Genomic DNA, 57,671 nt, shown 5'->3' on the forward strand with positions numbered 1-57,671 from the left:
TCCCATCACTTTAAGATGATAAAGCACTGCGATAAGGGCTGAGAAAAAGACGATAACGGGAAGTACGTTAAAAGCGAAGATAAACGCAATAGACTTGTCGCCAATAGGGCCAAACAGAAAGTTTATGCCCTCTTGGCTGTAAGCAATAATGTTGGCAACAAACTTGGTTGCACTTAACAATACTTCTTTACCTGTTTCAGAATACAGGACAAACGCGCCAACTGATGCTTGAATAGCAAATGCGCCACCAACGGTGCGCCAATTTATACTGCGTTTCGCCGATGATAACGCGAAAGCAATACCCAGAAGGACTGCAATGCCCAGTAAACCTACCATAGTAATGTTCCCTTAAAGAAGCGCTTGCTGAATGTGTGATTTGATCACATCTAATGCAATTTGGTTTTTGCCACCTTGCGTCACTACTACGTCGGCAGTGAAGCGACTAGGTTCGATAAATTGATGATACATAGGCTTAACAGTTTCTTCGTACTGTTTTGCCACCGACTCAATACTACGACCACGTTCTTTTAGGTCGCGCATCATTCGGCGCATCAAACAAATATCAAGAGGAGTGTCGATAAAGATTTTTACGTCGTACAGAGGTAATAAATCTGTACGTGCAAGCAACATAATACCTTCAAGTATGATTACCGGTGCGGGGTTTAAGCGCTCCGTTTCAGGTAAACGTGTGTGCGTTTTATAGCAGTAATGCGGATAGTCGATAGGTTGACCGTCACGCAATGCTTGCAAATGCGCTTTCAATAGCTCGTGTTCAAATGCGTTTGGGTGATCATAGTTATTCTTCTCACGCTGTTCCATGGGAAGGTGATCTTGGGCGCGATAGTAGTGATCTTCGCGCAGCACTTGAACAGGGCGGCCTTGAGCACTGAAGCCGTTAAACAAATTTTTTGTAAAAAGAGACTTCCCAGAGCCAGAAGCTCCAGAAATGGCAATAATTAGTGGCGATTGCATAGTACTATAAAGCTGGTTTTGTTGGTGCAAAGATACGCGTTTAGGCCTCGCGAATCAATGTTATATTCACAAGTTCTCACTTTTGGGCGCGGTCTTTGCTAGAACTTTATTGTATTTTCAAGGTATTGCGGGCTGTTTTTTAAACTCGCATAAAATCCAAAAAAGTTCTCCAAGTGGTCAGTTTTTAATTAGTTACCAATAATTTCGATATCCTCTTCTTTTATCGGTGGCAATGCATAAGAGTGTTGCTTTGAACGTGAACCTTCACCCTGAGCCCGAGGTGGGTAATACTTCTCTTTTTCTTCATTGTAAGACAAGAATAACTCATCAAGGGCGGCTCTTATTTCACTTAGCGTTTTGTCTAGGTTTGCGTTGAAGTCGGGGCGTTTTCTCTTTGTATGGCCTAACTCAATCAATCGGCCGAAGCATTTATTAGCTAGCGCCATTAACTCACTTGGAACATCTTTATGTGGCGGTAATGGTTGATTGGGATTGGCTATGCAGTATTTAACCAAAGCAGTGTAAAAACAAAGAGGCTTGTTTTGTAAGGTTACTACTTTGTCTTCAATACCGTTTGATATGGTCTTTTCTTGCAGGTTAATTATTAGTTTGGGCTTAGGAGGAACAACGAGTTCTTCAAGGGGAGATTGTTTTCGCTTCTCTTTGTTCGTAAATACAAATAATGGGGCAATAAGCAGTGCGATTAGAACGGCTACCCAGCTAATCCCCACTTCACTTAAAGCATTTCTACTATTAATTGAAATATGTATGGTTTGCTCTGCATTCTTAAAAGTGGATCTATGTACAATTGGATATTCAGTTAAGTCTGCATTTGTCTGAACGTCCTGAACAGCGCTCGCTATGACAGGCAGCGTTTTTTCTTCTATTACTTTATTGAGGCGTTCAAGATAGCGTTCAATGGCATACATATTCGCTGGCGTATTTAGCGTTTCGTTTCCAACATCAAGGAAAGCGCTATCCAAACTTATACGCCTTTCAACGACATCAATAGCTTGGTGGATGGAAAGCTGATGTGCAAAGTACTGACCTATAATGGATGCTGTTTGCAGAACCATTACCAGCAATACAAATACTGCCGCAATTTTTAGGGGAGGTATAAGGTGCAACTTAACTTTACTCATTTGTTACACCCTTCTTCCAAGGTAATATTTTTGTAATATGGCCTTGGGTGAGTTGTCGCTATTTCGTAGACAACTGACTGTACAGCGCAGAATAGGTCCGTATTTTGGGTCTGCATCTTTAAATACCATTGCATCCCGCTCACGCTCTCTAAAAGGGGGGCGGTGTAATTCTTAGAGAACGTCTCGGCATCTTCCTCTGCCCAATACGTTGAGATGATATCGACTTCGCCTGAAAGGAGTGCGCGCCTCAATTCCTTATGAGAGCTGTAATAGACAATGTCGACAGTGGTGTCTGTCAGCCCCATATGTTGTAAGACTGTCTTGGGCACAATATGACCAGAACGACTACTTGGATAGTCTAAAAGACCAATTCGTTTTCCAAGTAGATACTCTTTATTTAACAATGGTTTTTCTCTAAGCGCTATAAAAAATGCGGGGTAGTCAGGGTGGGCTGCTAGCTTGGTTAAACCATAGATTTTATCTGCACCAAAGGCATCAACGATATTGCTTTTCACCAAGGCTAGGTCAACTACACCGTGGTTTATATATCGAAAGGTATCGTAATCGCTTTGACCAATTACTACTTTAATACTGCTGTATTGGCGTTTTATCGTGCTGTCAGAGCATAATCGTTCGCTAACCATTTTAGCTATGCGACCATCGGTTATATAAGCAGAAAATACATCTTTATTACCCGATAACCCTGTGTTGCAGGTTAATATTTGACCAGTTTGCGGCAGGATGTCATCATAAAACGTAGAATTTTTATAATAGCTTGCTAGGCCACACGATAGTGCAACTATAGCTAATATAATCCACTTTACAGAGGTAACAATTCTTAAATCTGTCAAAAAAACGACCAAATGAATTAACGATTTATATGTGGATTTCATCAGTTAAGGTTACTTATTGCAATAGGTAAATTTATTTTTAAATGGTAAGTTGTTGTTATTGATGAATCTTTTATAGGTAAACCTGATTTTTGTTAAACGCTGTTTATTAGTGTTCGATATGGCAAGAATAGCATCAGCTAATCGCCGTGAATTGACAATAATAACAATAAGTAAATTAACCTGACCATTTGGTCAAGATATTTTTTACAAAGTCAAACGCCTAGGGGAGTTGCTGCTAAATAAAAATGTAAAGTTGTAATAAAATTGACATGAATCTCTATAACAATTTTGTCGATTCATATTAATTGAAGGTCGTCTAAGGGAAATGCCCTACTAGCGACCCTAAAAACAAATTTAAACAATAAGGGAAACACACATGAGAACATCAGCAAAGTTCAGTCGTATTGCGGCTGCGGTTGCGCTGTCAATCGGTTTGTCGTCAACGGCTATGGCCCAGGTTACGTCATCTGAATTGAACGGTAAAATCATGGGGCCGCAAGGTAACCCAGCGGCAGGTACTGTTGTAACAGTTACTCACGTTCCTACAGGCGCGGTTAAAACTGTTACTGTGAACAACGGTGGTACGTTCAGTCTTCGCGGTCTTCGCGTAGGTGGTCCATACACAGTTGTCATTGATTCTGACGAATTCGCTGATCAAACAATCAATGACGTCTACCTAGAGCTTGGTGAGTCAGCGTCAATTGAGCGTATGCTAGAGCCAGCAGCCCAGTACGAAAACATTGTTGTTACTGGTTCTCAAGTTAGCAGCTTATCTTTCGGCCAAACCGGCCCTGTTGCAAGCTTCGACCTTTCTACTCTTCAAGAAGCGCCTGCTATCAACCGTGATATTACCGATATCGTTCGTATCGACCCGCGTATTTACGTGGACGAAGGTGGCAGCAACGGTATTCAGTGTGTGGGTAAAAGCCCGCGTTTCAACAGTTTGACTGTTGACGGTGTTCGTATGAACGACCTTTTCGGTCTTAATTCAAACGGCTACCCAACTGAGAGAATGCCTTTCTCTTTCGACGCTATCGCTGGTGTTTCAGTTGAAATCGCACCGTTTGATGTAATCTACGGTGGTTTCTCTGCGTGTAATATTAGTGCTGTAAGTAAAACTGGTACTAACGAAGTTCACGGTTCTGCGTTCTATGACTTCGGTAGCGACAGCTTACGTGGTGACTCACTCGAAGGTGATGACATCAACCTAGGTGCTTATACTGAAAGACGTTACGGCTTCACTGTTGGTGCACCACTTATCAAAGATAAATTATTTATCTTCGCAGCATACGAAAAGCTTGAAGGTGCAAACACCTTCGACCGTGGCGCTATCGGTTCTGGTGCAATTAACGAAGTTAATATTACTCAAGCAGAAGTTGAGCGTATCCAACAGATTTCTCAAGATGTTTACAACTTCGACGCGGGCTCTGTACCATCAAGTCTTGCTAACGAAGATGAAAAATTACTTGTTAAATTAGACTGGAATATCAATGACCAGCACCGTTTAGCGTTTACCTATAACTACAACGACGGTAATAACTTTGCTGAGTCTGATGGCGATTCAAATGAATTCGAATTCCAAAGCCACCTATATGAGCGTGGTGCAGAACTTCAGTCTTTCATCGGTGTACTTTACTCTGACTGGACAGACAAATTCTCAACCGAAATCCGCGTAGCTCGTACAGAGCTTGATAATCTTCAGCGCTCTTTCTATGGCGACGGAACACCAGGTGGCAATGATTTCGGTGAAATTATCATTCGCATGGCTAATGATCCTAATGATGACGCTGATAACCTTTCTGTTTATCTAGGTTCTGATGACAGCCGTCAAGCCAACGACCTAGACTGGGATGCAACTAGCATCATGTTCCGCGGTAACTACTACTTCGATAACGGTCACACGCTAACTTTCGGTTATGAAAACGACACGCTTGATATCTTCAACCTTTTCGTACAGCACGCCGAAACAACAACTACATTTAACAGCATTGATGACTTCGAAAATGGTGCGAATGCTCGAATTGATTATGGTTATGCTTACTCGGGTAACCTTCTAGATAGAGCTGCTGAGTGGGGTTACACTTCACACTCTACATATGCGCAGGACGAGTTCTACCTAACTGACGACTTGAAAGTAGTTGCTGGTCTTCGTTATGACTGGATTACAACGTCAGACCGCCCTCTAGAGAACGCTGAATTCACCGAATCTTACGGTTATAGTAATAGTGCAAACCTAGACGGTGTAGACCTTCTTCAACCACGTGTTGGTCTTAATTACACGCTAAGTGATAGCACAGAACTACGCGGTGGCTTTGGTCTTTTCTCAGGCGGTAACCCGAACGTTTGGATGACTAACAACTACCAGAACACTAACGTTACTGGTGGTGAAGTACGTGGTGATTACGCAAACATCCTAGATGGCAGCGTAACTTGGGTTAACACTGAAGACGGCGTTACTGCTGGCCCTGGTTACTCAGTACCGTCTGACCTTGATGCTCAGATGGATGCAGGTGTTGGTAGTAACTTTGAACCAAATAACCTTGACCCAGACTTCGAAATGCCTAGCGAGTGGAAAATCTCTGCAGGTATGACGCACATTACAGATGAAGACTATGTATTTAACCTAGATCTTTTGGTAAGCATTACGCAAGACCAAGCGATGATTAAATACAAAGGTATAGAGCCTGTAGGTCTTACCGACGAGGGATACATTGAGTACGAAAGAACGGGTCTGGGTTCTTTGGAGCTTACTAACTCTGATGAAAGCTCTACTTCTTATTCATTAACAGCAACTATGAACAAGACTTGGGACAACGGCATCTCACTTGTGGGTGGTTATAACTACAGCCACGCTGAAGATGTTCAGCCTATGACTAGCTCAGTAGCGTTCTCTAACTACCAGTTCAGGGCATTTACTAACCCGAATGAAGAAGTTTCTTCACTGTCGGATTGGAACATTGCTCACCGCTTTACGTTGGACTTCCGTTACACTACTGAACTTATTGATGGCTACAACACTACGTTCTCTGCGTTCGCGGTTGCTCAGTCTGGTAAGCCATACAGCTTTACTATTTCTGAGGACGAAGTAAATAGTATCTTTAACTTCACGCCTTACTTGGACTCTAACAACGTACTTCCAATTGGTGCTGAGCGTAACGATGAAGAAAGCCCTTGGTGGACAAAAGTTGATATCGCGGTTCGCCAAGATGTTCCAGCCTTCCACAAAGACCACACAGCACAAGTATTCTTCGTGATTGATAACTTCACAAATATGCTTAACGATGATTGGGGTATCCTAGAAGAGACTTCATTCAATACAGCTGTTGTAGGTACTGCTAATCCAGAACGTCGTCAAGGTGATGCGTCACTTTGGGAATTACGTTTGGGTGTTAACTACCGCTTCTAAGAAGTAGTAAACACTAACTACAAGTTGTAGTGTTAGGTGCCACTTTCCTTAACAGGAAGTGGCACTTTTTTATGCCTGCGATTTATCTCACACACAAGCCACTAATCGATCACAGTGTTTGCTTATGATCTAAGTCCCTCCACAACACGAACTAACTGACGAGAAAACTTTTAAATGCTCGCAAGGAGGGCTTATGACAAAACGTATGCTTATGGTAATGACGTCTCACGAAATTATGGGTGATACGGGTAAGAAAACTGGCATGTGGTTAGAAGAGTTCGCAGCGCCATATTACGCATTTAAAGACCAAGGCTATACGATTACGCTGGCATCACCAATGGGCGGGCAGGTGCCTATTGACCCTAATAGTCTTGCAGAAGACGCAATGACAGACGACGCTATGCGTTATACCAAAGATGAATTGGCACGTAGTGCTATCGCCTCGACTATACCGCTTGAAGATGTGCGTGCTGATGAATTTGACGCGGTATTTTACCCCGGTGGCCATGGTCCGCTATGGGATCTTTCTGATAACGCGCACTCGATTAAGTTAATCGAAGACACAATTGCAGCGAATAAACCTGTCGGCGCAGTGTGCCACGCTCCAATCGTGCTAAAGGATGTTAAAACTCCAGATGGTAAATACTTAGTTGATGGCAAACAAGTAACGGGGTTCTCAAACAGCGAAGAAGCTGCAATGGAACTTACTGACGTTGTTCCCTATCTGGTAGAAGATGAACTGGTTAAAAAGGGCGGTAAGTATGAAAGTGCTGACGATTTCGCGGTAAAAGTCTTTACTGACGGTTTGTTAGTAACGGGTCAGAACCCACCGTCATCTCGCCCCGCAGCAGATGCGCTTATTAAGTTGCTATCTTAGGATAACTTTCGGTTATACCCTATTTGGAAACCGCATCTTGTATGCGGTTTCTTGATTTTTGATTGTCGGCTTTTGGTTGCCCTAACTATACATTTTCAAATAAATCTTCAACGCGTTGTCTTAATTCTTCAATTCTTGTTACGTCAGCAGGGGCAATGAAAATAGTGTCATCACCTGCAATAGTCCCTAATACGCCGTCTTTTTTACTTAATGAATCAAGTAAACGAGCAATAAGTTGAGCAGCGCCTGGGCTGGTTCTAATAATAACCATGACATTGTTGTGCACAATATCTAGTACCAACTGTTTTAGCGGACTTTTGGCGGTAGGCATACCTAGTTCAGGGGGCAAACAGTAAACCATGTCTCCCCGTGCATTTCGGGTTCGTACTGCACCAAACTTACTTAGCATTCTAGAGATTTTGGATTGGCTGATGTTGTCAAAACCTTGTGCTTTCAAAGCGTCAACAATCTCGCCCTGCGAACCGTAATTTTCTGCTTTTAAGATTTCTTTAAAAGCTTTGATGAGTTGCTCTTGTTTTGCGTTTGCCATTAGCGCTCTTTTCTTTTTTAAGTGTTATCGTAAGGAATTGTATTTAGTATGCGTATATTGTGCCGTACAGGTAGACTTTGCGCAATTTCTTTGCATAATCATTCATGATAATGAATATCGAATAAAAATCGCCATAAATAACGTTAATAAGACGATCCGGTGATTGAGTTTTCCCCCGCGTTGCATTAGTGTGACGTTCCGTTTAAATACGTGAAGTAATCCCATAGGAGAAATGGTATGAAAGTAGCCGTGTTAGGTGCTGCCGGTGGTATTGGTCAGGCGCTGTCTTTGTTGTTGAAAACACAATTGCCAGCAGGTTCAGATTTAGCGCTATATGACGTTGCGCCAGTTGTTCCTGGTGTTGCCGTTGATTTGAGCCACATCCCCACTGCGGTAAAAGTAACCGGTCACGGTAAAGATGACCTAGCTGATGCACTTACTGGAGCAGACGTAGTTCTTATTCCAGCGGGTATGCCTCGTAAGCCAGGTATGGATCGTTCTGATCTGTTCAACATCAACGCCGGCATTGTTAAAAACCTAATTGAAGGTGTAGCTGATAACTGCCCGAACGCGTGTGTTGGTATCATCACTAACCCAGTTAACACTACTGTAGCTATTGCAGCTGAAACGCTTAAAGCTAAAGGCGTTTACGACAAGAACAAGCTTTTCGGTGTAACGACACTTGACGTTATCCGTGCTGAAACTTTCGTTGCTGAACTTAAAGGTGTAGACGTATCTTCTGTGCACGTACCGGTAATCGGTGGTCACTCGGGTACAACTATCCTTCCTCTTCTTTCACAAGTTGAAGGCGTAGAGTTTACAGACGAAGAAGTATCTAGCCTAACTACTCGTATCCAGAATGCGGGTACTGAAGTTGTTGAAGCGAAAGCTGGCGGCGGCTCTGCAACCCTTTCAATGGGTCAAGCAGCAGCGCGTTTCTGTCTGTCTCTAGTTGCAGCAATGCAAGGTGAGAACGTTGTTGAGTACACTTACGTACAGACTGACGACAGCGACGACGCAGCATTCTTCGCACACCCAGTACGCCTTGGCGCAAACGGTGTTGTAGAAATCTTGCCATACGGCGAGCTAAGCGCGTTTGAAGAAAAAGCGAAAAACGACATGCTTGAAGGCCTACGTGGCGACATCAAGCTAGGCGTTGATTTCGTAAACGGCTAATAGTGCCTTTGGCGGGTAAGCCTGAAAAGGCAATCAAAACGTAGGCCCGCCGTGAATACGTCCATGTAGGCTTCGCCACCGCTTCCCTGCGGTGGAGAGCCTACATTTTAACTACCTTCCCAGTCTTTACACCAACATGCGATCTTACCGGACCTCATTACTCTAGAGAGTAGAAAGCCTGTTACGACCTTACGTATCCAGCTTTTTTGTTGCGTGCTTGTAGGCTTCGTCATGGCATTCTTGGCACAGGAGAGCCTGCTTATCAAAGCCCCGCCAACTCCAAACCTTCCAATAGCCTAATCACTGAAGTTTTTTAAAAAGACCAGTCTGTTACGACCTTACGTATCCAGCCTTTTTCGTTGCATTTTTGTAGACATTGCGACGGCGTTTTGGGTACATGTTTACTTATCAAAACTTCTCTCAGCCCAAAACCTCATTTTTCTATCTTTATAGATTTATTAGCCACAGAAAGGGGGGGCTTAGTTAAAATCCAAACGTTGAATAATTCCATGCTGAAGAATGACTATGTAACCCAGCGTTAGTGCGGTAAATGTGTAAAAAAAAGAATCGCTATCTTTAAAGTAGGAGGCGATGAACGTTGTAAAGATCAAAACTAGGTAAGTGAAATCAGCCAATTTTTTATGCTTCATGGTGTTTTCCCCTCATTAGGTAGATATTAAAAGCTCGCCCAAAGGTGAGCTTTTATCACTTTTTACTTGTCTAAATAGCCAATGAACATCATTGCTCCGCCGACAGCGAGTCCGAATATACCTGTAGCTGGACCTCCGGCAATCCCAAGGCCTATTACTGCCATGCCTCCAGAGGTCCAATCACCCATTGCTCCAGACACTTGTGTAACTTCTTCTACATTTAACTCTTTCATAAGTCATCTTTAATCTATTAATAAAAACCCCAAGAATTGGGACCTTTAAAGTGTATTCAGGTCGAAGCGGCTTTTTAACTGTACAGAGGATTTGTTTGTAACCTCTTTTGGCAAACCATGATTAATTTGGCCGTATACTTTTGCAGTTACGAATGGACGTGCGTTTGTATTATTTAAGGGTAGGGCATTTCGCAATATTAAAAAGCCTGTCTTCACGTGAATCTGTATTGATACCTTTGGCTGTAGCAGAAGTACAAGGCTTCAATATTATGCTGCTTTCAGCCATGAGAAAAAGCTTAGTGACTTACCTGTATTGGCTTTGTTTGGCAAATGCTCGTAATAAGGGCTAATGTCTAAACTTTTGTGGAAAAGCGTAAAACTTTGACTATGCTTGGAGAACGCTGGTTTAGTATCAATGCTAACGTGACAGCGTAACTGCATGGGTCAACCCTATAACTTATCTAACCAACTAAGTTGTATAACGCTAACGAACAGGCAAAGAGGATGTAATATGAGCAATGCAAAGTTAGGTGATGTGAATGATTCGGCAAAAAAATGTCCGGTCATGCATGGTGGTTTAACAGCCACAGGGACAACAGTAATGGACTGGTGGCCTGAAGCCTTAAACTTAGACATTCTGCATCAGCACGATACGAAGACAAACCCAATGGGAGAAGACTTCGATTACCGTGAAGAGGTTAAAAAACTAGACTTTCAAGCCCTTAAAAAAGATCTCACCGACTTAATGACAGATTCACAGCCATGGTGGCCAGCGGATTGGGGGCACTATGGCGGCCTTATGATCCGTATGTCATGGCATGCGGCAGGTTCGTACCGAATTGCGGATGGTCGCGGTGGCGCTTCAACGGGCAACCAACGTTTTGCACCGCTTAACTCTTGGCCTGATAACGTTAACTTAGATAAAGCGCGCCGTTTACTTTGGCCCATTAAAAAGAAGTATGGCAACAAATTAAGCTGGGCTGATTTGTTTGTTCTTGCGGGGACCATAGCTTACGACAGCATGGGTCTTAAGACTTATGGTTTTGCCTTCGGTCGTGAAGATATTTGGCACCCTGAGAAAGACGTTTACTGGGGCGCTGAGAAAGAGTGGTTAGCGCCTAGTGATGAACGCTATGAAGACGTAGAAAGTGCTGAAACCATGGAAAACCCTTTGGCAGCTGTGCAGATGGGCCTTATTTACGTAAACCCTGAAGGCGTTAACGGTAAGCCAGATCCACTTAAAACGGCAGCTCACGTACGTGAAACCTTTGCGCGTATGGCAATGAACGACGAAGAAACCGTTGCGTTAGCAGCCGGTGGTCACACGGTGGGTAAATGTCACGGTAACGGAAGTGCAGAAGCGTTAGGGCCAGACCCAGAAGCAGCAGGTATTGAAGAAGCCGGTCTTGGCTGGATGAATCATGAGAGCCGCAGTATTGGTCGTGATACCGTATCTAGTGGTATTGAAGGCGCGTGGACGACGAATCCTACGCAATGGGATAACGGCTATTTCCACCTACTGCTTAATTACGAATGGGAACTGAAAAAGTCTCCAGCGGGCGCTGAGCAGTGGGAACCAATCAATATTAAGGAAGAAGACAAGCCTGTTGATGTTGAAGACCCATCAACACGCTACAACCCTATTATGACCGACGCCGATATGGCGATGAAGATGGATCCGGAATACAGAAAAATTTCTGAAAAATTTTATAACGATCACGAATACTTCAGCGAAGTGTTCGCCCGCGCATGGTTTAAACTTACTCACCGCGACCTAGGACCAAAAGTTCGTTACATAGGGCCTGATGTACCAGAAGAAACGTTAATTTGGCAGGATCCAGTTCCTGAAGGCAGTACGTCATATGACGTTGAAGCGTTGAAGAGTAAAATTGCAGAATCAGGCCTATCTGTTGGGGATATGGTAGCAACAGCGTGGGATAGTGCTCGTACCTTTAGAGGGTCAGATTTACGTGGCGGCGCTAATGGTGCGCGAATTCGTTTAGCTCCTCAGAAAGATTGGGAGGGCAATGAGCCTGAGCGTTTAAATAAGGTGCTAGAGGTTCTTGCTCCACTTGCTGACGCGGCGGGTGCAAGCCTTGCGGATACCATTGTTTTAGCAGGTAACGTGGGCATAGAAAAGGGGATTGAAGCGGCAGGCTTTAACGTACCTGTTCCTTTCTCTCCTGGACGCGGCGACGCTACTGACGACATGACCGATGCTGAATCGTTTGATCCATTAGAGCCAATTGCAGACGGTTACAGAAACTACCTTCAAGAAGACTTTGCAGTTAAGCCAGAAGAGCTAATGTTAGACAAAACCCAGTTACTTGGTTTAACAGCAAAAGAAATGACGGTACTAGTAGGCGGTATGCGCATGCTTGGCACTAACTACGGCGGCAGTAAGCATGGTGTATTCACCGACAATGTAGGTACGCTGAGCACGGACTTCTTCGTAAACCTTACTGACATGAAATACACGTGGAAGCCGACTGGGAAAAACAGCTACGCCATTGTCGATAGAGCATCAGGTGACGAAGTGTTTACCGCTACACGCTTTGACTTAGTGTTTGGTTCAAACTCAGTGTTGCGAGCGTATGCTGAGCTATACGCGCAAGATGATAGCAAAGAGAAGTTTGTTAAAGACTTTGTCGCTGCGTGGATAAAGGTGATGAACGCAGACCGCTTCGACCTTACCTGTTAGTTCTTATCTAAAGTGTAAGTAAAAACACGTAAGCAACAAAAAGCCCACTTCATTTTGATGAAGTGGGCTTTTTTATCTTATTACTTAGCGAAGCGAGTGGTGACCGGACATAATAAAGCTATGTGCGGTAATTCAAGCGCTTCGCTAGCACAGCGATTAACCCGTATTACGCATACCAATCGCGATACCCGCGATGGTAACCATCATTGCACGCTCTAAGCTGGTATTTTGCGACTCATCACCGGCCTTACGGATACGGTCAAGAAGCTCAATTTGCAGGTAATGAAGAGGTTGTAAATACGCAGCGCGAATTTCCATAGACTCTTTACCCTGCGGGTCGTTCTTCATAATGTCGTCATCGCCTGTAATAGCTAACAGTGACGAGATGCTCTCTTTAAGCTCGCTACGTAGCGCTTCACCAAAGTGCTTAAGCTCTTTAGGTACAAGGCGCTCATCATAAGCTTCACTAATGCGTGGATCAGCTTTGTGGAACACCATGTCTAGCATAGAAAGACGCGAACGATAGAATGGCCATTCGCTGAACATTTCGTTAACTACTTTCTCGTTTTCAGGGGTCTTCACGCTATCAATAGCGCGCATAACGCCTAGCCAGCTTGGCAGTACTAAACGTGTTTGTGCCCAAGCGAAGATCCACGGTATAGCTCGTAGGCTCTCAATTCCGCCTTGTGGCTTACGCTTAGCTGGGCGGCTACCTAGCGGTAGTTTACCCAACTCTTGCTCTGGAGTAGCCACGCGGAAGTAAGGGACAAACTCTTCATCATGACGTACAGTTGCACGGTAGTTATCGCGACCTTGCGCTGCCATTGCGGTAATAAGCTCGCGCCACTCTTCTTTTGGTGCCGGAGGTGGGAACAACATAGCTTCAATAATGGCGCTGGCGTAAATACCTAGGCTGCGTTTAGCCAGTTTTGGCATACCGAACTTATAGCGAATAGTTTCGCCCTGTTCTGTTACGCGGAATCCGCCTTCTAGTGAGCCAGGAGGTTGTGAGTAAATAGCAGCGTGCGCTGGCAATCCACCACGACCAATCGTACCGCCACGACCGTGGAATAGGGTTAGGCTTACGTCGAATTCTTCTGCAATGGCTACCAGTGCTTCTTGAGACTGATACTGTGCCCAACCCGCAGCCAATGCGCCTGCATCTTTCGCTGAATCAGAATAACCAATCATCACAAACTGACGACCTTTCACGTAACCGCGATACCAGTCGATAGACAGAAGTTTGCGCATTACGTCAGGCGAGTTGTTCAAATCGTCTAGCGTTTCAAATAGTGGTGCTACCGGCATTGGCCAATCTACACCGCTTTCTTGAAGAAGCAGCTGAACCGCCATAACATCTGATGGCTCACTCGCCATAGAGATAATGTAGATACCAAAGCCATGCTTGCTGTGCTTTGCAATGACCTTACAGGTATCCAGCACTTCTTTTACATCGTCAGATGCGTCCCATTGTGCTGGGAATAGCGGACGTTTTGAGCCAAGCTCGCGCAATAAGAATGCTTGCTTGTCGGCTTCGCTCCACTGTGCGTAATCGCCTAAACCTAAATAGCGAGTAAGTTCGCTAAATACGTCTGCGTGACGTTCAGAGTCTTGGCGTACATCAAGGCGTAGAAGGTGAATACCAAATACGCGAGCACGACGAATGGTGTCTAGTAGTAGACCATTAGCAACAACCTGCATACCGCAGTCTAATAGTGACTGATAGCAAAGCATCAACGGCTCGATAAGCTCATCATCGCTTTCTATCCAGTTAGACGTGTCTGGGTTTTTACCTGCAAGATAGTCGGCAATGCCGTCACGAGTAGCAATAAACTTATTAACCAACGGGCGAAGTAGGGCGCGGTACGGTTCGTTTGCATCGCCTACTTGTGCACGTAGTTCTTCGTTGCAATCGTACATCGAAAGTTCTACCTGCAAACGGTCAAGGTCGATTGCGAAAAGCTTAGCCGCGCGTTTTCTTGCCAGCAGCAATACTTGCTCAGTTACTTTCGAAGTAACAAACGGGTTACCGTCTCTGTCTCCACCCATCCAAGAGCTAAATTGTACTGGTGACGAGTCTAGCGGTAGCGATACGTCGTAGTCTTCATTTAAGCGACCATCAAGCTCGCGCATGAAGTCAGGTACCGCTTCCCACAATGAGTTTTCAATGACCGAGAAGCCCCAACGCGCTTCGTCGACGGGAGTCGGGCGAACTGAACGAATTTCTTCAGTGTGCCAAGCTTGCGCTATAAGATCAGCAATGCGGGTTTCGATCTTTTTACGCTCAACATCGCTTAGTGAAGCTTGATGCACAGCCTGCAGGCAGTCCGCTAGCTCTTTATGTTTATGAATAAGTGTACGGCGCGTAACCTCAGTAGGGTGTGCGGTTAATACAAGATCGATGTTTAGTTTTGCAACGGCGTCTTGTACTTTGTCAGCAGTCAGTTCTGCTTTATCTAGGTGTTTAAACAGAGCATCAATAGATGCATCGACATTCATTGCCGCGTTGTATTCTTGCTCGGCAATATTACCTAGGTTCAAGAATTGTGCGAAGGCACGACCAACAGTCAGCAAATCGCTGTCAGACATTGTTTTGAAAGTTTCTTTCAGTTCTTCGCTACAAGTAGCGTCTCCCTGATAAGAAGCTCGGCCGCCTTTACGAATCTTTTCAATACGGTCTAGCCACTCCTGACCTAATTGATTTTTGATTGTTTCACCAAGGGTTTTACCAAGGTATCGAACGGTATCTTTCAGTTCAGCATCATAGTGTGTTTGCATGCTATCCTCCTAAATATATGGGCTAACCATACTGTGTCCTTTGCGACTTGTCTAACCACTTTCGGTTATAATTTACAACATTTTGATACTTTTGCACCCTAGTTAACATTGCTCAAAGCAAGATATTTTGTGGTGTGGTACACTCTTGCACCGGAAAATGCAGAAACATTCTCGCGTTAAGCGTTTTGTTTGAAATTTGTACTGCATTTGTAATTTAATTTCAGGAGTTCTTGTGACTGATACATTCAATACAGTAGAAACCCAAGCAAGTTACGGCATTGGTTTTCAAATGGGTCAACAACTACAATCAAATCCTTTCGACGGACTAGCGATTGACGCTGTTGTAGCTGGCCTTAAAGACGCCTTCGCAGGTCAAGCACCTCAGGTTGATAACGACACTCTACGTGATGCGTTTGGCGAAATTCACAAGCGTATGCAAGCTGCTAAAGAAGAAGCAAGCAAAGCGGTTATTGAAGAAGGCACAAAGTACCTTGAAGAAAACGCAAAGCGTGACGAAGTAACCGTAACTGAATCTGGTCTTCAATATGAAGTTGTTACTGAAGGTGACGGCGAGACTCCAGATGCTTCTAGCACAGTACGTGTTCACTACCACGGTACGCTTATAAACGGTACTACGTTTGATAGCTCTTACGAGCGTGGTCAGCCAGCTGAATTCCCAGTAGGCGGCGTAATCAAAGGTTGGACTGAAGCACTTCAACTTATGAAAGCAGGTTCAAAGTATCGTCTATACGTACCACACGACCTAGCTTACGGTGAGCAAGGTGCTGGCGCAGCTATTGCACCTTACAGCACCCTAATCTTTGACGTAGAACTTCTTGACGTTCTAGGTTAATGATTTCTTCACAGGAGTGCCCAATGGTGCTCCTGTGAATACCAGTACTTTTCTTTGTTTAATCTTTTATTCCTTTCTATCTTCTAACCTATTCCTTTTACTTTTCTAACGCTTTGTTAGTAAACGAACAGCACACTAATAATCTGGACGCGTTTACGTGTCGCTTGTTTAAATCTAAATATGTGATGCTACTATGTTTTGTTGGTGAGAATGCATGTATGCGATATGCTGGCAAAAGCGAATTAAAGGTTAGCAGGGTCCCATCTGCTCCGAGTTGTTATCAGTGGCTTCGGCATTACAATAGCCCCACGCTCAAATAAGGAAAATTATTATGGTTATCAAGCCTAAAGTGAGAGGCTTCATTTGTACAAACGCGCACCCGGTAGGCTGTGCTAAAGCGGTTGATGAACAAATTGCTTATGTGGAAGCAAAAGGTGACTTAGGCGAAGGCCCTAAAAATGTACTGGTTATTGGTAGCTCTACAGGCTACGGCTTAGCGTCACGCATCACATCTGCCTTTGGTTATGGCGCAAAAACATTAGGTGTTTGTTTTGAAAAAGCGCCAACGGAACGCAAAACAGGGACTGCTGGTTGGTACAACACGGCAGCATTCCATGAAAAAGCCAAAGCAAAAGGCTTGTATGCAGATACTATTAATGGCGACGCCTTTTCTGATGAAATCAAAAGCGAAGCTATCGAAAAAATCAAAGCTGAAATGGGTAAGGTTGACTTGGTTATTTATAGCCTTGCGTCTCCGCGCAGAACCGACCCAGAAACCGGTGTGACCTACAAGTCGACGCTTAAGCCAGTAGGCGAGGCATACACCACAAAAACTTACGATACAGATAAAGACAAAGTGCATGAAGTGGCGCTTGAGCCTGCCAACGACGATGAGATCCTCAACACCATTAAAGTGATGGGTGGCGAAGATTGGGAACGTTGGATGGACTTTTTACGAGATGCTGATGTGCTAGCAGAAGGCTGCAAAACCACTGCCTATACCTACATTGGTAAAGAGCTTACATGGCCTATCTACGGTCAAGCGACTATCGGCAAAGCAAAAGAAGACCTTGATCGCGCTGCAGCTGCTATTATTGGCAAAAACAGTGACTTGCTTGTACAAGCAAACGTAAGCTCACTAAAAGCGCTCGTGACGCAAGCAAGTTCTGCCATTCCCGTCATGCCGCTTTATATTTCACTTATTTACAAAGTGATGAAAGAAGAGGGCACACACGAAGGCTGTATTGAACAGATTCATGGTTTGTTCACACAGTGCCTGTTTGGCAATACGCCTACGTTAGATGAAGCAAATCGCTATCGCATGGACGGCAAAGAAACAAATGACGCTACTCAAGCGAAGATTAAAGCGCTATGGGACCAAGTGACACAAGAGAACTTTCATGACTTAAGTGACTACAAAGGTTACCACCATGAGTTCCTAAAGCTGTTTGGTTTTGACATTGACAGCGTTGATTACGACAGTGAAGTTGACCCATTGGTTAAGTGGTAAAGCCTAAACTTACCATTAATTAACTTAATGCAATTCGTGCAAAAGCCGTCTGATTTGACGGCTTTTTTGTACCGAATTACAAGCCGATATAGGGTGTCATCGAAAAAATTGTAAATGAATAAGACCAAAGGTTTACATTAAATTGTAGAAAAATTTGCCTTTATCTTGAAATAGCGTGGCACAAACGTATGGGTTAATGCTAAAATCCCGAAATTAAGTAGGGGTCTTTTCTGCCTCTACCAAAACAGCAGTGGCGATTGCAGCTACACAACAACAATAATAAGTGTAAATTTCTGCTGGTGGTCTATATAGAAAGGGCGAACAAAGCGTCCGCTAAAGGAATTATGCGTTACGGCTTCATAACAGGCTGACCGTAGCAATTGCAGCAAGTTCCATCAATCAACAAAAAAGGTGTCTAACACCTGTTAATAGTGCGTTTTTGCATGCTGACAGGCAGGTTTCCTGCGGTCATGCAAAAGGGTATTTCTATTAGAGTAGTGCAATTACATATGATAAAAATCAAGAAAGGTCTCGACCTCCCAATTGAGGGAGCGCCAAAGCAGGAGATTGCTGATGCATCTGCTGCAACGCGCGTTGCCATTCTGGGAGAAGAATATGTGGGTATGCGCCCTACCATGCACGTCCAAGTTGGCGATGTAGTGAAGAAAGGTCAGGTTCTTTTTGAAGACAAAAAGAACCCTGGCGTTAAATTCACTGCTCCAGCTGCGGGTGAAGTGGTAGAGGTTAACCGTGGTGCAAAACGTGTTCTTCAGTCTGTAGTTATCAAAATGAACGGCAGCGATGCCGTAACATTTGATAAAATTGCAGCTGACCAGATCGCGAGCGCAACACGTGAGCAGCTTCAGTCAATCCTTGTAGAGTCAGGCATGTGGACAGCGTTACGCACACGTCCATTCAGCAAATCGCCTCAGTTAGACTCTGTACCAAACTCAATTTTCGTTACAGCAATGGATACTAATCCACTTGCAGCAGATCCTGCTGTGATTATTGCTGAGCGCCAAGACGATTTCGTAAATGGTCTTAAAGCGCTAACGCAATTGAGCGGTGGCAAGACTTACGTTTGTAAAGCGGCAGGTGCTTCTGTTGCTACTGGCGATGCGGCAGTTGATGTTGAAGAGTTTGGCGGTCCTCACCCTGCGGGCCTACCGGGTACTCACATCCACTTCCTTGATTCAGCCGGCATGAACAAAACGGTTTGGCACATTAATTACCAAGACGTTATGGCGATTGGTGCATTGCTAACTACAGGTGAATTAGATAACCGCCGTGTTATCTCACTTGCAGGTCCTGCTGCAACAAACCCACGTCTAGTGCGCACTGTAATTGGCGCAGACGTGACCGAGCTAACTGCGAACGAGCAAGTAGACGGTGAAGTACGTGTTGTTTCTGGTTCTGTACTTAACGGTACCACTGCAATGGGCGTACACGGTTTCTTAGGTCGTTTCCACACCCAAGTTTCACTATTAAAAGAAGGTCACGAGAAGAAATTGTTCGGTTGGATCCTACCTGGTTCAAACCAACACTCAGTGACACGCGCTTACTTAGGTCACCTAAGTGGTAGCAAGAAATTTGATATGACAACAACTACCAATGGTTCAGAACGTTCTATGGTTCCAATTGGTAATTACGAACGCGTTATGCCCCTAGATATCATTCCTACGCTTCTGCTAAGGGACCTGATTTCTGGTGATACTGACGGTGCTCAGACGTTGGGTTGCTTAGAGTTGGACGAAGAAGATTTGGCATTGTGTACTTATGTATGCCCAGGCAAATACAACTACGCTCCTATCTTACGCGACTGTTTGACCACGATAGAGAAAGAGGGTTAAGTCATGGGTTTAAAAGCGTATTTAGAAAAAATTGAGCCGGATTTCGAGCCGGGTGGTAAGCATGAAAAATGGTACGCGCTTTACGAAGCTGCAGCGACCATCTTTTATACGCCAGGTAAAGTAAACAAAGCTAACACGCACGTGCGTGACAGCATTGACCTTAAGCGCATCATGATCATGGTATGGATGGCAACATTCCCAGCTATGTTCTTTGGTATGTATAACATTGGTTTCCAAGCGCAAGAAGCTATTGCTGCTGGCGCAGGAACGCTGCCTGACACATGGCAAGCAGGTCTATTCGCTGCCCTTGGCGGTGACTTGGCAAATGCGGGAACACTAGGTCTATTCTTCTATGGCGCATGTTTCTGGCTGCCAATCTACGCGGTAACGTTCGCGGTAGGTGGTTTCTGGGAAGTATTGTTCGCGTCTGTGCGCAAGCACGAAGTTAACGAAGGATTCTTCGTTACATCGGTACTGTTCGCACTAACACTTCCAGCTACTATTCCTCTATGGCAAGTTGCACTAGGTATTACCTTTGGTGTTGTAATTGCTAAAGAAGTATTCGGTGGTACAGGTCGTAACTTCCTTAACCCAGCATTGTCTGGTCGTGCATTCCTTTACTTTGCGTATCCTGCACAAATTTCAGGTGACCAAGTATGGGTAGCGGCAGATGGCTATTCTGGTGCAACGTCTCTAAGCCAAGCGGCTTCTGGCAACCTTGATTACGCGAACATGGATCAGTGGATGAACAGCTTCATCGGTACTATCTCAGGTTCAGCGGGTGAGGTGTCTACCCTTGCTATTATTCTTGGTGGCTTGTTCATCATGTACATGCGTATAGCAAGCTGGCGCATTGTTGCTGGTGTAGCAATTGGTGTTGCCTTCTTCGCAACTTTGCTAAACCTAATTGGCAGCGATACTAACCCTATGTTTGCAATGCCTGCACATTGGCACTTTGTTGTTGGTGGTCTTGCTTTTGGTATGTTCTTTATGGCGACAGACCCAGTTTCTGCGTCGTTCACTAACCAAGGTAAGTGGGCTTACGGTATCTTCATTGGTTTCATGACGGTACTAATCCGCGTCCTAAACCCAGCCTTCCCCGAAGGTGTAATGCTAGCAATTCTATTTGCTAACTTGTGGGCGCCACTGTTCGACTATTTCGTCGCACAAAGCAATATCAAGCGGAGGGTAGCACGTGTCGGCTAAGAAAGAATCTTTAGGCAAAACGGTAGGTATTGTTGTTGCCGTATGTTTAGTTTGTTCAATTGTTGTTTCTGGCGCGGCTGTTGGCCTTCGCTCTTTACAACAAACAAACGCAGCTCTAGATAAAAAGAGCAACATTCTTAATGCTGCAGGCCTTTATGAAATGGGCATGAGCAATAGCGCAATTGAAAGCACGTACAGCGAGCGAGTAGAACAGCGTTTTGTTAATCTTGACGAAGGTACTTTCGTAGAAGCGCCTAAGCCAGATTACGACATGTATAAAGCAGCCAAAGAAACTGAGTACAGCACAAAGGTAACTAACAGCAATGTTGGTTTCCAGCGCCGCCCTAACGTGGCAAGTGTTTACTTAGTTCGCGACGACGCAGGTGATGTTTCTCGTATCATCCTTCCTGTTCACGGCAGCGGCCTTTGGGATCTTATGTACGGTTTCTTAGCGGTAGACGCAGACGGCCAAACGGTTCGCGAGCTTATTTACTATCAGCAAAAAGAAACGCCAGGACTAGGTGGTGAAGTGCAAAACCCTGCTTGGCAGGACAAATGGGACGGCAAAGAGCTTTACGAGAATGGCGAAGTTGCTATTCGCGTAGTGAAAAATGCTAACCCTAGCAATCCTCACACTATCGATGCGCTTTCAGGTGCAACCCTAACCAGCAACGGTGTTGAAAACACTATTCGTTACTGGGTAGGCGAGCAAGGCTTCGGCCAGTTCCTGAAGAACCAAGCATGGCGTTCATAAGGGAAGTCTCATGGCAGATACTAAAGAAATGAAAAAGGCCCTCTTTGGGCCAATCCTGGACAATAACCCGATCGCCCTACAGGTATTGGGTATCTGTTCAGCACTGGCAATTACCACTAAGCTGGAAACAGCATTGGTAATGTCGCTAGCGCTTACAAGCGTTGTAGCGTTCTCAAACTTGTTTATTTCACTAATTCGTAACCAGATCCCATCTAGCGTTCGAATTATTATCCAGATGACCATTATTGCGTCGTTGGTAATCGTTGTTGACCAAATTCTGAAAGCGTATTCGTATGAAATATCGAAGCAGCTGTCGGTATTCGTTGGTCTTATTATTACTAACTGTATCGTAATGGGTCGTGCTGAAGCCTACGCCATGAAGAGCCCACCTCTGATGAGCTTCCTTGATGGTATTGGTAACGGCTTGGGTTACTCTTTCATTCTAATTGTTATTGGTACAATTAAAGAGCTATTTGGTTTCGGTACTATTTTAGGTTTCGAAATCCTTCCACTGGTTCAAAACGGTGGCTGGTATCAGGGTAACGGTTTGTTAATCCTACCATTCAGCTCATTCTTCTTAATCGGCGGTATGATTTGGGTTATCCGTACCATCCGTCCTGAGCAAGTAGAGCCTAAGGAGTAAGTCATGGAACATTATTTGTCGTTATTTGTTCGCTCAATTTTCGTTGAGAACATGGCGTTATCACTTTTCTTAGGTATGTGTACCTTCCTTGCGGTATCTAAGAAAGTTAAAACTGCTATGGGTCTTGGTGTTGCTGTTATCGTGGTACTAGGTATCTCGGTTCCGGTTAACCAAATTATTTATGTAAACATTCTTGCTCCAGGCGCATTAGCATGGGCAGGTTTCCCTGAAGCTGACTTAAGCTTCCTTAACTTCCTAACCTTTATCGGTGTTATTGCGGCATTGGTACAGATCCTAGAGATGAGCTTAGATAAGTTCTTCCCTGCGCTTTATAACGCACTAGGTATCTTCCTTCCGCTTATTACCGTTAACTGTGCAATCTTCGGTGGTGTAGCGTTCGCAGTACAGCGTGAATATAACCTGACCGAAAGTGTTGTTTACGGCGTAGGAAGTGGTATTGGCTGGGCAATAGCAATCGTGTTGCTTGCGGCAGTACGTGAAAAGCTTAAGTATGCTGATATGCCAGATGGTGTTCGTGGTCTAGGTTCTGTATTTATGATCGCGGGTCTAATGGCACTAGGCTTCCAGTCATTCACTGGTATTCAGCTGTAAGAAAGCTCGGGAGCATATAAATGAATAATGTAGAAATATATCTAGGCGTAGGCATGTTCATTGCCATCGTTCTAGCGCTGGTATTTATTATCATGTTTGCCAAGTCTAAATTGGTACCAAGCGGTGATGTTACTATCACTATCAACGGTGACCCAGACAAAGCAATCAAAACAGAGCCAGGTGGTAAGCTACTTGGTGCTCTAGCTGATGCGGGATACTTCGTATCTTCTGCGTGTGGTGGCGGTGGCTCATGTGGTCAGTGTCGTGTAGACGTACACTCAGGTGGTGGTGAAATTCTTCCAACTGAACTAGACCACATCACTAAAGGTGAAGCACGCGAAGGCTGCCGTCTTTCATGTCAGGTTGCTATTAAGCAAGACATGGAAATTGAGCTGGAAGAGTCGGTATTTGGTGTTAAGAAATGGGATTGTGAAGTTATCTCTAACGATAACAAAGCAACTTTCATCAAAGAACTTAAGCTTAAAATTCCTAACGGTGAAAGCGTACCTTTCCGTGCAGGTGGTTATATTCAGATTGAAGCGCCAGCGCACCACGTTAAGTACAAAGAGTTCGATATTCCTGAAGAATATCGCGGTGACTGGGAGCGTTTTGGCTTCTTCGACATCGAGTCTAAAGTAGACGAAGAAACGATTCGTGCGTACTCAATGGCGAACTACCCAGAAGAAGAAGGCATTATTATGTTGAACGTGCGTATCGCTACGCCGCCACCTAATAACCTAAGCCTGCCTGCGGGTAAAATGTCATCGTACATTTGGAGCCTGAAAGAAGGTGACAAAGCGACTATCTCTGGTCCATTCGGTGAATTCTTCGCGAAAGAAACTGAAAACGAAATGGTATTCGTAGGTGGTGGTGCTGGTATGGCCCCAATGCGTTCACACATCTTCGATCAGCTTCGTCGCCTTAAGTCTAAGCGTAAGATGAGCTTCTGGTACGGTGCACGTTCACTTCGTGAAATGTTCTACACAGAAGACTTTGACGAGCTAGCAGCAGAAAACGATAACTTCGAGTGGCACGTAGCACTTTCTGATCCTCAACCAGAGGACAACTGGGAAGGTTACACAGGGTTCATTCACCAAGTACTTCTAGAGAATTACTTGAAAGATCACCCTGCACCAGAAGACTGTGAGTTCTACATGTGTGGACCACCTATGATGAACGCGGCCGTAATCAACATGCTTAAAGATCTAGGTGTTGAGGACGAAAACATCATGCTAGATGACTTCGGTGGCTAAGCTACCAAGCTAACAAGCAATTTAAAAAAAAGGGGCGAAAGCCCCTTTTTTGTTTAAGCTTAACGCAATAACGTACATAGAAGCTTTACAGCTTTGTACATGTAAGTAAGGACAACAATGTGATTCGTTTTGGTATTCGAATTTTTCTCGCTTTTGTTGCTATTGGTATTCTTGTACTAGCAAGCTGCAGTGACGAAAAAACGCCTGTAGTGCACCTTCAAGGACAGACTATGGGAACAACCTACAATGTGAAATACCTTGTAGCTGAAACGCCAGTAGAAGGCTTACAAGCTGAAATAGATGCTCGCCTTGTTGACGTTAACAAGATGATGTCGACCTACGACCCAACGTCAGAGCTCTCACGCTTTAATCAATATCGCTATACCGATAATTTTGCTGTGTCGCCCGATACCCTTACCGTGGTAAACGAAGCTTTGCGATTGGCTAATCTTAGTGGTGGTGTACTTGATGTTACCGTTGGTCCATTGGTTAATTTGTGGGGGTTTGGCCCGACTAAGCGCCCTGAAAAAGTACCAAGTCAGACAGACATCGACGATATCCGTGAATATGTGGGCTATAAGAAACTATCAACTACACCAACAGGCTTAAAGAAAAGTCACCCAATGCTTTATGTCGACCTGTCGACTATTGCAAAAGGTTTTGGCGTTGATGAAGTGGCAGAGATCCTTGAAAAGCACAACATTGAAAACTACCTTGTTGAAATAGGTGGTGAAATGCGTGTGAAAGGTGAACGAGGCGACGGCAGTGAATGGCTTATCGCTATTGAAAAGCCAGTTACCACTGAACGTGCTGTTCAAAAAGTTGTCTCAATAGGAGAAAACGCGGTTGCTACATCAGGTGACTATCGCAACTATTACGAAGAAGACGGCGTTCGTTATTCGCACCTAATCGACCCTACAACGGGCAAACCTATCTCACACAACTTGGTTTCTGTAACCGTTGTTCACTCCTCATCTATGACGTCAGATGGTTTAGCTACGGCATTTAATGTGATGGGATGGGAACAAGCAATAACGGTTGCTGAGCAAGAACAACTCGCTGTATTCCTCATTCGTCGCACAGATGACGGATTTGAAGAGTATGCATCGCCAGAATTTGATAAACTGGTCACAGTTCATAATTAGGGGGTAGCGATGTCTACATTCATTCTTGCTTTTGGTTTCTTTCTAACAATGGTACTGGCTATGGCCGTAGGTTACCTTTTTCAGAAAAAATCAATCTCTGGAAGCTGTGGTGGCTTAGGTGCACTAGGTATTGAAAAAGCCTGTGACTGTCCAGAACCGTGTGACCGTAAAAAGTCGCGCATGGAAAAAGAAGAAGCCCGCCAGAAAAAACTAAACGAGTGGAAGCAGAACCAAATTTTGTAATGCTTAATCTCTCGTTGGCTTAAGTTATAAAAGCGCTGTTTGATACTCATCGACAGCGCTTTTTTGTATCTGATAGATGGAGATTTTACGTCGAATCTGAACAGCTAACCTAATGTAACTTGTCGGGGATGCTTCATGGGCGACACCACTTAAAGGGAGCGTTATCTTTACGAACAAGCCATGAACAGGCGTTAATATTTTAGCACTTTGTTAGCTCTACCCATATTTCGTTGCTCCACATTTGTATTTAGGTTAAATTTACATCTCATAAAATTCTAATATAAACAATAAAACATCAAGGAAGAGTTATGACACGCAGTGTACGCCTCGGGACCTTCAGTATAATCGCGTTATCCCTAGCCGCATGTGGAGGCGGAGGTTCGGACTCTGATGTGTCGGATAACGGAGGCTCCACTCCGGTTTCTTCATCATCAATCATCAAAAACGCTAAAGACTACACTCCATCGCGCCTCAACACTGCAGCAAAGGCAATTGCAAACGCCCAATACCAAGGCGAAACAGTCAATGCGGAAGTGGACATAGAGCTGGTCCAAGAAGCGTTCAATTTATTGTTTAATGATTCAGTTATGACAGTCCCAGAACTGGCAGAACAGGACTTTTCTGATGATGTGAACGGCGGAACGATTAAAAACACGTATGCCTGTGATCAAGGTGGTAGTGTTGCTTATGACGGCAAAGTATCCGATACCTTGACAGGTACCATCGCCATGAATTACCAAAATTGTTGGTTGTATAGCAATGGCGTTGCTATTTCTGGGTCGACGGCTATTGCCATTGAAAGCGTGTCAGATAGCGCTGCGAAATACAGTATGTATTTCGACAGTCTGACATGGACTATCGAAGGTGTACCCTATACTTTGTCTGGCGTCGTCTCAATCGATGAGGGCTTCAACGAAGCTAACAGTAGCTATTACGTAGATACCAGTCAACATGTCGCGTTCACTATAGGCGCAGAGCAATATAAATTAACGGGGAATTACGACATATCCTATTCGCCCAATGAAAGCCTTAACCATGCTGAATTAGACTTCTATGTTGGCTCTAAAGGTAAACTAGCTGTCGAAGCAGAGGCCCCTGAGTATTTATGGCCATACATGTACGATGGCGAAGTAGTAGTAGCGGGTGATAAAACTGCAACCTTACTTTTCGAACAAAGCACTATTCGTTATTTAGAAGATACAGATAACGACGGTACCTACGACCTAGGTACATTTATAATTGATGGCCATGATTTAATTAGTGGTAACCTTGCAGACAGATCACTTGTCGCTATTGCTGACATGTCCATGCCACCCACAGTCTATGCACCTGATTTTTATACCTGGGACAACGTGGACACGACGACACCCATTACTGTTAGCCCTGGTTATTATAATGATAGCGATACAGATTACGAAGATTTATCTGTCAGTTATCGCTGGTATCTCAACGGTGTTTTAGTAGAAGACGTTACTGGAGATACCTTTCCAGCCTACCGCGCTGTATTTAACGATGTGGTAGAAGTGTCAATGGTCGTCTCTGATAGCGCTAACACTGTAGAGTCAGGTCGCACTTCAATCACTCTTGCGGATGCACCGGCACAAGTAGCGTTCGAAAACTTACCTGAATCGGTGTCTCCTGGCGAATATATCGAATTTAGTGCAATTGTGTCTGACCCTGATCTTGGCGACAATCAAGGGGTTCCGACCTTAGTGTCAGCGCCTTCAGGCGCTACCATTAACGAAGATGGATTGATTTCTTGGCAAGCGCCGAGTAATCAGTTGTTTAAAACCCAACTTTACGAATTTGGTTTTTCAACGGGTGAAGAAGGTGCCGAAGTAGTCAAAACTGATGTCTCAGTGACTAATAATGACGTTCAAGAGTTAGCTCGCTCGGGTATTGAAGTGCCTAAACTGAACAATTCAATGGTAGTGGGTGATTTCGACCACGACGGTGACAATGAAGTTCTCTCCACCGATTCTGCAAATCGCGTATTTTTACTGTCTTATCAAAACGGCATCTACAACCAAACTTGGATGTACCCCTATAAAATCGAGCAAGGTGGAACAGTAAAACAAGTCCTCAGTACCGATTTTGATAACGACGATTACCCCGATATTCTAGTGATATCTGAACACGGCGTATCCGTTGTTACCGACATTGACGAAACGGCAACAACGCTTTTAACTACCGACAACTACATACATAGTGCCGTTCTCGGTGACATAGATAATGATGGTGACGATGAATTGGCCTACCTATACTCACCACGTGATTACGGCGAAGCCAGTGATATTGTGGTGGTAGACCTTAGTTCGCCCGAAACACCTTTATTTACGTTTACCGCCGAAGATACCTATGAAATTGCTCTGGGTAATGTAGATTCCGACACTCAGTTAGAGCTAGTTACTAATTCTGGTTTGGTCTATGACCTTGATTCTGGTGAAAACCAGTGGTTTCTGAACTCAGGATTTGGTAGTCATCACATTGCCGTTGCCGATATAAATGGCGACGGTATTGATGAAATTGTAGGAGCTGACAGTTGGTCTTACATCTATTTGTACTCAGCACAAGACAAGTCTCAAATTACGAGTGTTGAGAATTTTAATACTTGCGACATTAGCGCAGGAAAACTGACTGACGATAGTGATCCTGTATTGCTTGTAGGGGACTGCCAATGGGGCAATGTCCACGCCATGAAGCTGTCTAGTAACACGCTCACTTCAGTATTTAGCGTTGATATGGTTGATCATGGTTCGACCTCGCTGACCCTTGGCGATGCCGACAATGATGGCCTTAACGAACTGTTATGGGGCACCGGTACTACACATTCTGGTGAAAATTTACTCGTAACGGCAGATGTCACAGCCACTTCTGCAACAATAAAAACGTCGGCAACCACACATCAACTAGATAGCTTTAGTGCGGCTGGGTGGGCAGATTTGTACCCTGGTGACGAACGTGCTGTTTTCTTCGTGCCAAGCACGGGTAGTGGTTATGACGGCTCTAAGGTCTTACTAATGGAGAACACAGGGAATTACATTACTAGTGAAGAGATTTCTTCTAACTGGGATAACTCTAGTGTTGCTGTAACTACCGATTACAACAATGACGGTGCTGGTGATTTATTCCTACCTAGTGCAGAAACCTATGATGGCGCATTCGCTGCAATGCGATTAAATGATTTCTCTATTCAATATGAGATTACAGGCGATTATTCAAATGATGTTTCAGTTATCAAGGCATTCGACTTCAATAACGATGGTTTCGATGATGCAGTGTATGTTGATGGTCGCACATTAAAAGCGGTCGACGTGAATAATCAAGTTATGTTGGCCACTTACACCATGCCTCAATATTTCCGTGATTTTGATATTGCCGCGATCAATGGCAATGTGTACGTGGCGCTTTCTCAAGGCGACGACATTACGCAATTACTCAAACCAACAACATCAGGTTTCTCTATTCAGGCAAGCGCCGATATTTCTTGCGCGCGCCTTACCTTTATTAATGCTGATAGTGACGCTGCCGCTGAACTGGCCTGTTATAATCAGAACCAATCTCTAGTTATGTATGATGTAGCTGACACCAGCTTGACCAAGACATCGGAAGTTTCGATAAATAAGGTTATTGTAGACATGGTAGCCAATCCAGCAACCGCTACTGAACAGACACTTCTTGTGACAACGGCGCATGACAATGATTGGAGTTACTACGGTGCTTCTGAACTCAGCGAAATGACGGTTGAAGGCATCAGTATTTGGAAAAGCCCTGCGTTGATTGGTCCGGCCCGCAGCCACTCTCTACACGCGAGAAAGTCTGCTGAGGGAAGCCTAGAAGTGATGATGGCAACATCTCGGGTAATGTATTGGTTAGGCAGAGTGAATTAAGTAAAACTGCTGGGCAATTTTGATACTTGTTTTGGCGTTTACATAATTGAGCGGCGACACATCAATGTTGGTGTGTCGCCGCTTTTTGTTTAGTACTTTTATTCTGGAAACGTTCTGTAAAAAAACACGCGTTTTAACTTAAGCCATTCATGCAAAAGAGTGAGGACCAATCAATCTCGTTAATTATCAAAACGAGGTAGTGTAATTAAACGCTATTGATAATATACTGTCTTTTTATACAGTTTTGTGTGAGCACGTTAAGAACAAAGGCAGGTAATGCGAAAAATTATCCACGTTGACATGGATTGTTTTTACGCCGCAGTAGAAATGCGCGATAACCCAGCCTTGCGCGATATTCCCATTGCTATTGGCGGCAGTGCCGACAGACGCGGTGTTATCTCTACCTGTAATTATCCCGCCCGAAAATTTGGTGTACGCTCGGCTATGGCTACCGCGTATGCGTTAAAACTATGTCCCAATCTTACTTTAGTGAAAGGCCGCATGGAGGTGTATGCCGCTGAGTCGCAAAAAATACGTAAAATTTTTGCAGACTATACCGACCTTATTGAACCCCTATCATTAGATGAAGCTTATTTGGACGTTACTAACAGTGAGTTTTGTGGTGGTAGCGCTACGTTAATAGCTGAAGAAATACGTGCACGCATTGAAAGCGAGTTAGGTCTTACCGCTTCAGCAGGGGTCGCGCCCTGCAAATTCGTGGCAAAAGTAGCCAGCGATGAAAACAAGCCTAACGGTATTTGCGTGATCACGCCTGATAAACTTGATGAGTTTGTACGGGAGATGCCGCTAAAGAAAATTCCAGGCGTGGGCAAAGTTACCATGCAAAAGCTTCAGCGCATGGGGCTGAATACGTGTAACGACGTTCGCCAGTATCCTTTTGAGCGCATTCAAAAAGAGCTGGGCAAATTCGGTAGTGTGCTATGGGAACGGGCTCATGGCATCGATGAGCGCGAGTTGTCAGTATCTCGAGAGCGCAAGTCTATAGGCGTAGAGCGCACGCTAAGTGAAGATATACACACTATCGAGCAATGCATCGACTTCTTGCCCCATTTGTTTGAAAAGCTTCAGGAGCGAATGGAAAACCATAAGAAGCGGACGGGCAAGCCTGTGCGTATTCGCACACAAGGCGTAAAGCTTAAGTTTAACGACTTTCAGCTGACCACGGTTGAACACCGCAGCGCAGCGCTTGATGAAGCTTATTTTCGTACATTAATGCAGGAAGCTTTTGAACGCGCAACAGGGCGTGGCATCCGTCTTGTAGGCGTGCATATAGGCCTCGCCGCCGACCAATCAACACAACAGCTGGTTTTGCCTTTTGAGCCAATTTAATTAACACTAGCGCCTTATTCTCTGACGCAACATTTATCTCGAAGGTCACTATGGACTCAAAACAACTTAAAACCCCCGGCCGTTACAAGCATTATAAAGGCAATTTATACGATGTTTACGAAGTGGCCACCCACTCAGAAGACGAAAGCAAGCTTGTGGTATATCGGCCGTGTTATGGCGAAAAGGCGTTATGGGTTCGCCCTCTGGATATGTTTTTAGAGTCAGTAGAAAAAGACGGAAAGACACTCCCTCGTTTTGCTTATGTGGGTGATATCCCTAATGACGAAAAAATGATCTAATTGTGAAATTAGGTCATAGTGTAAAAGGTCTTATTTAAACAGGCTTCTTACAAGGAAATAATAATGAAAACTGCCCCTCGTTTTAGTGCACCTATAATGGCTGCGCTCATTGCAGCTAGCCCTTTATTCTATTCAACAATTAACCCTGCAAATGCACAAGACAGGTTCGCCGATGTTGAAGTAAAGGCAACCGCGATAAAAGGCTCTGTGCACATGCTTACAGGCGCAGGTGGAAATATTGGCGTATCAGCTGGGGAAGATGGTGTTCTTATCATCGACGATCAATTTGCGCCATTGGCTGAAAAAATAGCGGCTCAGCTTGGCGAACTAGGCAGTGATAAGCCTAAATATGTGATAAATACTCATTATCACGGCGATCACACAGGCTCTAATGCATTTTTCCACAGCCATAAAGGCGCGACCATTCTGGCCCATGAAAATGTACGCGTACGCTTAGCTAACGATGAAAAGATAAAACCGGAAGCCCTGCCAACCATTACCTATGAAGATGGCATTAAAATTTACTTTAATGGTGAGACCTTACATGTAATGCATTTAGCGGTAGGTCACACTGATGGCGATAGCGTAGTGTGGTTTGAGCAACCCAACGTCATGCACACGGGCGACTTATTCTTCAATGGTCGTTTTCCCTACATTGACCAAGGTGCAGGTGGCAATGTAGAAGGCTACATGGAATCGGTAGAGCAGTTGCTAGCGAAAATAGATGACGAGACCATTATCATTCCGGGCCACGGCGAAATCAGCAACAAGCAAGAATACACCGCATTTTTAGCTATGATCAGCGAAACCTTTGACTACGTTAAGAAACTCAAGCAAGACGGCAAAACCCTTGATGAAGTAAAAGCGATGGGCCTAGATGAAAAGTGGGCCGACTGGAGCTGGAATTTCATCAATGAAGAGAAGTGGATAGCTACACTCTACAAAGACGCCTAGCAAAAAATAACAGTGGGGTCAGAGTCAGGACTCTGACCCCCAATAAAATAAGGTGCATTGTAAAACGCACTTTATCAGTGACTAATCACTAAACGTTTGAATATAGAGCTGCTCTACTTTATCTCGCGCCCACTGGGTCTTTCTAAGAAACTTAAGCGACGACTTAATTGAAGGGTCGTTATTAAAGCAGTTCACCTTTATGCGGTAGTACAATCCGTCCCAGCCGTAGCGCTCATGAAGCTGCGTTACGATTTTCTCTAGCGTTAAGCCGTGAAGCGGGTTATTGGGTTGTTGGTTCATATGTTGGAGCTGCTCTGTCTTAGTTTGAGTTATAAGTTTATCACGAACTTACAAGGTTATGGCGTCAGAGTCATTACTCTGACCCCATAACTTTTTGATGCCATACTAAGCGCTAGTCTTCGCTGCCTGTTGCTTTGTTAGTTGCTCTGAATTAAGCACAGGTAATCCCTTATTGGAAGACTCAGTCTTTAACTGCTTTGGCTTTCTCGGGGTTTTGTACAGCGGCCAAATTAGTTGTTCTTTCCAGTCGGCGTAAAACATACCCTCAATACCGTATTGCGCAGGATATTGCCTTGTTATCTTAGCGGTACCAAATAATACATCCCAAAAGAACAATAGGTTGCCGTAATTACCTTTGTAATTGGTCACGCCGTCATCTGCTTTTAATCCATGATGCGCACTATGTGTAGAAGGCGTTGATATGGTGCGCTCAACCACCCAAGCAATAGGGTGTAACCAAGGTATACTGTACAGTACTTTGTCCCACTTCCACTCTGCATGAGCGCCAGTTATCACAGTAAGCTTAACCACTAAATAAAAGGCGTAGGTCCAGCCCAATCCCATATAGATTAGCGCGCCAGAAAACCATAATGACGGCATAAATAAGTAATAGAAGAAGTTGTTTCTGTAGATAATACGAACACTCATGTATTTAGCGTTATGGTGGGCTCTATGTAAGTTGTAGAGAAACCGGGTTGAGTGTGAAAGCCTGTGCCACCAGTATTGCATCATGTCATCAAATATTAAAAGCAGCGCTAAGTGCAAGAGAATAGAGGAATCTGCAAGTACTCCCTGAAATTGGGGGAATGCTAACCCCATTATTGCGGCAGAGCAAAAGAGAACCAGAGGTTGTGTTACGGTAAATAATAGTAACGTACCGATAAGCTCTACTTTTCCATCATCGCTGACTTCCGTAGCTTTTTTAAATAGCTTACCGCTCTTGGCTTCCAGCAAAGCAAACGTAACAAAAACGGCCAAAATTGCCCATTGATAGCTCATAGTAATTACTCCCACACACGATTGTTGAGTGTGAATTTACATTGCGTTAACATTGCAGAATATATACTTATATAGATTTAATGAGCATGTCTTACATTCACGGTATACAGCAGACGGTTATGCCTGATGATTATCTCGATATTTGTATACCCTTTGGAAAGGTAAAAACCTATGCAGCGACCTCGACTATTCACGATAGAGGAAGCAAAAACAAAGGGTTGTCTATTGTTATGTCTGGAGAAGTTAAAATAGGTAATTATGGACTAGACGGCAGTTATCAAATTACCACCATACTGCAACGCGGAGATACGTTTGGAGAATTTACGCTATATGCTTCACTTGCCAGAACCCACCACGCACAAGCGCTAACGCAATGTAAGATACTACAGGTCCCTGAACCTGCTTTTCGTTCTCTTATAAACCAGCATCCTGTAATCTCTGACTTTATTTCTCGATCACTCGCAATAAAGCTTCACGCGGCGCTAGAAAGGCTAGATGATATTCGACGTTTACCCACTTATGTTCAGTTGGCTAAGTTGATTTACCAGTCATATTTGACGACACAAAGTGACGTTATACCCCTGCGGCAAAGCGATTATGCAGAGAGGTTGGGAGTAACAGTACTTACCGCACATAAGTCGCTAACTAAGTTGTATGACTTGCAACTTATAGAGAAACGATATGGAGGAATAGCTATCACCAATGTTGAGCGCCTTAAGAATTTTCTAAAAGACAGTTCGTCTATATTACCTTTGTAGGGGGCTTTTAGTACTCACTCAAAAATTATAACGACCTACTGCAGGTGTTATCTGAACAAAACACATTAAGTGTTCCCCCGGTTGATTAGGTTTTTATCAAGGCTTTAGCCCGTCTAAAATAATGTGCTGAATGTTACTAAGCGTGCTATCAAAGAAGTTGGGCTCGCTTAAATCTTTGCCGGTGACCGCTTTAATTTGCACGCTGAAATCTGCGTAGTGCTGCGTAATAGCCCAAATGCTAAAAATTAGGTGTATGGGGTCAACAGGTTTTAACTTACCCGCTTTTATCCACTCGTTAATGACAGCGCTTTTTGCATCGAGTAAGGCCTTTAGCGGCGTTTCTAATTCCTGTATTAGAAGAGGAGCACCCTGTACCACTTCCATACAAAAAAGTTTAGATTCGGCCGGATTGTCCCGGGACATTTCAAGTTTTACTTTTATGTATTCACTCAAGGTGGCTATGGGTTCCTGTTCTGCAGAAAAGCTTTGTAGCGGCGTTAGCCATACATCTAATAGGTGAGTGATTACCGATAAGTAAAGGCCATCTTTGCTTTTAAAGTAATACAGTAAATTACTCTTTGATACATTCGCTAATTCCGATACTTGTTCTACGGTTGTGCCGCTTACACCGTTTTTTGAAAACAGAGAAAGGGCAGCATCCATAATGCGGTTACGCTTTTCTTGAAGCGCCTTTTCTCTTCGTTTCTGGGTAGTAGGGCTAAATGCTCTTGCTGTTTTTGTATTTAATTGGTCTTCAGATTTACTCACTACTCAATTCTTCTTAACCGGATTTCTGCAATCTGGCGCATAGTTTACGCGCAGTTTTCTAACCTATAAACCCATTTGCACAAATATGCACCAATTAAGTTCAGTTGCACTGGACTGGATGTTCCAAATTGAACCAATAGGTCTAATTTCAAAGTTAAAGATATTTAAGTTATTGAAATTTAAGTGTTTAATAAATTGGCCTGCTTTGTGCTGTTCACTATGTATACCGCCACTTCAATGTTTTGAATTCGGCAACCTTAAAAAAAGCGGGGTAAACCGCTTAAAACGCAGACAAGCAGAGGGAACAACATGGATATAGGTGTATTTATTCCGATTGGTAACAACGGCTGGTTAATTTCTAAAAATTCGCCTCAGTTCAAACCATCGTTCGATCTCAACAAAGAGATTGTAATGAAGGCAGAAAAGTACGATATGGACTTCGCGCTCTCTATGATCAAGTTGCGCGGTTTTGGCGGTGAAACAGAGTTTTGGGACTACAACTTAGAGTCGTTTACCTTGATGGCTGGTCTTGCCGCTGTTACTTCAAAAATACAACTGTATGCCACAGCTGCAACGTTGGTCTTGCCACCAGCGATCATGGCACGCATGGCAAGTACTATCGATTCTATTTCTAACGGACGTTTTGGGGTCAACCTGGTTACTGGCTGGCAACGCCCTGAATATTCGCAAATGGGCATGTGGCCGGGCGATGAATTTTTCGGTAACCGCTACGAATATTTAGATGAATACATCAAAGTTGTGAAAGAGCTTTGGGAAACAGGGAAAAGTGATTTTAAAGGCGAGCATTTCCAAATGGATGACTGCCGCATGCTACCTAAACCACAGCGTAAAATACCGCTTATTTGTGCTGGGCAAAGTGCCGCGGGCATGGATTTCTCGGCCCGTCACGCCGACTATAACTTCTGTTTTGGTAAAGGTGTGAATACACCTACCGCATTTGCGCCTACCGCTGCGCGCTTGACCGAAGCCGCTGAAAAGCAAGGTCGCAGCGTTGGCTCCGCGGTACTTATCATGATCATTGCTGATGAAACCGACGAAGCAGCGATGGCTAAATGGGAAAGCTATAAAGACGGTAAAGATCAGTCAGCGTTAGATTGGATGGCAACGCAAGGCGCGGCAGACAAAAAGTCAGGCAAAGACACCAACATTCGCGACATGACCAATCCAACCTCAGCGGTAAACCTGAATATGGGTACCCTTGTTGGCTCTTATGAATCAGTCGCTTCTATGCTTGATGAAATAGCCACAGTGCCAGGCTGTGAAGGTGTGTTGCTGACCTTTGATGACTTCCTTAAAGGCATGGACGATTTTGGCACTAAAATTCAGCCGCTAATGAAATCACGCCAGCACTTGCTTAGTACATCGGGAGCCGCCTAATGTCAGCCGGTGAAATATTTGAAGTGTCAGGGTGCTTTCAAGCGCGCCAAACAGGGCAGCCCGTACTACCAGCTAAGCCTGAACCGTTAACGTTAAACCCTGCGGAAACTGCCGTAATTGTGGTGGATTTGCAAAATGCTTATGCCAGTAAAAATGGTTACTTAGACAAAGCGGGTTTTGACGTTTCCACCACGGCACCAGTCATTGAGAATACCGTTAAGGTACTGGAAACCGCACGGGCAGCTGGTATGCCGGTGGTGTTTTTACAAAATGGATGGGATGCCGACTATAAAGAGGCGGGCGGCCCAGGTTCGCCGAATTGGTACAAATCTAATGCCCTTAAAACTATGCGTAAACAACCAGAGCTAAAGGGCTGTTTGCTTGCCAAGGGGACATGGGATTACGCGCTTGTCGATGCCCTAAAGCCTCAGGATGGCGACATCGTTATTCCGAAAACCCGTTACAGCGGTTTTTACAATACTAATTTAGACAGCATGCTGCGCGCACGTGGTATTCGCAACTTAGTGTTTACAGGCATTGCAACTAATGTGTGTGTTGAATCTACGCTGCGCGATGGCTTTCACCTGGAATATTTTGGTGTTGTGCTGGCTGATGCGGCATATCAAGCTGGCCCGCCAGATATTCACGAGGCCTCACTTTTCAACATTCAGACGTTTTTCGGGTGGGTGTCTACCACCGCGCAGTTCTGTGAAGTGTTTGAAGAGGCGAGTTAGGCGTTTCTTCTTAGCTTCAAATAGCTACACAGACAAAAACAACGCGATAAATCAGTTTACACGATTTGAAATAAACCATTTATAGGCGCCAGGCAGCAATGCATAGAAAGCGCAATGAAAAGGATAAGAACATGCCGAAGAAAGCCATTATTCCAGCGGGTACGTCAACGCCAATAGCCCCTTTTGTTCCGGGCTCCATGGCTGACAATATTCTCTATGTGTCAGGCACTTTGCCGTTTGATGAAAACAATGATGTGGTGCATGTAGGTGATGCTGAAGCGCAGACTCGCCATGTGTTAGAAACCATAAAAAGTGTAATTGAAGAGGCGGGTGGCACTATGGATGACGTCACCTTCAACTCAATTTTTATTACCGATTGGGACGACTATGCCGCGGTAAACAAGGTTTACGCCGAATACTTCCCAGGCGAAAAGCCTGCTCGCTACTGCATTAAAGTTGGGCTGGTAAAGCCTGAAGCCTTAATTGAAATTGCCTCTACAGCACACATTGGGTAAGCGGTTATGTTTGGACTTCCCATTAATTGTGCTCATTGGTTTTATATAGGTGAGCTTTATGCCTTCTGATACGCAGGCAAGCTACGCCCACATGAGCGGCAAAATGCAGGGCGAAATACGCAGCGAAATGTACGGCAAGACACATTACGAAATACATGGTCTGACGTCGACCGACGCGCCAACGGTTGTTTTCAGCTCAGGGCTAGGCGGGGCTGCTAAGTTTTGGCAGCCTCAACTGGCTGACTTTACCCCAGGCTACCGAGTGATAACTTACGACCAGCTTGGAACCAACAAAAGTGTGGGTGATTTACCAGCGAACTACAGTATTTCTGATATGGCCAATGAACTGGCCGCTTTGCTGAAAAAACTAGAAGTACAGCAATGCCATTTTGTTGGGCATGCACTTGGAGGGCTGGTGGGCTTAGAACTCGGTTTAACTCAGCCCAGCCTTCTGCAAAGCCTAGTGCTAGTGAACGCATGGAGTAGCCCCAATCCGCACACTCTGCGCTGCTTTGACATACGCAAAGCCTTACTCGCTGCGGATAGAAAAGATATGTACCTACAACTGCAAGCACTGCTGCTATTTCCACCTGATTGGATAGCTGCTAATGCCCAGCATTTAGACGATGAAGAGGCACATTTACTCAACAATTTTCCGGATGTAGATAACTTGCTAGCTCGTATCGGCGCGCTAAGTGCGTTCGATATCGATGACAAGCTAGCAAATATCACTACACCAACATTAGCGCTGGCAAATAAAGACGACACTTTGGTTCCATGGCAGCGCTCGAAAATACTAGCTGATGCCATGCCTAACGCAGAGCTATCGGTAATGGAATATGGCGGTCATGCATCAAGCATTACCGAGCCTGAGGAATTTAATAAATTGGTATGGGATTACTTAGCGCGCATAGCTTAATCGGCTAACCCAATACCTAGACGGCTAAAACAGTACTTAACAATCTTTAAAAACTGGAAAGAATTTGAAATGACGGTATCAGAAAAAGCTGAATATGAAATAAAGGCCCCCATTAGCGAAAGTGGTCTAGCTCAGTTATTTAGCGGTGCTCATACGCACACTACATGGCTCGATAAAAAGATAGATGAAGCGGTACTAAAGCAGCTTTATGACTTGGTGAAAGTAGGCTCGACATCAGCAAATTGCAGTCCTGCGAGATTTGTTTTTATAACCTCAGATGAAGGGCGAGAAAAACTCAAGCCTTGTCTTTCAAGCGGTAACGTAGAGCAAACCATGACCGCACCTTGCACGGTTATCGTAGCTTTCGACGAAGAATTCTATGAAGAACTACCTACGTTATTTCCTTATGCGGATGCGAAAAGCTGGTTTACTTCAAGCCCTGAAGCCGCTTATGAAACCGCGATGCGAAACAGTTCCATGCAGGGCGCTTATTTAATTAGCGCCGCGCGCGCACTCGGTCTTGATGCCGGTGCCATGTCTGGCTTTAACCCCAAATTACTTAACGACACATTCTTTTCCGATAGCACGTGGAAGGTGAACTTCTTACTTAACATTGGTTATGGCGATGGAAAGAAAGTGCACAAACGTTTGCCTCGCTTAAGTTTCGAGCAAGCTTGTCAAATATTGTAACGCCAACACAAAGGATATTTGTATGACTATTACAGCAATAAAAAACGCAGTAACAGAAGTGCTTCCCCCGGTTACGCCTGAGCAATACCGTGAAGGCATGTCTAGCTTAGCGGCAGCGGTAAACGTCGTTACAACGACTGGCCCAGAAGGGCGCGCTGGCTTTACAGCAACGGCAGTGTGCAGCGTAAGCGACAGCCCAGCAACTTTGCTGGTGTGTTTAAACCGCAGCGCTTCTGTGCATAAGGTATTTAAGAACAGCACGCATCTGGTTATTAACACGCTAACCTCGCAGCATCAGTCAATTTCAAACACCTTCGGTGGTAAAGCGCCTATGAGTGAACGCTTCGAAATTGGCGAATGGGGCGAGTCAGCAACTGGCTGCCCTCAACTACTCGATGCCGCAGTCAGTTTTGATTGCGTGATCATAGATGTAAAAAGTGTTGCTACACACGATGTGCTTTTTTGCCAAGTAGTAGACATTAAACAAGACCAAGACGCCGACGCACTTTTATATTACCAGCGCGGATATCACAGCGCGTGCAAAGACGCATAACTGAAGGATTAGATACCCAATGAAAGTAGTAGGCCACTTTATTAATGGTGAAACCTGTACCCCAAAAGGGCGTATGCAAGATGTGTATAACCCAGCAACGGGCGAAGCAGAGAAGCTGGTTTTACTGGCATCGAAGGCTACCGTAAACGAAGCCATTGTTAACGCGCACCAAGCTTTTCCACAATGGCGAAACACGCCGGTAAGCAAGCGGGCTCGCGTTATGTTTAGGTTCAAAAGCTTACTTGAAGAGCATGCTGATGAAATTATCGCGCTAATTGGCACCGAGCACGGAAAAATAAGCCATGACGCGGCAGGCGAACTACAGCGAGGTATCGAGAACGTAGAATTTGCCTGTGGCGCGCCGCAGTTGCTTAAAGGTGAACACAGTAAAAATGTGGGCCCAAGTATAGATTCATGGAGCGAGTTTCAGCCCCTTGGTGTGGTGGCAGGGATTACCCCATTTAACTTTCCGGCTATGGTGCCGCTTTGGATGTTTCCGCTCGCCATTGTATGCGGTAACACCTTTGTTTTAAAACCATCAGAACGAGACCCAAGCTGCGCTATTTTCCTAGCAAAGCTACTTAAAGAAGCTGGGTTACCCGACGGTGTTTTCAATGTAATCAATGGTGATAAAGAAGCGGTTGATCAAATACTCGATGACGAGCGCATCAAAGCAGTAAGTTTTGTAGGCTCAACGCCTATCGCCGAATACATCTATTCAAAAGCCAATGCTAGCGGCAAGCGTTGCCAAGCACTAGGCGGGGCTAAAAATCACGCCATTGTTATGCCTGACGCTGACGTTGATAACGCGGTTAATCAACTGTTAGGCGCAGCCTTTGGTTCATCGGGCGAGCGCTGTATGGCGCTCTCTGTGGTGGTTGCCGTGGGCGACAAGATAGCCGATGAGATTGTAGATAAAATGCAGTTGGCGATGAAAGACTTAAAAGTGGGGGCATTTGACGATGCATCTAATGATTTTGGCCCGCTTATTACACAGCAGCATAAAGAGAAAGTAGAAGGCTTCATAACAAGTGCAGCTGAGCAAGGCGCTAAAGTAGTCGTTGACGGGCGAAGCCCAACAGTCGAGGGGTATGAAACTGGCTTTTTCTTAGGTGCTACGCTCATCGATAAAGTCACGGCTGAAATGACAAGTTATAAGGCTGAAATTTTTGGCCCGGTATTACAGGTAATGCGCGTTGAAAGTATGGAGCAAGCCATGCAGCTTATTGACGAGCATGAATACGGCAACGGCACCTGCATTTTCACCCGCGATGGTGAAGCTGCCCGTTATTTCTCCGACAATATTCAGGTGGGCATGGTAGGCATAAACGTACCGCTGCCTGTACCTGTTTCTTATCACAGCTTTGGTGGTTGGAAGCGCTCACTCTTTGGCGACCTTCATGCATACGGACCTGACGGCGTGCGTTTTTATACTAAACGCAAAACTATTACCCAACGTTGGCCCTCAAGTGGTGTTAGAGAAGGAGTCAGCTTTTCATTTCCTAGTTAACTAACAAGTTAATAAAAACTACATGCTGCCGGTGCATTAATGCCTTTAGCTAAAAACGGCAAATGTTCACTGGCGGTGGGTAGTAAAAGCTATGCCATTAATTATAACAATTTAAACCCGCAAACCTTTGGCAGTTACTCTCCAGTCCTGCTTTAGGTTTGCACCCCAGTGGCAATCGATAAGCAGTTCACGTCGACAGTTACTCTTATAAAAATATCGGGACAACACCGCCGCAAGGCTTGTTAAAAAGAACTATAAACGAGAGTAAAACATGCATACGTTAAACACACACAAGCGTCTGCTGGCGTTAACCGTTGGGATGGCGTTAAGTACGCCAGCGGCCTTTGCTGCAGAGAATGTTTGGGAAAGTATTGAAGTTACCGCGCAAAAGCGCAACGAGAATATAAGCGATGTGGGTATCGCTATTACCGCTTTTTCGGGGGAGCAGCTAGAGGCGCTTGGTCTTGAAAGCAGTACCGAGCTTATTGCGTTTACCCCAGGCGTGTCGTTAGCCGGGGATATTGGTGGGCAGCGCGCTATTTTTAATATTCGAGGTGTGGTACAGAACGACTACGCTGACTTGGCGGAAGCGCCGGTGGCGGTCTACGTGGACGGCGGATATTTAGCAAGTACCCAAGCCCAAACCTTTGGCTTATTCGACGTAGCTCGTATAGAAATTTTAAAAGGTCCGCAGGGAACATTATTTGGCCGAAACGCTACGGGTGGGCTGGTAAATACCGTTACCGCAAAACCTACCGCCGACACCGAAGGTTATGCGGAATTTACCGCAGCCCGTTTCGAACAATATCGTTTTGAAGGAGCAATATCCGGGGAAATAGCAGACGGCATTTATGGTCGCTTTTCTGGGTTTACCAATCAGCAAGGTGAAATACTTGAAAATATTTACGAAGACGGTGCAGCACCCGATACGCGCTTGGGTTCAGTAGGCGGCGGAGAGGACGGCTATAACGACGATACTAAAGCGTTTCGTGCTCAGCTAATGTTTGATATTGGCGAGGAGGGCACCTTACTTGTAAGCGGTAACTGGTCTGATACCACCAAAAGTGAAGGCCCGTATCAGGTGGTGAATACCACAGAAGTGAAAGATGCCGCGGGCAATGTGATAGATGTCATTTTCGCTGCTGACGATCCTCTAGGCTGTGACACTATCCAAGCGGGTGTTTGTGTAGATGGTAATTTCAATGGCGACCCATTCCGTCCAGTGCAAGGTGGTGACTTCAACGGCAACTTTGACCCTGACGGTTCGGGCAATAAGGTAAATAAAGACTTCGCCTTTGACGATCAAAACAAAATCAAGTCAAAAGGCTTAGCGGCAACACTAGACTATGCCTTCGAAAGCTTCGATTTTTTTGCAATGTCAGACTATAAAGAATTCAAGCGTACCGTTGGTCTAGATTCTGACCAAACGGCGTCTCCTGAACTTATCTTCCAGTCAAATAGCACCATTGAACAGTTTAGCCAAGAGTTTCGCTTTTCAGGTGAAACTGCCGACTTAAAGTGGGTTGGAGGGCTTTATTACCTTTCTATCGACACTGATTACAGTCAAGGCTTAGCGGGCTCACCCACCACCTTTTTCTTAGGCGGTGAAGAAAATAATACCTTAGTGGCCCTTGAAACCGAGTCATACTCTGTATTTGGGCAAGTCGACTATAGCTTGACTGACGACCTTGTTCTGGTTGGTGGCTTACGCTATACCCGTGAAGACAAAGACTTTGTGGGTAATGTTTATCAGAACGAGAACACCGACGACCGAGTTATTGAGATTGACACCAGCACGTCTTCTTTAGAAATGCTTTCGCAAAGCAACGACCAAAATTTATGGTCTGCAAAGCTTCAGTTGGAATATAGTATTGGCAATAGTTTGTACTACGCGGGAATTAATCGTGGCGTTAAAGCAGGGAGTTTTAATGCGCCCTTATTCGGAGGGTTCAGTTTTTATGAGCCTGAAGAGCTAACCTCCTACGAAGCTGGCTTAAAGCACAGTTTTATGCAGGGAAGCGGCGTGTTTAATGCTAATGTCTTTTACTACGACTACAACGATTACCAGTCTTTTTCATGGGTAAATAATGCCGGAGTGGTAACGAATGAAGAAGCGTCGTTTAGTGGGGTAGAGCTTGAAGTATTTTTAACGCCAACAGACAGCTTAGATGTAATGGTTAACTTCTCTTATACCGATGCAGTGGTTGAAGATTTAGAAGTGGCGTCAGGTTACTTTGCTGATACAACGCCGCCGTTTACCCCTGAATACCAGGCGTCTGCTATGCTCAGGTATAATTGGGATGCGTTCGAAGGAAACATGGCGGCACAGCTATCAGCAAACTATCAATCTGAAACTTTTCACAATGCGCGTAATTTTACCGCTCATGAAATTGATAGCTATGCTATGGCCGATGCACGTTTAACTTGGGTTGATGGTCAAGACAAATGGAGCCTAGCCGCTTACGTAGATAATCTGTTTGATTCTGATCACGAGCTCATTGGCTTTGACGTTTCAGGATTTTACGGCACAAGCCAAATTTCCTACGCAAAACCTAGGACATATGGCGTGACTATTAGACGAAGTTTCTAGTTTGGTAAGCAAGGCGTTTTAGACACTTGGCTTAAAACTTAAATCTTACTCGAAAACGCCCTTACTCGAAAACGCCAGATATTTAGCTAACCTAGATACCGACATTCTAAAAAACGGTATCTAGGTATTTCGTTATCGGTAAGCGCAAAACGGCAGCATTTTTGCTTCTGTTCTCATCAGCGACTTATCGGTGGCTTATCGTAAATAGCGCGTTTTCGCTAGTTAAAAAGAATGCGGCATTTTTTCAAAAAATGTCACCCAAGGAATCAGCAAAATATTCGATATTTTGTAAACAGTAACGCTTCGTAAGGCCCTGTTTTTTTATTTATAAAAAGACATGCGCGTGCAGCACTAAAACAACAAGGAAATAGATCGTGGATAACACCAACAATCAACCCATGACAAAACCTTCCCATTACGATGGCGATTTATGGAACCCAGATTTGGCGCCCACCAGTGAGGCAACAAGAACCTGGAGGTGGAAGGACTATGCGGCGTTATGGGTGGCTATGGTGGTATGTGTGCCCACTTATTTGCTATCTGCTGGGCTAGTGTCTGAAGGCATGAACTGGTATCAGGCAGTGATAACCGTGCTGTTGGGCAACATTATTGTGCTGGTGCCAATGATGCTAATTGGTCACGCGGGGGCTAAATACGGTTTACCTTTTCCTGTATTGCTACGTAGTGCTTTTGGTACCAAAGGCGCGAAGATCCCTGCTCTGGCTCGCGGCCTTGTAGCCTGCGGGTGGTTTGGCATTAATACATGGGTGGGAGGCAGTGCGATTTACGTTATTTTAAATAGCGTAAGCGGCGACGCTTTTGTAGGGCAGGCGCTGCCATTTTTAGGTATAGATATTACCCAAACCCTGTGCTTCTTTGCTTTTTGGGCAATGCATTTGGTTTTCATTAAGCACGGTACTGAATCTATTCGCTGGCTTGAAACTTTTGCTGCACCATTTTTGATCTTAATGGGCTTAGCGCTTCTTGCTTGGGCATACATCAATGCCGGTGGATTTGGCGCTATGTTATCTACGCCATCTCAATTTGTCGAAGGGGGCGCTAAAGAAGGACAGTTTTGGTCTGCGTTTTTCGCAGGTCTTACATCTATGGTGGGCTTTTGGGCAACCATGGCATTAAATATCCCTGATTTCACTCGCTTTGCTAAATCACAGAAAGATCAGATGCTAGGGCAGGCTATCGGCTTACCCTTACCCATGGCGTTGTTTGCCTTTATTGGGGTAGCGGTTACCTCGGCAACGGTAAGCATTTACGGTGAAGCTATTTGGGATCCAGTGGCACTCGCGGGCAGAATGGGCGGCATGGGCGTGGTCTTTGCGCTCGCGGCATTAGCGCTTGCTACTTTAACTACGAATTTAGCCGCTAACATGGTTGCTCCGGCGTATGGGTTTTCGAACATGGCGCCTTCAAAAATTAGCTTTAGAATGGGCGGATACATCACCGCGGGTATCGGCGTTGCTATATTCCCTTGGAAGTTGCTTGAAACCGCGGGTGGTTATTTATTTACCTGGCTTACGGGTTATTCTGCACTGCTCGGCCCAATCGCAGGTATCCTCATTGCCGACTATTTCATTTTAAGAAAATCGACGCTAAACATTGATGCGCTGTTTCAGCACAGTGGCGAATATGGCGCGAACAACGGTTGGAACATGGCGGGCGTAGCTGCACTTGTTATTGGTATTTTGCCTAATATCCCTGGCTTTGCGCACGCAGCTGGGTTTGTAGACAGCGTACCAGCCATTTTTGATACGCTTTACGCCTACGCATGGTTCGTGGGGCTAATTATCGCCAGTATCGTATACCTAACGCTGTCCAACAGAGTACCAGCTACCATGCAGGCAAGAAGCGCCTCCCAATAATGGGGTCAGAGTACTTTTCTGCGCAGTAAACTAATGGGGTCAGAGTACTTTTCTGCGCAGTAAACTAATGGGGTCAGAGTACTTTTCTATTTAAAGTACTCTGACCCCCCCCAATATACTTTGTCGGAGTTATTTTCGCTTCATGTTTTCAAAAAGCGAAGGTTCCCAAGGCCGCATAGCCATCAGCAACCCCACATGCTGGCGCTCTTCTATCGGTAAGTCATTATCTTCGCTACTGAGCTTAGCTGCTTCTTGCCTAAGCTGCTCTAAGCGCCGCTGAATGATAGATACCGAGGTTTGTGAATAGCGCCCTCGTAAGTAAAAGCGAAACATCCATGGCTCGTTTTTCTTCGGATCCATGAACTTCACCATGACTTCTTGTTCCATAAATTTTTCTAGCGGCCCGCCTGGGATCCACCGAAAGTCTTGGGCAATAAGCAGCTTATAATGGTTGTTCGGCAACAGCTCGATAAGCTTAAGCCTATCAAGGGTTGTCATTAGCTTAATGCCTTCCACTTCATCAATATCGTAATGTTTGATAAGTTCAGAAAAGCGCCAGCCGTCGCGAACGCACACGGCGGCAAGCAGTAGCTTAGGGTTAGCGAGCAGTTCCATTTCTTGCTCTTCAGACAGCTGCGAAATTTTCTCTTGCTGTTTTTGTGAAAGGCTAAATAAATCGCTTAATGACAAACTTAAGCATTCACAAATTTGCTCTAACTTATCAAGGCTGAACGCCTGCAACGAAAAGTTACGCTTTACACTCGCTTCGCTAACATCAAGTGCTTCTGCAAGCTGCTTATAGGTGAGTCGCTGTTCCCGTAAGCATTGTTTCAAGGTGTCGTACACAAGGCTAATTTGGCTCATGGTATTACTTTTTTATACTTGTGGTGTAATTTAATACTACAATAATCATTTTGGTTTACGAAATTTATTCTTGGTTCTAGTGTAGAAAGTGTTCAGACACATCTTGTCTTAACACACTAGGAGCAAGTGATATGAAAAATACACGTTCAACATTGATGTTAACTGCACTATTAAGTGGTGCGCTTCTTACCCATTCTGTAATGGCAGATGATTCTTTTGAGCATAGCGGCAAAGCCAGTAAGCACAGTGCGTTAGCTGTCTCTGAAGGCTTAGCGACAACCGCTTCGGTAGCAAGTGCGGTGGTGGCAGTGCCTGTGGTATTGACCGGAAGTGTTGTTGTAGCCGGAAGCGCGGTGGTAGAAAGTGCCGTGAATGAAAGTGCTCGCAACCTTCATCAGGCTAGCCATCAGTCTTCAGTAGCGCACAACCAACCTTTGGTAATAACCGAAACTATTATTACTGCTGACCCAGCCCCAAACCAAGTGGTTACTACTAAAACCAAAGTGATCACAACTACAACTAACACTAAGCGGTAGGTTAGACATGAAAACCTACATAACTTCAATCGGGTTTGCACTTGTACTATTGATGTCTGATATTCATGACGTATACGCGGGTAGTCAGCAGCATGGTAAGCCTACTTTTACGCCAGAAGCGATCGCTACTTTTTCAAAGAATGTGGAAAAGTATGCGGCAGGTGAAGGGGCCCGGGCATTTATTATTGCCAGGCGTGGCAGACCTATTGAGGATATGCCAAAAGGTATTCGCTTTACTCATACCGCAATCGCTATTTACTCAAGTATTGAGCTAAGCAATGGCGATAGGGCGAAGGGTTATGCCATACACAATTTATATCAAGACGCAGATGAGCAGGGCAAAAGTCATTTGATTACCGACTATCCGGTAGATTTCTTCTGGGGCGCGTATGCGCTAGAGGCAGGAATAATAATTCCTTCAGTAGAGGTGCAACAAGCGTTAGTGAATCTATATCGTGATGACAAAGCTAAGCTGCTTCACAATGCTCGATATTCGGTAGTGGCTAACCCGTTTAATAGTGAACGCCAGAACTGCACGGAATACACCCTTGATATTCTAAACGCTGCAATTTATTCAACCACTGATATTGCGCAGCTAAAGGTAAATGCTAAGGCCCATTTTGTGCCACAAAAAGTAAATATGAGCCGCGCGAAACTTGGCTTAGCAAGTATGTTCAGCGATGGCGTAACTTTGTCAGATCACGGTCGCAAGGTAGAAACCACCACTTTTGGAAGCCTTGCTCGCTATATGCAAAAGTACGATTTAACAAACAAGGCCGTTACGTTTACCCATACGGGTCAAATAGAGAATATTTAGGAGTTTTACTATGCAAAACATGAATAAACCCACTAAAGCATTTCGAATCGCGTCACTAGCTGCACTTATTGTAGGCGTAGGTGCTTATTTCATAGGCTTGTACAATGCACCTATGGCCCTTAACGAAAAAGGTTATTACTTCACTATCATGCTATTTGGCCTATTTTCAGTGGTAAGCTTGCAAAAAACGGTACGGGATAAAATGGAAGGTGTACCTACAACCAAAGCATACTTTTTAGCTTCAGCGGTAGCCACCTGTTCAGCCATTGTACTGTTAGTTATTGGATTGCTGAACGCCGAACTCTTGTTAAGCGAAAAAGGCTTTTTTGGCATGGCGTTTACCTTAAGCTTATTTGCTGCCATTACGGTTCAAAAGAACGTTCGTGATAGCCAAATGCAAAGCGAGCCAAACAAAGCTGTTCCTCAGTCAGAAACTAACGTTTTAAAAGATGAAGCAACAGCAAAAGTAAAAGCCGCATAAAAACGAAAGGGGGTCAGTGTACATTTCCTTATAGCTATACTGCCCCTGCTATCAGTTTGGTTGACTCGGCCCCCATGAGTTTTGTCGTCAGAGTACACTTTTTAAATTTTAGGGGCCGAGTACACTTCGTCAAAGTCAGACGACCCCGCCATCAAATTAATTTACTCTGACCCCACTTTTTCGTATTGTGTATCAATTGTTTAGCTTCTTAGCTGCTTCTTATCTTCAACGCATCAGGGATGAAATATGCGTAAACCCGTCAAATACAGAATTGCTTTTTTAATCGTTGCTGCGGCGTGTTTTTATGTAGGCACATGGTTCTTACCGAGTACCTTGCCAGACATTACGCTGAACTTTAGCAATATCATATCAGAGCCAAGCTGGCGTAATACAACGCTTGTTTCGTTGGTTTATTTCCTCGTACTGCCGCTATTGTATTACTTCTGGGTTATTCGTATTGGCGAACAAGCTCTTTGGAAAGTACTGCTAATATTTTCTTTAAGTAGTTTAATAGCCCGCTACAACTACCCGGAACAGCTAGCGCACTATTTTGCGTTTATCAGCTACCTTAAATACCCCATCATTACTGTGTTAATGGTTATTGAAGTCGTGCTAATAGTAACTATCGTAAAAGCACTTTGGGGCGCACGTAAACTAAGCGGCGACCCACGAATACACATGCTCGAAAAATATGAAAAAGCTGAAGCGCCAGAAAAAGGTAGCAAAGAGGCTAAGCAACTAGAGCTTGCTTTAATGTTGGCTCACGAACCTGCTAGTTGGTATTACGCTATACCTAGCTTCAGCAAAAAGCATGTGAAAAGCGCAGTGCACCTGAAGTTACTTTCTGGTAAGTGGTGGCATTTACTAAGCGTACTTATTGCTTTGAGTATCACAACCTATGCCTCTTATGTATTGCTATTGCAATTCAGTGAAACGATTGCCATGGTGGTGGCCACATTAGTGTTCTATCTAGTGATCATGTTCGTCGCCAACTACCGGGTAAGCAAAAACTACAGCTGCTTTGTTTGGCAGGAAAAGGTTGTAGTGAATAACTCGTGGTGGGGGATGGTAGTAATTCCAAAAGCAAATATAGAAGGTATTGAAGTTGGCGAGTGGAGTAGAAGTTTAACCAAAGAGGATTTTCACTTTGGAAGGGGGGCTGCTAACGTCAAACTTACCTTCAATAAACCCCAAGCATATTATTCTGGTATGGCTTTATTAAATGAAAGTATGTCTACGTTATTTCTAAGCGTAGATAACCCGACGTTGCTACACAGGGAACTTGAAAACATTGATTAGTTCTTCACTGCACAATAAAAGTTAAAAGCCTAAACCACCGCGCGCAATACGTCGCGGACGGTGGTGGCTTGCAGGAGTTTACTCTTTAAAGTAAATCAAAATTTATAAGTAGCAGAAACTCCAACGTTTCTCGGGTCCGCAATGGCAGCGTAGCCCGCTGGGTTACGAGCACTGACTGGCTCTTGCGTCACAATGGCGGTTTCGTCGAAAAGGTTGTCTACAAATGCAGTAACAGACCAGTTGTCAGTCTCGTAGCCAGCGGTTAGACGTACCAGGGTATAGTCTCCGGCCACGCGCTCCTCAGTATTTGAAAAGTCGCCAAAGTATTCACCAATGTAACGGACCGAGCCGCCGACATTGAATGTCTCGTTTAGCCAGTATTTAGCCCCTACATTTGCGTTAAAAGAGGGTGCTGAATTCAGTTCATTACCATCCACATCAGGGTATTCCTCACCTGCATCGGTAATTTCACTGTTAAGTAACCCAATACCCGCATTAAGCTGTAGGTCGTCAGTGAGATTTGTATGCAGCTCCGCTTCCAAGCCATAAGTTGTTACCTCTGGCATATTCGTTATGAAGCGGGTGGAGCTTAATGCTTGAAAACCTGAATAGTCGTTATAGAAAAGGTTAGCACTAATGAATGTATTATTACTTAACGATGTACGCGAGCTTAACTCGTAGGTGTAGACTTCTTCTTCATCGTAGTAATAGTACTCTTGAGCTGTGAAGTTTAGCGCACCACCCGCTGCGTTATACCCTTTACGAGCACTGATACCCAATGTAGTGCTTTCATCTACATCATAGGTTAGCGCGAGTTTAGGAAGGAAAATGTTAGTATCTTCTATGTATACATCGTCGATGGGGTCATAAACGAAGTGCCTGTCTTGGCTTTCTCTTTCTAATCGCCCACCTGCGGTAAGCGTGAGCTTATCTGACAATGTGAAGTTGGCTTCGGTATATAGTGCGATTGATTCACTATCGTCGTCACCGTAGTAGGGAAATGCGCCCTTACTTAAAATATCTTGCTCACGCTCGAAGTAATAGAAACCAATAAAACCTGTGGTTTCACCATCACTAAACGCGAAATTTAGCTTTGCATCTACCGTGATATTGGTTTCATCGAATACTAGAGTTTGTTCGTCTTCATCAGATGCTTCGTAACTGTCAAAGCCCCACTGATAATCCATATAAGCCAATATAAGGTCGAACGAGAAGTTATCATTTATTGCATATTCTGTAAGGAGCGAGGTGGTAGATATTTCAGTTTCAATATCTCTAAAAAATACGCGATTTCGTTCGTCTAAATTTTCAAGCTCATAATAAATACGCCCCGTGTCACCTTCTTCGTTGTTGTAGGTGTGTGTAAGCATAAATGAAAGGTCGTCGCTAGGCTGCCATTTTAGCTTCGCGCGCACGCGACGGGTTTCAATTTCATCTATGTCGTAGTCTGGTGGGTTAGTTTCAAAACCTTCACCATTGGTAATGGTATCTGCGTTAAGCGTTTGCACACTTAAGCGAAACGCTAGCTCATCTTCAATAATCGGACCTGAGATAACGCCAGCAGTATCAATATATTGGTCTTTATTTCTATAGCCTACTCGGGCTGCGCCTTCCCAATCGAATGAAGGATCATTAGTCTTAATGAAGACAGAGCCGGCAATACTGTTTCTACCATTACTTGTGGACTGAGGGCCCCTGAAAACCTCTATTTGCTGTAAGTCCCACATACCACTATCGCCGCTTAAGTCGGCAACAAAAGGCTGTGCTACGCCATCAATTAAGGTCGATACGCGCCCCTTAGCGCCACCAGCAATTGAATTAAAGCCTCCAGCGCCACCGTTACCCGAAACACCGCGAATGTCGGGCAATGCTCCCGATAGTGTTACTACGTTGGCGATTTCTGACAGGGCATCAGATACAGACTTGTATTGTGTATTGTTTATCTCATCTGCGGTAAGTACAGATATGGATGATGTTGAATCTTTTAGCGTACGATTGGCTTTTTCACCTAGTACGACGATTTTCTCAATTTCCTCAACACTACCGTCAGGGGCTTGTATATTTTGAGCATTGGCAGTAAAGCCGACCGTTGATATTGCCATTGCTATCACAGATAACGATGATGGAAACGTGTTTCTCATAAAGGTAGTTCCTTATTATTTCTCAAAGTAGTACGGCCGCTTTGAATGAGGCTCTTTTTATTGCTTAAGTGATAAAGTTCTGGCAGCTGCCAACGGTTAACATCCACCAGAGGTTAGATTTAGGTTATTGCCAGACACCGTCTTGCGGCACAAGCGTGCGCTTTGCAGCCAAACATTTCGCAGTCAAAATAAACAGCGAAATAAGCGAAATAGCGACTCCGATAAAAGTGATATTTATGGTGCTAGATATGCTGGCATTCCAATAAACACAGGTCACTACAATAAGGCTAAGTGCTATGACGGTAAGTGCATAAAGGCTGTGAATAGCTGATTTAAGGGGGTTAACTAAAAAACTGTACGCTATCGCTGCGAGGAATCCGCCGTAATAGCCAAGGTGCTGGTAGAACTGAATGTCGCTTTGTGCTGCCGATGCAAGTTTGGCCGCCAAAAGAGATAAACCAATACCAACCAAGGTTCCTGTGCAAACGCCGACAGTTAGACGTGATAAAATTTTCACCGAGCGTTTCTGTGTGGCAGGAGCATTAGCTGTCGAACGTTTCCTTCTCCCTTCTATCCAAATGATATTGCCCGTTAGGAATAGCAGTGAGCCGCTTAATCCCAATGCAAAATAAATCCAGTGAATTGCACTGCCGCCAAAACCCCCAAAGTGCAGCGTGAAAAAGCTATTCACAATTTTACCCGCTACGCCTGAAACTGAAGGCAGCATTGCCGTATACCCAGCTGAGGCAGTGTATGGGTCTGTCACCCAGAACGCGTAATAAGGACCGCGGATGATCTCACCTTCAAGTTCGCCACCAATGATCAATCTAGAACGCGGCGTACCCAGACCTGAAAAGCGAAGTTCAGCCATATTAAAGTCAGGCTCAGTTTCTGTAATTTTCTGGCGTAATGTTTCTATAGAGAGAAGGTTTTCGTTGTTTCGAACCACGTCAATTGCAGCGGGTCGATTAAACATAGGCTTATCTTGATAAACAAGGCTTTGCATAGAGCCATAAAGGATATCGTGATAAGCGAATACCACAGTTGTTACAGCGATGATGATGTGAAAAGGAAGGGCTGAAATACCTAATATATTGTGAAAATCTACCCAAAAACGTTTTGCTTTTTTTGCCTTTCGCAGGGCAAATAAGTCTTTTGCCCATGTGGGGAGAAATATAACCAGACCAGATACAATGGCGACAAAGTAGAGTATACAAACGATACCCATTATCCAGATACCTACCGCATCGTGATCGTCACCTCCTGGGATCCCTGCGGTTCTGTGTAAATGATCAAGAAAATCACCGATATCTGAAAGAAATGCTTGCTGACTGATAAGTTGTCCGTTCTCATCCAATGAGGCATGCCAATAGACCGCATCATGAGTATCTTCATCTCTCACTACCCATTGAACCGGCGCATGTTCTGTCATTGCGGTAGGCAAATACACCGTCATTTCTTTACCTGCTTCTGGGTGCTCAGTAAGTACTTGTTGTATTAGGTAGTCATACTGGCTTTCAGCGATGTCAGGCATGGTATTTTCGCTGTGTAGAGCCCAGGTGTTCAGCGGCCCTTTAAACATGGTAAAAGCACTCGTTGCAAAGCAGATGAACAATAAAAGCCCAGATAAAATGCCTGTCCAAATATGAATGTTTTGGTAGTTTTTAAAGTTTTCTAATTTCATGGTTTAAATGAAGACCTGTATTGCTAGGTACTCTGCAGCGGTTAAAAGAGCGATAGCGGTAAAGATGCGAAGTGGACGGTGAGAAAAGTAAATAAGTGCTATAAGCGTGAGCCAGACAGGTACTATCCACCACATAAGGTGTTGTGTTTTAACGTCTAAAGGCGTGTTATCAAAAACTGCAAAAGTGATAAGTGCGCTAGTAAATAAACCTAGAGGAAGCCCCAGTACAAGTGCTCCAATACTTTTTAGCCACCATTGTGGCGGATTAGCTTGACTACTTTGGTCGCGAGATAACGTAGATTTATTACCCCGTGGTGCGGTTAAAGGCTTCTCCCACCGTGTTATAAGAGGTACAAGGCTTAAACCAAGCATGCTAAGCGTGAAAGTCGTATAAATTGCTGCGGCTACTGAAAACGACTGGCTGAAACAAAAAGTGGCGACAGTACAGAGACTAATACAACCGATGATGGCTGTTTTAAATGAATAAGGGCGTGTTTTAAACCATTGTTGATTTGGGGTTCCAGCATACAAGACTGTACACGCTAACACGCAGAGGACTAAACCAAATGCAAATACAGTCGTCAACGTAAGCTCTCCTTTAGCTTTTATTTAATTTGCGGCAAGCAGCCTTAAAAAATCGCCAATAGGATATTCAACTAAAGTATATATGTAAATAGGAATAATTGTCATTTACATTAGTATTTTATTAAAAGGAGTGTTTAAAAAGTCTTTAATTATAAAATGCGGATTGCTCCTAATTGAGAATTGAACTAGCGCCAGCCCTTTATTATGCTGAACACTAATATTGTTAGAGGTCGTAAATTAACGTGTGTGAACTACTAGGCATGAGTGCCAATACCCCAACGGATTTGTGTTTTAGCTTTACGGGATTAACGCGCCGTGGTGGTGAAACAGGCCCGCATAAAGATGGCTGGGGCGTGGCATTTTATGAGGGGAAAGGCGTGCGTATGTTTCACGACCCTGAGCCTTGCGCCACGTCACCTATCGCCGACTTTGTTTCTAAGCTTCCTATAAAAAGTAAAAACGCCATTTGTCATATTCGGCAAGCTAACGTTGGTAACATTAACTTGGCGAACACGCATCCCTTTACACGTGAGCTTTGGGGGCGCTATTGGGTGTTTGCACACAACGGGCAATTGCCTAACTTTTCACGCCGAGCAGGTATTTATGAAGCGGTAGGGGATACAGACAGCGAAGAACTTTTCTGTGACATCATGAATAATGTTAGACAGAATTTACCTCGTGACGCCATGCCTAAACAGCTAGCTGAAACGCTTGTCGAATTGGCACAAGAGTATGCACAGCAAGGTGTATTCAACTGCTTACTGAGTAACGGCGACTGGCTGTTTACGTTCTGTAGTACAAAGTTAGCTAGCATTACCCGTAGAGCACCTTTTGGCCCGGCTTGCTTAAGTGATGTTGAAGTAGAAATTGATTTTGCAGCTGAAACCACGCCAAAGGATGTGGTAAGTATTATAGCTACCGAACCGCTAACTAATGATGAACAGTGGGATATATACGAGCGAGGCGAATGGAAGCTTTGGCAAGAGGGGGAAGTCATTGCCTCGGGTAAGGTGGATGTACCTGAACACAAAAAAGAAGCCGAGATGGTAGCGCCCGATCCCTCGCTTCACGACTAATTACGAATTGTGGGGTCAGAGTAACTTTACCGGCCCCGCACTTTAAAAGCCGGCGCTTGGTTGGTAAGCCGCTCAATAATGTACTCTGACCCCAAAACTCGGGTTACCCCAATATTTATCTCAATACTTGGCTGATGGTTTGTTTTACTGCTTGATAGCGGGCGGGGAGTGCGCTGTGGGGTGTTTGAACACTGTATAATGGCTCTGTCACCTCATTTTTGGCTTCGTAGACGGTGAGTTTGTCGGCAAATGACACAAATTCTAGCGTGCTGGTTGGCAGCACGGTGTAACCTAACCCTTCGCTTACCGGCAGTAGAATTTGCGAAAGTTGATTGATATAGCCGGCGTGTGGCAGCTTATTTGGATTAACCTTGGCTAATTCAGGCTCTCCGCAATCGTTAAAGTAGCGCTGTAAGTAGTGCATGGCGTCAGGGTGATTTATAAGCCCTAAATGGTTGATTACGGCTTTTAGCATAATAGCGTCATCAGTTTTACTCTTTGCTCTTTCAGATACGCTTGTTATTTTTGTACCCGTATCCGAATCAGGCATAAAGTTCTGTGTATTTTCAGGCAATTCAGAAAGCTGTGTAGCAAGTGCAACAGGCAGGCTACGCGGTAGGATAAGCCCCAGTGCTTCTTCGCCTAAGTACTCACTGTGTATATCTTCACTCTCTGGCTGGTTAGTCACAATGCCAAGCTCAAGGGTATTGTTAGCTATGCCTGATAAAATTGTGCGTCGAGGCGCGACTTCAACATGAATATTTAGCGCGTTATGCTGCTTTTGTAGTGCCAACAGGGCAGGGTAAATACGCTGTGCGATAGCGCCTGAACAGGCCACTACACATTTTCCTTCAAAAGGAGCGTCGAACTTTAAGCTGGCAATAAAGTCTTGTTCTTTTGTCTGTTGCTCTTTGGCGTATTGATAAACCCGCTGACCCTGCTCTGTAAGCTGAATCCCTTTGCCTAAACGAACCACCAATTCGCACTGACATACTTCTTCTAGTTTTTTCAGGTGCTGGCTTACCCCAGGCTGCGTCATGAATCGCTGCTCAGCGGTACGAGTGAAATTTCCCGTTTCTACTAACGTAATAAAGGTGTCTAGCCAAATAGGGTTAATCATTTTGGTATAACCTAAATTTATCAAATTAAGAAAATATCATAATTTCAAGTTTTTTCATTGTCTAGCTACTATGTATCCATATTCACTTAAGCGCTATTTTCGATTAGCTGTATGATTGATGTTTTGGATAACTGGTACAAGAGAACGCCATCTATCCAAACACAGAGATAAACAACTAATTAGCCGCTTAAGCCGTTTTGACAACTTGCACTACAAAGGAGTAAGTGATGACTGAAGCAGTAAAAACACCGTATCCACGTACGTTTTCCCATATCGGTATTTCGGTACCCGATTTAGAAGCCGCCGTGAAGTTTTACACCGAAGTACTTGGCTGGTACCTCATCATGAAGCCAACCGAAATTATTGAAGACGATTCGGCCATTGGCGAAATGTGTACCGACGTATTCGGTGCAGGTTGGGGTAAATTCCGCATTGCGCATCTCTCAACGGGTGATCGCGTAGGCGTTGAAATCTTTGAGTTCAGCAACCAAGAAAATCCTGAGAACAACTTCGAGTACTGGAAAACCGGTATCTTCCACTTCTGTGTTCAAGACCCAGACGTAGAAGGTTTAGCTGAGAAGATTGTTGCCGCTGGCGGTAAAAAACGTATGAAGGCGCCGCGCTACTACTACCCGGGTGAAAAGCCATATCGCATGATTTATATGGAAGACCCGTTTGGCAACATCCTTGAAATTTATAGCCACAGCTATGAGTTGCACTATGCAAGCGGCGCTTACGAGTAAACGTTAGTTAATAATGCTTTATAGGCATTGCGTTAAGCAAATGCATAGCTAGCTTTAAATAAGCGAAAGGCGAGGGCGAAATAAGCAAAAGCTCATTCAACGCACCTCGCCTTTTTGTTCTTTAACTACTCTTGAAACGTGAGATTTTATCCGAATTGACCTGATACATAAGGGTTGGACGCCTTTTCTGTGCCTACCGTTGTAGTAGGGCCATGTCCAGGGTAAATCGTCATATCAACAGGTAACACCATAATTTTTTGCTTAATAGAGTCGATAAGCTGTTGATGATTTCCTTGCGGAAAGTCAGTTCTGCCAATAGAGCCTGCAAATATGACATCCCCCACAATAACTCGATTGCTCGAACGCTCTACCAACACCACATGTCCGGGTGTATGACCGGGGCAATGCAATACTTCCAACGTTAAATTGCCTACTGAAATGGTGTCGTTGTCATTTAACCACTCATTGGGGGCAAAAGGCTGCGCGGGTGGAAAGCCAAACATCTGGCTTTGCTGCATAAGCGCATCTAACCAAAATTTATCTCCGATGTGGGGGCCAACAACGGGCACACCGTAATGTTCAGCGATGGCGACAGTACCGCCAACGTGGTCGAGGTGACCGTGAGTCAGTATGATTTTTTCTATACTCACGCCTTTATTTGTAGCAGCTTCAATTAACGTTTCAACGTCGCCACCAGGGTCGACAAACGCGCCTTTGTTAGTTGTTGGATCCCAAATTAACGAGCAGTTTTGGGCAAAGGGCGTAACCGGTATA

51 protein-coding genes (2 of these 51 cut by a window edge) are annotated in these 57,671 nt (G+C 44.5%); 34 read left to right on the forward strand and 17 right to left on the reverse strand.

Annotation, left to right across the window (positions count from 1 at the left end; genetic code table 11):
* The 4 genes from ACXACS_RS04685 to ACXACS_RS04700 form a co-directional block, all read right to left on the reverse strand.
* Positions 1-336: the start of a NupC/NupG family nucleoside CNT transporter gene (locus ACXACS_RS04685; RefSeq protein ID WP_474804632.1), read on the reverse strand. 876 nt of this gene lie to the left of the window's left edge; only the first 336 of its 1,212 coding nucleotides appear in the window; it begins with the start codon at positions 334-336; its stop codon lies beyond the left edge, outside the window.
* Positions 337-348: 12 nt separating this feature from the next.
* Entirely contained in the window at positions 349-972 is a 624-nt protein-coding gene (udk, locus tag ACXACS_RS04690; RefSeq protein WP_014950808.1) for a uridine kinase, read from the reverse strand.
* Positions 973-1,160: 188 nt separating this feature from the next.
* Positions 1,161-2,114 (reverse strand): hypothetical protein, encoded by a 954-nt coding sequence (locus tag ACXACS_RS04695; protein ID WP_474804636.1) that lies wholly within the window; start codon positions 2,112-2,114, stop codon positions 1,161-1,163.
* Entirely contained in the window at positions 2,111-3,007 is an 897-nt protein-coding gene (locus tag ACXACS_RS04700; RefSeq protein ID WP_474804639.1) for a PhnD/SsuA/transferrin family substrate-binding protein, read from the reverse strand. The genes ACXACS_RS04695 and ACXACS_RS04700 overlap by 4 nt, the downstream gene beginning before the upstream one ends.
* A gap of 376 nt (positions 3,008-3,383) precedes the next feature.
* Here ACXACS_RS04700 and ACXACS_RS04705 point away from each other — a divergent pair, with 376 nt between their 5' ends.
* Together ACXACS_RS04705 and ACXACS_RS04710 are read left to right on the forward strand one after the other, a co-directional pair.
* The gene (locus ACXACS_RS04705) at positions 3,384-6,413 is read left to right on the forward strand and encodes a TonB-dependent receptor (RefSeq protein ID WP_474804642.1); all 3,030 of its coding nucleotides are present in this window, start codon (positions 3,384-3,386) and stop codon (positions 6,411-6,413) included.
* 193 nt (positions 6,414-6,606) lie between these two features.
* The gene (locus ACXACS_RS04710) at positions 6,607-7,290 is read left to right on the forward strand and encodes a type 1 glutamine amidotransferase domain-containing protein (RefSeq protein ID WP_474804644.1); all 684 of its coding nucleotides are present in this window, start codon (positions 6,607-6,609) and stop codon (positions 7,288-7,290) included.
* A gap of 85 nt (positions 7,291-7,375) precedes the next feature.
* Here ACXACS_RS04710 and argR read toward each other — a convergent pair whose 3' ends face one another.
* Positions 7,376-7,840 carry a transcriptional regulator ArgR gene (argR, locus tag ACXACS_RS04715; protein WP_179984645.1) on the reverse strand — a complete coding sequence of 155 codons (465 nt, stop codon included), beginning with the start codon at positions 7,838-7,840 and terminating at the stop codon, positions 7,376-7,378.
* 237 nt (positions 7,841-8,077) lie between these two features.
* Between argR and mdh the strand changes: the two genes are divergently transcribed.
* Positions 8,078-9,016 carry a malate dehydrogenase gene (gene mdh, locus ACXACS_RS04720; protein WP_474804648.1) on the forward strand — a complete coding sequence of 313 codons (939 nt, stop codon included), beginning with the start codon at positions 8,078-8,080 and terminating at the stop codon, positions 9,014-9,016.
* Between the two features lie 712 nt (positions 9,017-9,728).
* On the opposite strand, the gene ACXACS_RS04725 is transcribed toward mdh, so the two are convergent.
* Positions 9,729-9,854 carry a hypothetical protein gene (locus ACXACS_RS04725; protein WP_474804650.1) on the reverse strand — a complete coding sequence of 42 codons (126 nt, stop codon included), beginning with the start codon at positions 9,852-9,854 and terminating at the stop codon, positions 9,729-9,731.
* Between the two features lie 312 nt (positions 9,855-10,166).
* A complete protein-coding gene (locus ACXACS_RS04730; protein ID WP_474804653.1) occupies positions 10,167-10,340 on the reverse strand; it encodes a hypothetical protein in 174 nt (57 codons plus the stop codon).
* A 70-nt stretch (positions 10,341-10,410) separates the two neighbouring features.
* Here ACXACS_RS04730 and katG point away from each other — a divergent pair, with 70 nt between their 5' ends.
* The gene (gene katG, locus ACXACS_RS04735; protein ID WP_474804655.1) at positions 10,411-12,600 is read left to right on the forward strand and encodes a catalase/peroxidase HPI; all 2,190 of its coding nucleotides are present in this window, start codon (positions 10,411-10,413) and stop codon (positions 12,598-12,600) included.
* Positions 12,601-12,756: 156 nt separating this feature from the next.
* On the opposite strand, the gene ppc is transcribed toward katG, so the two are convergent.
* Positions 12,757-15,378, reverse strand: coding sequence for a phosphoenolpyruvate carboxylase (gene ppc, locus ACXACS_RS04740; RefSeq protein WP_474804658.1), 2,622 nt, complete (start codon positions 15,376-15,378; stop codon positions 12,757-12,759).
* A 232-nt stretch (positions 15,379-15,610) separates the two neighbouring features.
* Between ppc and ACXACS_RS04745 the strand changes: the two genes are divergently transcribed.
* From ACXACS_RS04745 to ACXACS_RS04810, 14 genes are all read left to right on the forward strand, one after another.
* Entirely contained in the window at positions 15,611-16,231 is a 621-nt protein-coding gene (locus ACXACS_RS04745; protein WP_015068144.1) for an FKBP-type peptidyl-prolyl cis-trans isomerase, read from the forward strand.
* A 331-nt stretch (positions 16,232-16,562) separates the two neighbouring features.
* Complete coding sequence (fabV, locus tag ACXACS_RS04750; protein ID WP_474804662.1) at positions 16,563-17,741, forward strand: enoyl-ACP reductase FabV; 1,179 nt, start codon at positions 16,563-16,565, stop codon at positions 17,739-17,741.
* Between the two features lie 509 nt (positions 17,742-18,250).
* Complete coding sequence (locus tag ACXACS_RS04755) at positions 18,251-19,591, forward strand: Na(+)-translocating NADH-quinone reductase subunit A (RefSeq protein WP_474804665.1); 1,341 nt, start codon at positions 18,251-18,253, stop codon at positions 19,589-19,591.
* A 3-nt stretch (positions 19,592-19,594) separates the two neighbouring features.
* Positions 19,595-20,797 (forward strand): NADH:ubiquinone reductase (Na(+)-transporting) subunit B, encoded by a 1,203-nt coding sequence (locus ACXACS_RS04760; RefSeq protein WP_474804667.1) that lies wholly within the window; start codon positions 19,595-19,597, stop codon positions 20,795-20,797.
* The gene (locus tag ACXACS_RS04765; RefSeq protein ID WP_014950796.1) at positions 20,787-21,551 is read left to right on the forward strand and encodes a Na(+)-translocating NADH-quinone reductase subunit C; all 765 of its coding nucleotides are present in this window, start codon (positions 20,787-20,789) and stop codon (positions 21,549-21,551) included. Before ACXACS_RS04760 ends, ACXACS_RS04765 begins: the two co-directional genes overlap by 11 nt.
* Before the next feature lie 10 nt (positions 21,552-21,561).
* On the forward strand, positions 21,562-22,194 hold the full coding sequence (locus tag ACXACS_RS04770) for an NADH:ubiquinone reductase (Na(+)-transporting) subunit D (RefSeq protein ID WP_015068139.1): 633 nt from the start codon (positions 21,562-21,564) through the stop codon (positions 22,192-22,194).
* Positions 22,195-22,197: 3 nt separating this feature from the next.
* Complete coding sequence (nqrE, locus tag ACXACS_RS04775; RefSeq protein ID WP_015068138.1) at positions 22,198-22,806, forward strand: NADH:ubiquinone reductase (Na(+)-transporting) subunit E; 609 nt, start codon at positions 22,198-22,200, stop codon at positions 22,804-22,806.
* Positions 22,807-22,826: 20 nt separating this feature from the next.
* On the forward strand, positions 22,827-24,059 hold the full coding sequence (nqrF, locus tag ACXACS_RS04780) for an NADH:ubiquinone reductase (Na(+)-transporting) subunit F (RefSeq protein WP_179984639.1): 1,233 nt from the start codon (positions 22,827-22,829) through the stop codon (positions 24,057-24,059).
* A gap of 119 nt (positions 24,060-24,178) precedes the next feature.
* Positions 24,179-25,204: an FAD:protein FMN transferase gene (locus ACXACS_RS04785; protein ID WP_474804672.1), complete on the forward strand. Its 1,026-nt coding sequence runs from the start codon at positions 24,179-24,181 to the stop codon at positions 25,202-25,204.
* A 9-nt stretch (positions 25,205-25,213) separates the two neighbouring features.
* Positions 25,214-25,447 (forward strand): (Na+)-NQR maturation NqrM, encoded by a 234-nt coding sequence (gene nqrM / locus ACXACS_RS04790; RefSeq protein WP_014950791.1) that lies wholly within the window; start codon positions 25,214-25,216, stop codon positions 25,445-25,447.
* Positions 25,448-25,755: 308 nt separating this feature from the next.
* The gene (locus ACXACS_RS04795; RefSeq protein WP_474804677.1) at positions 25,756-29,337 is read left to right on the forward strand and encodes an FG-GAP repeat domain-containing protein; all 3,582 of its coding nucleotides are present in this window, start codon (positions 25,756-25,758) and stop codon (positions 29,335-29,337) included.
* A gap of 276 nt (positions 29,338-29,613) precedes the next feature.
* Positions 29,614-30,687: a DNA polymerase IV gene (dinB, locus tag ACXACS_RS04800; RefSeq protein ID WP_474804680.1), complete on the forward strand. Its 1,074-nt coding sequence runs from the start codon at positions 29,614-29,616 to the stop codon at positions 30,685-30,687.
* A gap of 50 nt (positions 30,688-30,737) precedes the next feature.
* Positions 30,738-30,986: a DUF1653 domain-containing protein gene (locus ACXACS_RS04805; RefSeq protein WP_025253968.1), complete on the forward strand. Its 249-nt coding sequence runs from the start codon at positions 30,738-30,740 to the stop codon at positions 30,984-30,986.
* Positions 30,987-31,049: 63 nt separating this feature from the next.
* Positions 31,050-31,940: an MBL fold metallo-hydrolase gene (locus ACXACS_RS04810; protein ID WP_474804683.1), complete on the forward strand. Its 891-nt coding sequence runs from the start codon at positions 31,050-31,052 to the stop codon at positions 31,938-31,940.
* An 81-nt stretch (positions 31,941-32,021) separates the two neighbouring features.
* On the opposite strand, the gene ACXACS_RS04815 is transcribed toward ACXACS_RS04810, so the two are convergent.
* On the reverse strand, positions 32,022-32,240 hold the full coding sequence (locus ACXACS_RS04815) for a VF530 family protein (RefSeq protein WP_071815992.1): 219 nt from the start codon (positions 32,238-32,240) through the stop codon (positions 32,022-32,024).
* Positions 32,241-32,345: 105 nt separating this feature from the next.
* Positions 32,346-33,239 (reverse strand): sterol desaturase family protein, encoded by an 894-nt coding sequence (locus ACXACS_RS04820; protein ID WP_474804686.1) that lies wholly within the window; start codon positions 33,237-33,239, stop codon positions 32,346-32,348.
* Positions 33,240-33,325: 86 nt separating this feature from the next.
* On the opposite strand from ACXACS_RS04820, the gene ACXACS_RS04825 reads away from it, so the two are divergent.
* Complete coding sequence (locus ACXACS_RS04825) at positions 33,326-33,997, forward strand: Crp/Fnr family transcriptional regulator (RefSeq protein ID WP_474804688.1); 672 nt, start codon at positions 33,326-33,328, stop codon at positions 33,995-33,997.
* 96 nt (positions 33,998-34,093) lie between these two features.
* Here ACXACS_RS04825 and rutR read toward each other — a convergent pair whose 3' ends face one another.
* Entirely contained in the window at positions 34,094-34,765 is a 672-nt protein-coding gene (rutR, locus tag ACXACS_RS04830; RefSeq protein ID WP_474804690.1) for an HTH-type transcriptional regulator RutR, read from the reverse strand.
* A gap of 309 nt (positions 34,766-35,074) precedes the next feature.
* Between rutR and rutA the strand changes: the two genes are divergently transcribed.
* The 9 genes from rutA to ACXACS_RS04875 all read left to right on the forward strand — a co-directional run bounded on the left by rutA (position 35,075) and on the right by ACXACS_RS04875 (position 45,551).
* Positions 35,075-36,163, forward strand: coding sequence for a pyrimidine utilization protein A (gene rutA / locus ACXACS_RS04835; protein ID WP_474804692.1), 1,089 nt, complete (start codon positions 35,075-35,077; stop codon positions 36,161-36,163).
* A complete protein-coding gene (gene rutB, locus ACXACS_RS04840) occupies positions 36,163-36,897 on the forward strand; it encodes a pyrimidine utilization protein B (RefSeq protein ID WP_474804694.1) in 735 nt (244 codons plus the stop codon). Before rutA ends, rutB begins: the two co-directional genes overlap by 1 nt.
* Before the next feature lie 98 nt (positions 36,898-36,995).
* Positions 36,996-37,412 (forward strand): pyrimidine utilization protein C, encoded by a 417-nt coding sequence (gene rutC, locus ACXACS_RS04845; protein ID WP_474804697.1) that lies wholly within the window; start codon positions 36,996-36,998, stop codon positions 37,410-37,412.
* A gap of 58 nt (positions 37,413-37,470) precedes the next feature.
* A complete protein-coding gene (gene rutD / locus ACXACS_RS04850; RefSeq protein WP_474804699.1) occupies positions 37,471-38,331 on the forward strand; it encodes a pyrimidine utilization protein D in 861 nt (286 codons plus the stop codon).
* Positions 38,332-38,400: 69 nt separating this feature from the next.
* The gene (locus ACXACS_RS04855; protein ID WP_474804701.1) at positions 38,401-39,021 is read left to right on the forward strand and encodes a malonic semialdehyde reductase; all 621 of its coding nucleotides are present in this window, start codon (positions 38,401-38,403) and stop codon (positions 39,019-39,021) included.
* Between the two features lie 22 nt (positions 39,022-39,043).
* Positions 39,044-39,574, forward strand: coding sequence for a flavin reductase (locus ACXACS_RS04860; RefSeq protein WP_474804704.1), 531 nt, complete (start codon positions 39,044-39,046; stop codon positions 39,572-39,574).
* A gap of 19 nt (positions 39,575-39,593) precedes the next feature.
* Entirely contained in the window at positions 39,594-41,084 is a 1,491-nt protein-coding gene (locus ACXACS_RS04865; protein ID WP_474804707.1) for a CoA-acylating methylmalonate-semialdehyde dehydrogenase, read from the forward strand.
* A gap of 271 nt (positions 41,085-41,355) precedes the next feature.
* Positions 41,356-43,674 carry a TonB-dependent receptor gene (locus ACXACS_RS04870; RefSeq protein ID WP_474804710.1) on the forward strand — a complete coding sequence of 773 codons (2,319 nt, stop codon included), beginning with the start codon at positions 41,356-41,358 and terminating at the stop codon, positions 43,672-43,674.
* Positions 43,675-44,048: 374 nt separating this feature from the next.
* Positions 44,049-45,551 (forward strand): NCS1 family nucleobase:cation symporter-1, encoded by a 1,503-nt coding sequence (locus ACXACS_RS04875; protein WP_474804713.1) that lies wholly within the window; start codon positions 44,049-44,051, stop codon positions 45,549-45,551.
* Between the two features lie 129 nt (positions 45,552-45,680).
* Here the strand turns inward: ACXACS_RS04875 and ACXACS_RS04880 are convergent, their stop codons facing one another.
* Complete coding sequence (locus tag ACXACS_RS04880; RefSeq protein WP_474804715.1) at positions 45,681-46,415, reverse strand: helix-turn-helix domain-containing protein; 735 nt, start codon at positions 46,413-46,415, stop codon at positions 45,681-45,683.
* Between the two features lie 131 nt (positions 46,416-46,546).
* Here ACXACS_RS04880 and ACXACS_RS04885 point away from each other — a divergent pair, with 131 nt between their 5' ends.
* The 4 genes from ACXACS_RS04885 (at position 46,547) to ACXACS_RS04900 (ending at position 49,548) form a co-directional block, all read left to right on the forward strand.
* The gene (locus ACXACS_RS04885; protein WP_474804717.1) at positions 46,547-46,951 is read left to right on the forward strand and encodes a hypothetical protein; all 405 of its coding nucleotides are present in this window, start codon (positions 46,547-46,549) and stop codon (positions 46,949-46,951) included.
* A gap of 7 nt (positions 46,952-46,958) precedes the next feature.
* Positions 46,959-47,768 carry a DUF2145 domain-containing protein gene (locus tag ACXACS_RS04890; RefSeq protein WP_474804720.1) on the forward strand — a complete coding sequence of 270 codons (810 nt, stop codon included), beginning with the start codon at positions 46,959-46,961 and terminating at the stop codon, positions 47,766-47,768.
* 10 nt (positions 47,769-47,778) lie between these two features.
* The gene (gene yiaA / locus ACXACS_RS04895; protein WP_474804723.1) at positions 47,779-48,249 is read left to right on the forward strand and encodes an inner membrane protein YiaA; all 471 of its coding nucleotides are present in this window, start codon (positions 47,779-47,781) and stop codon (positions 48,247-48,249) included.
* A 246-nt stretch (positions 48,250-48,495) separates the two neighbouring features.
* Positions 48,496-49,548 carry a hypothetical protein gene (locus ACXACS_RS04900; protein WP_474804726.1) on the forward strand — a complete coding sequence of 351 codons (1,053 nt, stop codon included), beginning with the start codon at positions 48,496-48,498 and terminating at the stop codon, positions 49,546-49,548.
* Positions 49,549-49,643: 95 nt separating this feature from the next.
* Here the strand turns inward: ACXACS_RS04900 and ACXACS_RS04905 are convergent, their stop codons facing one another.
* The 3 genes from ACXACS_RS04905 to ACXACS_RS04915 all read right to left on the reverse strand — a co-directional run bounded on the left by ACXACS_RS04905 (position 49,644) and on the right by ACXACS_RS04915 (position 53,958).
* Complete coding sequence (locus ACXACS_RS04905) at positions 49,644-51,689, reverse strand: TonB-dependent receptor (RefSeq protein WP_474804728.1); 2,046 nt, start codon at positions 51,687-51,689, stop codon at positions 49,644-49,646.
* Between the two features lie 124 nt (positions 51,690-51,813).
* On the reverse strand, positions 51,814-53,373 hold the full coding sequence (locus ACXACS_RS04910) for a PepSY-associated TM helix domain-containing protein (protein WP_474804729.1): 1,560 nt from the start codon (positions 53,371-53,373) through the stop codon (positions 51,814-51,816).
* 3 nt (positions 53,374-53,376) lie between these two features.
* Positions 53,377-53,958 carry a hypothetical protein gene (locus tag ACXACS_RS04915; protein WP_474804731.1) on the reverse strand — a complete coding sequence of 194 codons (582 nt, stop codon included), beginning with the start codon at positions 53,956-53,958 and terminating at the stop codon, positions 53,377-53,379.
* A gap of 242 nt (positions 53,959-54,200) precedes the next feature.
* On the opposite strand from ACXACS_RS04915, the gene ACXACS_RS04920 reads away from it, so the two are divergent.
* Positions 54,201-55,034, forward strand: a complete 834-nt coding sequence (locus tag ACXACS_RS04920) for a class II glutamine amidotransferase (protein ID WP_474804733.1) — start codon at positions 54,201-54,203, stop codon at positions 55,032-55,034.
* 115 nt (positions 55,035-55,149) lie between these two features.
* On the opposite strand, the gene ACXACS_RS04925 is transcribed toward ACXACS_RS04920, so the two are convergent.
* Positions 55,150-56,154: a LysR family transcriptional regulator gene (locus ACXACS_RS04925; protein WP_474804735.1), complete on the reverse strand. Its 1,005-nt coding sequence runs from the start codon at positions 56,152-56,154 to the stop codon at positions 55,150-55,152.
* Positions 56,155-56,381: 227 nt separating this feature from the next.
* On the opposite strand from ACXACS_RS04925, the gene ACXACS_RS04930 reads away from it, so the two are divergent.
* A complete protein-coding gene (locus ACXACS_RS04930; protein WP_474804738.1) occupies positions 56,382-56,897 on the forward strand; it encodes a lactoylglutathione lyase family protein in 516 nt (171 codons plus the stop codon).
* A 146-nt stretch (positions 56,898-57,043) separates the two neighbouring features.
* Here the strand turns inward: ACXACS_RS04930 and ACXACS_RS04935 are convergent, their stop codons facing one another.
* Positions 57,044-57,671: the 3' portion of an MBL fold metallo-hydrolase gene (locus tag ACXACS_RS04935; RefSeq protein ID WP_474804741.1), read on the reverse strand. It continues 14 nt past the right edge of the window; 628 of the gene's 642 nt are visible here — the last part of the coding sequence; its start codon lies off the right edge, out of view; its stop codon occupies positions 57,044-57,046.

The organism is Alteromonas sp. AWM4_230 (assembly GCF_056158305.1).

Excerpts from the sequence above, each read along its gene's own strand:
- ACXACS_RS04825 (WP_474804688.1), top strand. The coding sequence starts at position 33,326 with ATGTCTTACATTCACGGTATACAGCAGACGGTTATGCCTGATGATTAT.
- ACXACS_RS04890 (WP_474804720.1), top strand. The coding sequence starts at position 46,959 with ATGAAAACCTACATAACTTCAATCGGGTTTGCACTTGTACTATTGATG.
- ACXACS_RS04725 (WP_474804650.1), bottom strand. The coding sequence starts at position 9,854 with ATGGGTGATTGGACCTCTGGAGGCATGGCAGTAATAGGCCTTGGGATT.
- mdh (WP_474804648.1), top strand. The coding sequence starts at position 8,078 with ATGAAAGTAGCCGTGTTAGGTGCTGCCGGTGGTATTGGTCAGGCGCTG.
- ACXACS_RS04770 (WP_015068139.1), top strand. The coding sequence starts at position 21,562 with ATGGCAGATACTAAAGAAATGAAAAAGGCCCTCTTTGGGCCAATCCTG.
- ACXACS_RS04820 (WP_474804686.1), bottom strand. The coding sequence starts at position 33,239 with ATGAGCTATCAATGGGCAATTTTGGCCGTTTTTGTTACGTTTGCTTTG.
- dinB (WP_474804680.1), top strand. The coding sequence starts at position 29,614 with ATGCGAAAAATTATCCACGTTGACATGGATTGTTTTTACGCCGCAGTA.
- ACXACS_RS04705 (WP_474804642.1), top strand. The coding sequence starts at position 3,384 with ATGAGAACATCAGCAAAGTTCAGTCGTATTGCGGCTGCGGTTGCGCTG.
- nqrF (WP_179984639.1), top strand. The coding sequence starts at position 22,827 with ATGAATAATGTAGAAATATATCTAGGCGTAGGCATGTTCATTGCCATC.
- ACXACS_RS04700 (WP_474804639.1), bottom strand. The coding sequence starts at position 3,007 with ATGAAATCCACATATAAATCGTTAATTCATTTGGTCGTTTTTTTGACA.
- ACXACS_RS04695 (WP_474804636.1), bottom strand. The coding sequence starts at position 2,114 with ATGAGTAAAGTTAAGTTGCACCTTATACCTCCCCTAAAAATTGCGGCA.
- ACXACS_RS04860 (WP_474804704.1), top strand. The coding sequence starts at position 39,044 with ATGACTATTACAGCAATAAAAAACGCAGTAACAGAAGTGCTTCCCCCG.
- ACXACS_RS04910 (WP_474804729.1), bottom strand. The coding sequence starts at position 53,373 with ATGAAATTAGAAAACTTTAAAAACTACCAAAACATTCATATTTGGACA.
- rutA (WP_474804692.1), top strand. The coding sequence starts at position 35,075 with ATGGATATAGGTGTATTTATTCCGATTGGTAACAACGGCTGGTTAATT.
- nqrM (WP_014950791.1), top strand. The coding sequence starts at position 25,214 with ATGTCTACATTCATTCTTGCTTTTGGTTTCTTTCTAACAATGGTACTG.
- ACXACS_RS04730 (WP_474804653.1), bottom strand. The coding sequence starts at position 10,340 with ATGCAGTTACGCTGTCACGTTAGCATTGATACTAAACCAGCGTTCTCC.
- ACXACS_RS04880 (WP_474804715.1), bottom strand. The coding sequence starts at position 46,415 with ATGAGCCAAATTAGCCTTGTGTACGACACCTTGAAACAATGCTTACGG.
- ACXACS_RS04810 (WP_474804683.1), top strand. The coding sequence starts at position 31,050 with ATGAAAACTGCCCCTCGTTTTAGTGCACCTATAATGGCTGCGCTCATT.
- fabV (WP_474804662.1), top strand. The coding sequence starts at position 16,563 with ATGGTTATCAAGCCTAAAGTGAGAGGCTTCATTTGTACAAACGCGCAC.
- nqrE (WP_015068138.1), top strand. The coding sequence starts at position 22,198 with ATGGAACATTATTTGTCGTTATTTGTTCGCTCAATTTTCGTTGAGAAC.
- ACXACS_RS04925 (WP_474804735.1), bottom strand. The coding sequence starts at position 56,154 with ATGATTAACCCTATTTGGCTAGACACCTTTATTACGTTAGTAGAAACG.
- ACXACS_RS04855 (WP_474804701.1), top strand. The coding sequence starts at position 38,401 with ATGACGGTATCAGAAAAAGCTGAATATGAAATAAAGGCCCCCATTAGC.
- ACXACS_RS04885 (WP_474804717.1), top strand. The coding sequence starts at position 46,547 with ATGAAAAATACACGTTCAACATTGATGTTAACTGCACTATTAAGTGGT.
- ACXACS_RS04930 (WP_474804738.1), top strand. The coding sequence starts at position 56,382 with ATGACTGAAGCAGTAAAAACACCGTATCCACGTACGTTTTCCCATATC.
- rutC (WP_474804697.1), top strand. The coding sequence starts at position 36,996 with ATGCATAGAAAGCGCAATGAAAAGGATAAGAACATGCCGAAGAAAGCC.
- yiaA (WP_474804723.1), top strand. The coding sequence starts at position 47,779 with ATGCAAAACATGAATAAACCCACTAAAGCATTTCGAATCGCGTCACTA.
- ACXACS_RS04760 (WP_474804667.1), top strand. The coding sequence starts at position 19,595 with ATGGGTTTAAAAGCGTATTTAGAAAAAATTGAGCCGGATTTCGAGCCG.
- katG (WP_474804655.1), top strand. The coding sequence starts at position 10,411 with ATGAGCAATGCAAAGTTAGGTGATGTGAATGATTCGGCAAAAAAATGT.
- rutB (WP_474804694.1), top strand. The coding sequence starts at position 36,163 with ATGTCAGCCGGTGAAATATTTGAAGTGTCAGGGTGCTTTCAAGCGCGC.
- ppc (WP_474804658.1), bottom strand. The coding sequence starts at position 15,378 with ATGCAAACACACTATGATGCTGAACTGAAAGATACCGTTCGATACCTT.
- rutD (WP_474804699.1), top strand. The coding sequence starts at position 37,471 with ATGCCTTCTGATACGCAGGCAAGCTACGCCCACATGAGCGGCAAAATG.
- ACXACS_RS04865 (WP_474804707.1), top strand. The coding sequence starts at position 39,594 with ATGAAAGTAGTAGGCCACTTTATTAATGGTGAAACCTGTACCCCAAAA.
- ACXACS_RS04755 (WP_474804665.1), top strand. The coding sequence starts at position 18,251 with ATGATAAAAATCAAGAAAGGTCTCGACCTCCCAATTGAGGGAGCGCCA.
- argR (WP_179984645.1), bottom strand. The coding sequence starts at position 7,840 with ATGGCAAACGCAAAACAAGAGCAACTCATCAAAGCTTTTAAAGAAATC.
- ACXACS_RS04905 (WP_474804728.1), bottom strand. The coding sequence starts at position 51,689 with ATGAGAAACACGTTTCCATCATCGTTATCTGTGATAGCAATGGCAATA.
- ACXACS_RS04815 (WP_071815992.1), bottom strand. The coding sequence starts at position 32,240 with ATGAACCAACAACCCAATAACCCGCTTCACGGCTTAACGCTAGAGAAA.
- ACXACS_RS04805 (WP_025253968.1), top strand. The coding sequence starts at position 30,738 with ATGGACTCAAAACAACTTAAAACCCCCGGCCGTTACAAGCATTATAAA.
- ACXACS_RS04870 (WP_474804710.1), top strand. The coding sequence starts at position 41,356 with ATGCATACGTTAAACACACACAAGCGTCTGCTGGCGTTAACCGTTGGG.
- ACXACS_RS04795 (WP_474804677.1), top strand. The coding sequence starts at position 25,756 with ATGACACGCAGTGTACGCCTCGGGACCTTCAGTATAATCGCGTTATCC.
- ACXACS_RS04900 (WP_474804726.1), top strand. The coding sequence starts at position 48,496 with ATGCGTAAACCCGTCAAATACAGAATTGCTTTTTTAATCGTTGCTGCG.
- udk (WP_014950808.1), bottom strand. The coding sequence starts at position 972 with ATGCAATCGCCACTAATTATTGCCATTTCTGGAGCTTCTGGCTCTGGG.
- ACXACS_RS04710 (WP_474804644.1), top strand. The coding sequence starts at position 6,607 with ATGACAAAACGTATGCTTATGGTAATGACGTCTCACGAAATTATGGGT.